This is a genomic window from Halorubrum sp. SD41, assembly GCF_058630335.1.
Genome location: NZ_JBZVGZ010000014.1, coordinates 1 through 56,351, shown reverse-complemented (window position 1 = coordinate 56,351; position 56,351 = coordinate 1). Strand labels below are relative to the sequence as shown.

The window sequence follows — 56,351 nt, the reverse complement described above, 5'->3', positions numbered from 1 at the left end:
CATCGCGCCCGAGGAGCGCTCGGACTGGCCCGTGATCGAGAACTCGCCCTCCTGAATCGCCGTCATGAGGTGCTGCTGGCTGCGGATGTCGAGCGTGTTGATCTCGTCGATGAACAGCACGCCCTTGTTCGCCTTGTGGATGGCGCCCGCCTCGACGCGGTCGTGGCTGGGCGTCTCCATCCCGCCGGACTGGAACGGGTCGTGCCGGACGTCGCCGAGCAGCGCGCCGGCGTGCGCGCCGGTCGCGTCGCGGAACGGCGCCGTCTTCGTGTCGCCGTTGTTCACCAGCAGGTTCGGGATCATCGCGTCCGACCCGCGGTTGAGGTAGCGGAAGACGAGGTAGACGACCCCGGCGGCGATGATGCCGACGAGGATCTGGCCGACGATGATGAGCGCGTAGCCCAGCACGACGGCGATGATGATCCACATGAGGAGCGACCGCATCTGGTTGCGCTTGCGCGCCTCCTCGCGGTGCGCCTCGACGATCTGGTCGCCCTTGCCGGCCGGCACCGTGCGGACCTTCGGCTTGTTGCCGTCGTCGGGGTTGTGGTACACCAAGACGTCTTGGAGCTCCTCTTTGGGGAGGAGCTCGGACATCGCCTTCGCGAGCATCGACTTCCCGGTCCCGGGCGAGCCGATCATCATCACGTGGCGGCGCTGCTTGGCCGCCTTGATGATCACGTCGCGGGCGTGCTCCTGCCCGATGACCTGGTCGACGAGCCGGTCGGGGATCTCCAGCTCGGCGGTCGTGTCGATCTTGAGCCCGCCGAGGAGGTCGTCCTCGTCCGGGTCCTCCTCGATCTCGGCGCCCTCGACCTCGACGGTGCTACCGAGTTCGTCGATCCCGCCGTCGTCGGCCGGATCGGGGTTGTTACCGTTCCGGGCCCCGTCGGAGTCCTCTCCGACGACCTCGGTCTCGTCGAACCCGTCCCCGTCGTCGACGACGACCCCGTCGTCCCAGGGGTCGTCCCCGTCGTCGGGGTCCGCGGCCGACTCCCCGTCGTCGGGGTCCGCGGCCGACTCCCCGTCCTCGGGGTCCGCCGCCGACCCGTCGTCGTGGTCCGCGGCGTCGTCGACGCCGGGGTCGTTCGCCGGACCGTCGTCGGGCTCGGGATCGCCGCGCGCGGCGTCCTCGCCGTTCCCCGCCGGACTCGAGTCGTCGACGCCGCCGTGGGGCGGTTCGTCGGGGTCGTCGGCCGTCGGGTCGTTCGTGTCCTTCTCGTTGCTCATAGAATCGGGTGTCGCTATCGAAAAGGACGGGTCGGCTACTGATATACTTTCTCCCCCCGGAGGCGCCGGCATGGGGGCAGCAAACGCCGTTTTGAAGCCGTATATCCGCCGATCTCGGCGTCCGAGCGTTCCCACGGGGTTTATAAATGACGCCGACGGTACGTACACTCATGCGGGGGTTCTACATCGGCCGGTATCAGCCGTTTCACGACGGCCACCGGCACATGGTGGAAGAGATCGCGGCGGAGGTCGACGAGCTCGTCTTGGGGATCGGCTCCGCCGGCGACTCCCACACCACGCGGAACCCCTTCACGGCCGGCGAGCGCGTGATGATGGTGACGAAGGCCGTCGAGGAGCTGGACGCCACCACCTACGTCGTCCCCATCGAGGATCTCGACCGCAACTCCGTCTGGGTGAGCCACGTCCAGAGCATGACCCCGCGGTTCGATGTCGCGTACTCGAACAACCCGCTCGTGGTCCGCCTGTTCGAGGAGGCGGGCGTCGAGGTGCGCCAGTCGCCGATGTTCCGCCGCGACGTGCTGGAGGGAACCGAGCTCCGCGAGCGGATGATCCGCGGCCGCGACTGGGAGGCCCTCGTTCCCGACGCCGTCGTCGACGTGATCCGCGAGGTCGACGGCGTCGAGCGCATCCGCCGGATCGCCGAGACCGACTCCAACGGCGACGAGCCCTCGGATCAATAGGGCGGGGAATACGACCGTGTGAGCGTTCGTTTGCCGCGAATCGCCTGTCACGGACTGACGGAGAGCGTTTTCGACGGCTCCGGTCGCTTATAAAAGAGTGTCAGCGGATCGGTAGTGTCTATTTTCGAAACCTCAGTCACTCACTTATAAATAGTCGATTACGGATCGGTGGCGAACACCTCCAAATCTCCAGCTACTCAGTTATAAATGGCTGCTAGTGAACCGGTGGCGAAGACCTCCAAAGACCCAGTTGCTTGTATATAAATAACTGACCGTAGATCGGTGGCAAACACTTCCAAATCCCCAGCTACTCGCTTATAAATAACTGACCGTGGACCGGCGGCGAACACCTCCAAAGCCCCAGCCGCGGGGGCGCCGTACGCTCGCTGCGCGCTTCAGTCGCTCGCGTTGCTCGCTCCTTCCAGTGCTTGCGTCGCCTACGGCGCCCCCGCGGCTGCCCCTTTGAGTCCCGCCCCGCACCGCAACCGCACCTCACACCTCCCCAGCCTCGTCGCTCGCTTCGCTCGCGACTCCCTCGCGCGTGCGACTCGCGCCCTGCGGGCGCTCGTCGGCACGCTGGGAGGCGCGACGCGCCTCTTACAGCCGCCGGCGACGCCACCGCAGTTGTCGATTGTCGAGTGAGCGGCGCGGCCGCCCGTTCCTTTTAAATCTGCGCCGACCGCGGGTTCTGACATGATAACGCTCGCCTCGGACTTCGGCTCGCCGTACCCCGCCGCGATGAAGGGCGTGATCCGCCGACACACGGACGCCGAGATGATCGACGTCGCGCACGACCTACCGCGCGGGGACCCGCGCGCGGCGGCCTTCTGGCTCCGGTTCGTCCTCCCCGAGTTCCCGCCGGCGGTCCACTGCGCCGTGATCGACCCCGGCGTCGGCACCGACCGGTCCGCCCTGGTCGTCCGCGCCGGCGCGAACGTCATCGTGGCCCCGGACAACGGCCTCGCGATGCCGCCCGCCCGGGCGCTGGCGGGCGCCGAGGGCGACGTCGAAGCGTGGACCGTCGCGGTCGACGACCCCGCGAGCGAGACGTTCCACGGGCGCGACGTGTTCGCCCCGACCGCGGCCCGGGTCCGTGTCGCGCTCGACGACGAACTGGCGGCGGCCGGCGCGCCGGACGATGCGCCCGACGCCGACGCGGTCGCCGAGACGCTGGACGCGATGGAGGGCCTCACGCCCGCGGCCGACCCGGTCGACGTCCGCTTCCCGGAGCCGTCGATCGAGCGCGACGGCGACGACGGTAGCGACGGCGAGGAGGGCGATGGCGGCGGAGGCGACGGCGACGTGACCGCCGTCGACGGCGAGGTACTCGCGATCGACCGGTTCGGCAACGTGATCACGAACGTCCCCGGCGAGCTGATCCGCGGCCGCGACTGGATCCGGGTCAACGGCGACCTCACTCCGGTCGCGGAGACGTTCGGCGCGGTCGAGCCCGGCGAGCGCCTCGTCACGGTCGGGAGCCACGGCTACGCCGAGTGCGACGTCAACGACGGCCGCGGCGACGGCGCGTTCGACCTCCGGCCGGGGGACTCGGTGCGGTTCGTGCCGGACAGCGTGAGCCTCTGAGCGTCGAAAAAGCCGGCGCGCCTACAGCTCGACGCCCGAGGGGATCAGGCTCTCGCTGCGGAGCAGGTTCCCCTCGTGGTCGTACACGAGGAAGGTGTCCTTGTCGTAGGCGACGAGGCGCTCGCCGTCCACGTCGATCTCGACGCGGTACCGAGCGTCGCCGTCGTCGGTCGCGTCGCGCGCGGCGTGGATGAACGGGAGGACGTCCGTCGCCGTCTCGTTGAGTTCGAGGACGAAGTCGCCGGTGTACCGGTTGGTGACGCCGACCACGCCCTCCGGGTCGTCCGCCTCGTCCAGCGGCTCGCGGAGCCGGAACGCGACGTCGATCTCGTCTGCTGTGAGCAGGTCGTCGCCGTCCGTTTCGACGATGACGTCGTCGCTCTCGCCCCCGGAGAGCCGCTCGCGGAGCAGTTCCTCCGGCCCGTGGAAGTCGATCCGCACCAGCGGGGGCGACCGGGAGCCGGCGCCGTCGTCGACGCCCTCGACGGTCAGATCGAAGTAGTCACGCCGCATTTCCTACCGGATTCTTTGCGGTCCGGCCGTATCAACGTAACGGGCGGATCGGCGGCGCGGAACCGACAGCGCCGTGTCGACGGCACCCGGCGTCCGGGTCGACGGCGCCTCGGTCGTCCGCGCCGCGTCGGCGCCGCGGCCGTGGGTCCCGGTGTCGGTCGTGATAATTGTCGGGGGTAGTTTAACTTCCCCCCGACTCTAGGCCCTCGTATCCATGGCGAGTGACGCCGGCGGGAGCGACCTCGGCGACCGGATCGAGGACCTCCGGCTGCGCCTCTCGCGCGCGTGGGAACTGCTCCAGGGGTCGACGCTCGACGTCCGCCCGTTCCGCCCGGGCGAGGACGGGCCGCTCGCGTCGTTCGTCGTTCCCGACGACGAGCGCGAGGTCGACCGGTACTGGGTGAACGCCCCGTACGCGTACGTCGTGATCACCTACGACGAGGTCGAGAGCGAACACCGGTACTACGCGGTCGAACCCGAGCTGGACGCGTTCGAACGCGAGCTCCTCGACCGCGTCGTCGACGACATCCGCGACCCACTCTTATACCGCGAGGGGAGCGGCAAGACCGACGAGGAGACGCTCAAGTCGGAGCTGGAGACGCTGTTGGAGGGGTACGGCGTCGAGGCCGAGATGGACACGTTCCACGCGCTCGCGTACTACCTCTACCGCGACTTCCGCGGCTACGGGAAGGTGGACCCCCTCCTGAACGACCGCCACATCGAGGACGTCTCCTGTGACGGCTACGACCTCCCGATCTTCGTCTACCACGACGAGTACACGGACATCGAGACGAACGTCTCGTTCGCCCAAGAGGCGCTCGACAGCTACGTGATCCGGCTCGCCCAGCAGTCCGGCCGGCACGTCTCCGTCGGCGACCCCATCGTCGAGACGACGCTGCCCGACGGGTCGCGCGCGGAGTTGGCCCTCGGCGAGGAGGTGACCCCGCGCGGCTCGGCGTTCACCATCCGCCAGTACGCCGAGGACCCGTTCACGCCCGTCGACCTCGTCGAGTACGGCACGTTCTCGATCGAGCAGATGGCGTACTTCTGGCTCTGCATCGAGCACAACAAGAGCCTCATCTTCGCGGGCGGCACCGCCTCGGGGAAGACGACATCGATGAACGCGGTGTCGATGTTCGTCCCGCCGCGCGCGAAGGTGCTCACCATCGAGGACACCCGCGAGCTCTCCCTCTACCACGACAACTGGCTCTCCGCGGTCACCCGCGAGCGCCGGTACGAGGGGACGGACATCGACATGTACGACCTGCTGCGGTCGGCGCTGCGCCACCGCCCCGAGTACATCGTCGTCGGCGAGGTGCGCGGCGAGGAGGCGATCACGCTGTTCCAGGCGATGAACACCGGCCACACCACCTTCTCGACGATGCACGCCGACTCGATCGAGACGGTGATCAACCGGCTGGAGAACGAGCCGATCAACGTCCCCCGCGCGATGGTCCAGTCGCTCGACATGCTGTCGGTCCAGACGCTCACGCGCTCGGACGACGAGCGAGTCCGCCGCGCGAAGACGATCGGCGAGATCGGCGGCATCGACCAGCGGACCGGCGAGCTCGACTACTCCTCCGCGTTCGAATGGGTGCCGGACTCCGACACGTTCCGCCGGAACGACTCGTCGCTGTTGGAGGAGATCGCGGACGAGCGCGGCTGGTCGCGCTCCGAGCTGCTCCGCGAGGTCCGGCGCCGCGAGCGCTTCCTCGAACTGCTCTCCGCGCTCGGCATCGACGACTACCGCACGTTCACCGCCCTCGTCAACGAGTACTACGCGGACGCCGACCGCGTGATGGAGAAGCTCGACGAGCGCGCCGCCGCGGCCGAGGGCGTCGACGCCGACGACCTCGGGGCGGAGGAGGCTCGCCCCGGCTCGGACGCCTCGGCGACGGGTCCCTCCGACCGATGATCGAGTACCTCCCCCTCGCCGCCGCGGTCGCGGCCTGCCTCGCGCTCGCGCTGCCGCTCGTCGACGACCGCGCGGACCTGTTCGTCACCCGCGTCGCGCTGTCGGCGTTCGGCGACTACGTCGGCGAGGACGAGGCGCGGCGGCAGGCCCAGCGCGACCGGATGCGCGCGGCCCACGTCGCCGGCACCACGCACCGCGTGTACGCCTCGCGGACCCTGCTGTACGCCGCCGTCCTCGGCGTCGCCGGCAGCGTGATCGGCGTGTACGCGGCCGGGGGGTCGCTCGCCGCGCTCGACGTCGGCGAGGCGGCGATCCGCGAGGCGCTCCCGGCTCAGTTCGGGTTCCTCGCGGTCGTCGCGCGGCTGGCCGACCTCGGACTCCTCCGGCTCTTCGTTCTCCTCGCTGTCGTCTCGGCGACCGTCGGATCCGGGCTCGCGCTCGGCGCGTACGTCGCCCGGTGGCAGCTGCTCGACCAGCGCGCCCACGCTCGCGCGGCGGAGATCGACGCCACCCTGCCGCGGACGGTCGCGTTCATGTACGCGCTCTCGCGCTCCGGGATGGCGTTCCCGCGGGTGATGGACACGCTCGCGGAGAACGAGTCGGTGTACGGCGAGGCCGCGACGGAGCTGTCGGTCGCGGTCCGCGACATGAACGCCTTCGGGACCGACGCGCTCACCGCGCTCCAGCGCGTCTCGCGCCGGACGCCCAGCGACGACCTGGCGGACTTCTCGGAGAACCTCGCCTCCGTCCTCGGCACCGGGCAGTCGGTGTCGACGTTCCTCAACGACCAGTACGAGCGCTACCAGGCGGAGGCGGAGGCGAAACAGGAGCAGTACTTAGAGCTGCTCTCGACGTTCGCCGAGGCGTACGTGACCGCGCTGGTCGCCGGGCCGCTCTTCTTCATCACCATCCTCGTCGTCATCGGCCTCGTCTTACAGGACACGATGCCGCTTCTCCGCGTCATCGTCTACCTCGGCGTGCCGCTCGCCACCTTCGGCTTCGTCGTCTACGTCGACAGCGTGACGCAGGGCGTCGGCGGCACCGAGACCGTCGCGTCGTCGTCGTTCGACGACCCGGACACCCCGTCGGTCACCGGGGTGCGCCACGCGACGGACGAGCCCGGCGACCGGGGCGGCTCCCCGCGGTTCGACGGCGGCGCGGCGGCCGGACGCGACGCGGACGCGAGTGCCGCGGACGGGGCCGTCGCGGACCGCTGGGCGGAGAGCCGCGAGCGGCTCCGGGTCTACGACCGGCTCCGCCGAGTGCGAGACCTGCTCGCGTCGCCTGCCGAGACGGTGCTGGCCTCGCCGCGGACGGTGCTCCTCGCCGCGGTCCCGGTCGCGGTCGCCGGGCTGCTCGTCTTCGCGTTCCCCGTCACGCTGGGGACGCCGGTGGAGATGGTCGGGCAGATCGACGGGCCGATCGTCGCCGCGACCGCGTTCGTCCTCGCAGCGTACGCGGTCGCCTACGAGTTCGGCAAGCGCCGGGTCCGGCGGATCGAGTCCGCGGTGCCCGACTTCCTCGACCGGCTCGCCAGCGTCAACGAGGCGGGCACCGCCGTGGTCGGCAGCGTCCGCCGCGTCGCCGACTCGAACCTGGAGGCGCTGACCGAGGACCTCCGGCGGACCCGCCGGGACATCGACTGGGGCGCGGACGTCTCCACCGCGCTGCGCCGGCTGGAGCGCCGCGTCCGGTCGCCGATGACCTCTCGGGCGGTCGCGCTCGTCACCAACGCGATCCGCGCGAGCGGCGACGTGGGACCGGTCCTCCGGATCGCGGCCGACGAGTCGCGCGCGACGTGGTCGCTCCGGCGCGAGCGCCGGCAGGTAATGCTCACGTACCTCATCGTGATCTACATCTCCTTCCTGGTCTTCCTCGGGATCATCGCGGCGCTGTCCGTCTCGTTCATCCCCGCCATCGAGGCGGCCGGCGTCTCGGGGACGGGCGGGAGCCTCCCGGCCGCCGGGACCGGCGTCCCCGGCGGCCCGGGCGGGATCGCGGACGGCATCGGCGACATCAACGTCGACGCCTACGAGCAGCTGTTCTTCCACGCCGCGGCGATCCAGGCGGTCTGCTCCGGGCTGGTCGCCGGCCAGCTCGGCGAGGGGTCGGTGCGGGACGGCGTGAAACACGTCGCGGTGCTGCTCGCGCTCACGCTCGTCGCGTTCGCCGCGATCGGCGCCGTGTGACGGTCCGGTCGGCATATACCCGTCGCGACCGAGGCCCCGATATGGACCCGCAGTCGACCGGCGATCCGCAGTCGACGTACGACCGCATCGCGACGCACTTCTCGAAGACGCGGGAGCACGCGTGGCCCGAGGTCGAGTCGTTCCTGGAGAGCCGGTCGGGCACCGTCGCGCTCGACGTCGGCTGCGGGAACGGCCGGCACACGGAGGCGCTCGCGGCGCGCGCCGAGGTCGCGGTCGGGATCGACCTCAGCCGCGGCCTGCTCGACGAGGCGGTCGCGCGCGCTCGCGACCGGGAATTCGCGGACTCGGCCGCGTTCGTCCACGGGGACGCGGGCGCGCTCCCGGTCCGCGACGACGCGGTCGACCTCGCCGTCTACGTCGCTACGATCCACCACCTCTCCCCGCGGGAGGCCCGCGTCGAGAGCCTGAACGAACTGGCGCGCGTCCTCGCGCCCGACGGGGTCGCGCTCGTCAGCGCGTGGAGCACGGCGCACGACCGGTTCGACCGCGAGGAGGGGTTCGACACGACCGTCGACTGGACGCTGCCGGGCGGCGAGACGGTCCCGCGGTACTATCACATCTACTCGCCGTCGGAGTTCGAGGCGGACCTCGCGGAAAGCGCCCTCGAAACCCGACACGCGGCGGTCTCTAGCGGGAACTGCTACGCTGCGGTCGCGCCCCGAGACGGCTGATTATCACCGCCGATACCGACGGAGGTGGATTAAAGACCCCCTGTCGACCGCGTGATAGTAATGGCCGACACCTTCCTCGAACGGGCCCTGCGTCGGGTCACTCCCGGCGTGCTGGCCCGGAGCTACCTCGCGAAGTTCCTCGTCGCCCTCGTCGTCGTCGTGGTCGCGATCGGCGCCGTCGGGGCGGTCACGTACGCGGAGACGACCGATCAGCTCGAATCGAACGCACAGGAGGACTACACGGCCGTCGCGGAGCTGAGCGCCACCGAAGCCGGCGGCTGGACCGGCGACCGCCGGGCGACCGCCGCGGCGGTCGCTGACAACGACATCTACAGCGAGAACCCGGACGCCGTCGCTGCGTACCTCTCCTCGCATCTGTCCCGGGCGAGCGACGGCGTGCTGGCGTTCCACTACATCGACCCCGACGACGGATCGGTGATCGCGTCGTCCGACGAGGCGGGGGGAGACGCCGACCGGGCCGAGACCCTCACGAGCCAGCCGTGGTTCGACGACGGGCTCCTGCTCGGCGACACGGTCACGACGACGCCGACGTACGAGGTCGACGGGGAGCGCCGGGTCGCCTACGTGGCCGGAACGCCGAAACGAGAGTACGCGGTGATGGAGGTCTCGCTCGACGCGCTCGTCGGCGACTTCCGGCAGCCGACCGACGGCGCGTTCACGACGATCGTGGAAACGGACGGCGAAATCGGCGCGAGCGACCGCGACGGCGTCGCCGGCGAGCGGTACGACGAGGCGGTCCGTTCACAGCTCTTCGACCGACAGAACCCGATCGGGCACGTCTCGTCGACGAGGCTCGGACTCGCGGACGGCGACAGGTACTTCGTCGCCTACGCGCCCGTCCCAACCGAGGCCTGGTACGTCGCGGTCCACGTCCCGCTCTCGGAGGCGTACGCGCTCTCGGGGATGATCGGACGGAACCTCCTCCTCATCGTCGGGGTCGCGGTCGTCGGGCTCGGGCTGCTCGGCGCGACGCTCGGCCGCGGCACCGTCACCGAGCTGAACCGACTCCGTGGGCGGGCGTCGGCGCTGGCCGACGGCGACCTCGACGTCGACTTCCACACGGAGCGACGGGACGAGTTCGGCGACCTCTCCGAGGCGTTCGCGACCATGCGCGACTCGCTGCGCGAGCAGATTCAGTCGGCGGAGACCCAGCGGGAGCGCGCCGAGGCGGCGAAGGCGGAGAGCGAGGCGTTCGCCGAGCGGCTGGAGTCGCGGGCGACCGACTTCGGCGAGACGATGGCGGCCTGCGCCGACGGCGACCTCACCGCGCGGCTCCGCGCCGACCCGGACGACCCCGAGGCGCTCCGCTCGATCGCCGCGGAGTTCAACGACGCCATGGACGAGCTGGAGGCGACGATCGCCGAGGTCGACGCGTTCGCGGTCGAGGTGGCCGAACGGAGCGACGCGGTCACCGACGGCACGGACGAGGCCGCGGCCGCCGGGCGGGAGACGAGCGACGCGGTCGACGAGATCTCCGCCGGCGCGGAGCGGCAGAGCCGCCAGCTGGCCGAGGTGGCCGGCGAGATGGAGGACATGTCCGCGACCGTCGAGGAGGTCGCCGCCTCGGCGGACGAGGTCGCGACCACCTCCCGACAGGCCGACGCGCTAACCGAGGAGGGCCGCGAGGCGGCCGCCGACGCCGTCGCGGAGCTCCACGGGATCGAGGCGCGCTCCGAGTCCGCCGCCGAGACGATCGAGCGGCTCGAGGCCGAGATGGCGGAGGTCGACGCGATCGTCGAGACGATCTCGGAGATCGCCGACCAGACGAACCTGCTCGCGCTGAACGCCTCCATCGAGGCGGCGCGCGCCGGCGAGGCCGGCTCCGGCTTCGCGGTCGTCGCCGAGGAGGTGAAGTCGCTCGCCGAGGAGACGCAGGAGTCCGCCGCCGAGGTGGAGGCGTTGATCGAGAGCCTCCGCGAGCGCACCGACGAGAGCGTCGACGAGATGGCCGCGATCCGCGACGGGGTCGACGACGGGGTCGACGTCGTCGAGGACGCGGAGGACGCGCTCGCAGAGGTCGCGGAGCGGGTGAGCGAGGCCGACGACGGCGTCCAGGAGATCTCCGGCGCGATGGACGCGCAGGCGGAGTCGGTCAACGAGGTGACCGGCGCGGTCGACGACCTCGCGGGCGTGAGCGAGCAGACCACTGCCGAGGCGACCACCGTCGCGTCCGCCGCCGAGGAGCAGGCGGCCACGCTCGGCGAGGTCTCCGAGCAGGCGCACGACCTCCACGAGCGCGCCCGCGATCTGCGGGAGATGACGGAGGAGTTCGAGGTCGACGCCGAGGCCGCGGACGACGGAGTCAGCGGTACGGAGAGCGATTCGATCGGCGGCGCGGACGGCGATTCCGCGCTCGGCGAATCTGACGCCGACGGATCGGTCGAATCGAACGAGTCGGCGTTCACGTTCGGCGCCGACGGGGAGCGGTCGGACGCCCCCGCCAGCACGGACGGCGGCACCGCCGCCGGCGCGAGCGAGACGAGCGATCCGGAGGGCGACGGCTCGGAGGCACGAGAGCGGTCGCTCGACGAGTAGGCGTCGGACAGAAGAGTGACCGTCGTCGCCCGCGACGGCGCGTTCGCCGGTCGCGTCGCGGTCGGTGATTCCCGCGCCTTTCAGTCGGCCATCGTCTCGTGGCGGACGTCATCGTCCTCCGGGAGCGGCGTCACGAGCCGGTACGCCGCGTACAGCCCGAGCACCGCGATGCCCGCCAGCACGAACGCCGTGCGGATCTCCGGCGAGATCAGCGGCGTCGCGACCACGTCACCTGCCTCGTTCGTTATCGGGACCGGACTGTACGGCTCGCCGGCCAGGATCTCGACGATCCCGAGGACGACGATGCCGAACAGCATCAGTCCCGCGCTCAGCGCCCGCGCCGCCGTGTCGATAGTGTCTGTCATTTGCGTTCACCTCTTAGCCGAGCAGGTACCGCAGCTTGGGGTTCTGTTTGACGACCGCCGTCTCCTCGATGAGCGCGTCGAGGCCGTAGTACCGCCCGGCCGCGAGCACGATCACCGTCAGGAACATGAGCAGCCCCATCAGGTCGCTGTTGACGACGCCGTTGCCGAACCCGGCGTTGCCGATCCAGAACAGGATCATGAAGATGACCCCGCCGAACGCGGCGAGCCGGGTCACGGCCCCGGCCATCAGCGCGAGCCCGATCAGCGTCTCGAAGAGGGGCACCCCGGGCTCGATGAGCCACGCGAGGTTGTTCCCCATCCAGACCGGGATCCCACCGAGGGCGGTCCCGCTCATCTGTTGCATGTACGCCGACCCGTAGCTGTACGAGAACCCGCTCTCGATGATCTTCGTGATCCCGGCGTGGAAGAACCACCAGCCGGTGACGACGCGCAGGAACGCGATCCAGTACGTCGCCCATGGTCCGTCCAGCGCGAACTCGGTCTCGCCGACCAGTGGATTGCTAGATTGGTATGACATCGGTGTCACCTCACGGGTGTACGTTCGGTGGGTACACACAAAGGTCCCGAACAGTGTTCTAACCGGCTGAAAAGCGTTCTAACGCGCTGGGAGATGCCCGCAGTATCGTGGCCCTTTAAGTAAAGTGTGGCCGGCGAGCGGTTCGCATCCGTCGACCACCTGCCCGAACACGGAACGCTTATGAAACACGTTGTGCCTACGTGTAGGTGCGTCATCGACCGACGCGAGCGCCGGTGGTCTAGTGGTAGGACCTGAGCCTTCCAAGCTCATGGCCCGGGTTCAAATCCCGGCCGGCGCATTTCTCGAACGTAGTGAGAGAAATCGCCGCGGGATTTGAATCAGAGAGCGAGCGAAGCGAGCGACCGTGGTTCAAATCCCGGCCGGCGCACTCCCTGCGGTCGTGCGCCGCCCGTACTCCCACTCGCTCGCTTCGCTCGCTCGCGGGAGTCCCGGCCGGCGCATTTTCTGACTGACTTCGTCAGTCAACGTCCGCTTCGCTCCGCTCAGCGGACTCTCGAACGTAGTGAGAGAAATCGCCGCGGGATTTGAACCCCATCAGTCGCGCGCAGCGAACAAAGTGAGCGAGCACGTCTGATTCTGGTTCAAATCCCGGCCGGCGCACTCACTTCGTTCGTGCGCCGGCCGACCTCCCGCTCGCTTCGCTCGCGGGAGTCCCGGCCGGCGCATTTTCTGACTGACTTCGTCAGTCAACATCCGCTTCGCTCCGCTCAGCGGACTCTCGACCACTACGAACGAGGAGCGACAGCGACGAGTGAGTCCGGAATCAATCCAACCGCGTTTAGGCCGGAAGTGTGGAGGCCGTCGATCGAACTCTTACTGGACGGCGGAGCTCGACGCGCGGTTGAGCAGGTAGACCATGACGCCGCCGAGCAGGAGGTCGAGCGCGAGGAGTACCGCGATCGCCGGGACGAGCGTGTCCCAGATCCCGCCGAAGCGAGTGACCTCGACGACGGTCATGACGTCCCGGTCGAGCATGAGCGCGCGTGCGGCGTCGACGCCGTAGGTGATGGGGTTGTACGTCGCGACGACCCGAATCCAGTCGGGCATCGCGCTCAGCGGGAGGAAGGCCGTCGAGACGAACAGCAGGGGGAACTGGAGGAGGTTCGCGCCGATGATCGTCGACTCCTGGTCGCGAGTGACAATGGCCATGATGTTCGAGAGCGCGACGAACCACAGCGAGAAGAGGATGCCGACGCCGAGGATGCCGACGGCGCCGAGGAACCCGGTAGCGACGTTCGCGCCGAGGACCGCGCCCAGCGCGAGGATGATGCCGATCTGGACGACGATCCGGAGGATCTCGGCCGCCGTCTTGCCGAGGAACATCGCCGCACGGCTCATCGGCATCACGAGCGTCTTCTCGAACATCCCCTCCTCCATGTCGTTGACGAGGCCGATCCCCGACCCCGCGGCGGCCGCCAGCGACACCTGCATCGCGATGGCCGGCAGGAGGAACGTCTCGTAGGTGATACCCCCGGCTCCGCCGCCGAGCGCGCTCGTCGCGATCTGCCCGAACACCTGGGTGAACAGGACCAGGAAGATGATCGGCTGGACGAGCGAGCCGACGACGACGAACGGGTTGCGCATCGCCTTCCGGTTCCAGCGGACGAAGTTCACCCAGAAGTCGCTGAGGAAGGAGTTACTCGACGGCGTCGCGCGGACGTGTCCGCCGTCGGCGTGGACCCCGTCGGCAGCCTCTCCCCCCGACCCCTCGTCTCCCGACGCCTCGCTCATTCGGCGGTCACCTCCGGTTCCGTCACGTCGCCGGGGTCGGCCGACCGCTCTTCGGAGTCGAGTTCTTCCCCGGTGATCGCGAGGAAGACGTCGTCGAGCGTCGGCGCGCGGATGTTGAACCCGGTGACGGCGATCCCCGCGTCGCGCAGCGCGACGAGCAGGTCCGTCCCGTGCTCGCGGGCCCGCTCGGCGGTGACGCTGATCCCGTCGTCGGTGACGGTCACGTCCGCGTCGGCGTCGAACACGTCGCCCCCGCGGGCGATCTCGGCTGCGCGTTCGCGGGCGTCCTCCCCGGCGGGGACGTCGACGTCGAGGATCTCCCCGCCGACCCGCCGTTTCAGCTCCGCCGGCGAGCCGGTAGCGACGATTTCGCCGTCCATGATGACGGCGATGCGGTCGCAGAGCTGGTCGGCCTCTTCGAGGTACTGGGTGGTGAGAAACAGCGTCGTCCCTCGCTCGTTGATGCGCTCGAAGTACTCCCAGAGCCGGTTGCGCGCCTTGGGATCCAGCCCGGTCGTCGGCTCGTCGAGGAAGACGAGCGGCGGGTCGTGGACGAGCGCCGTCGCGGCGTCCAGGCGCTTTTTCATCCCGCCGGAGAACTCGCCGGCCTGCTTGTCGCCCACGTCCGCCAAGTCGACCAGATCGAGCAGCTCGTCGATGCGCTCGGCGCGCTCGCCCTTGGGGACGCCGTAGGCTCGCGCGGCGAACCGAATGTTCTCGCGGGCGGTGAGCTCCTCGTCGACGCTGGTCTCCTGTGCCATGTAGCCGATCGTCTCGCGGACCCTGCGCGGCTCGTCGCGCACGTCGAACCCGTTGACCGTGATCGACCCCGCGGTCGGGGACAGCAGCGTCGAGAACGTCTTGATCGTCGTCGTCTTCCCGGCGCCGTTCGCGCCGAGGAAGCCGAAGAACTCGCCCTCCGGAACTGTGAGGTCGATCCCCTTCACCGCCTCTGTCCCGTCGGCGTAGGTGAGCGCCACGCCGTCGGCGTCGATGGCGGCGTCGCGCCCGTCCGTCCGTCGCGTGTGGTCGGTCACGGGAGTCGTTGTGACCGCGGACACGTAGCCTGTGCCCTAATTTGTTCGGGGTTTCATACGGGAGGTGCGTCGGAACTCCGCGATGAGGTGGTCCTGCGCGCGACGCAGTCGCTCGGAGAGGGACGCGGATGAGACCCCGAGTTCGTCTGCCACATCGGCCATCGTGGCGGTCCGCGGCGTGTCGAAGTAGCCCATCTCGTGGGCGGTGACGAGCACCTCCCGCTGGGGGTCGGTCATCTCGCGCGGCCAGGAGCGGCCGGCGGTCCCGAACGGACCGGTCTCTCCCCCGGCCGACCCGTCGTCGGTCTCCACGAGGCGGTCCAGCCGGAGTTCGTAGTCGTTGGACCGGCAGAACGCCCGGAACTGGTCGAACTCGTCGCGGTCGGCGAACCAGCGCCGCTCCTCCCACCCGCCCGGCGTCGCGAGCACCCGGTCGGGGATCGATCCGTTGTCCGCGAGCAGTTCCATGTCCGCCGGCGGATCGCCCGTCGGGCGACAGCGGTAGCGCCGCGTCGTCCCGTCGGCGACGACCAGCGAGTGGTCAGTCACCGAGTCGGCGCCGGCGAACGCCGCGTCGGCCGCGTCGCCGCCGGCGTCGGCGACCCGCACGATGAACGTCGGCGCGCCGGACGGACGCACCTGAACCGACTCGAACTCGACGGTCGCCTCGGGTATGGCCGCCGCCACGTCGGCGAGCGGTAACTGCTCGGAGGTCATCCGGAACTCCGCGATCAGTCCCATAAGGGTCGAAGGGCGGACGGACGCTTAGCGCTGGCGGGAGGAACGAGCCGTCGCGGAACGGTCGTCGGGGCCGTCCGGCTGTCCGACCGCGTCTTGACGGGGCGGTCCGATTAGTCGTCGTCCGCGGCCGGCGCCTCGACGTTCTCGGCCTCGGGAGGCTCTCGCGGGCCGCCCGCGTGTCCCTCGTGGGCGACGGCGGTCGCCATGAGGTGCGGCGGGATGGCGGGCACCTCGTCGTCGCCGACGGGTCCGTTGCGTGCGATCTCCTCGGTCGAGCGCGGGAACTCGCGGATCTCCTTGTGGATCGCGAGCCCGGCCTTCGCGCCCTGCCCCATCGCGACCGGGACCTGGTTGTGGCCGGGCGTGATGTCGCCGACCGCGAACACGCCGTCCTCGCTGGTGCGGCCGTGGTCGTCGACGTCGATGGTGCCGTCGTCGTTGAGCTCGCAGCCGAGCCCCTCGGCCAGGACGGTGTTGTAGTCGGAGCCGTACATCGCGAAGCCGCCGCGGTACTCGCGGCGCGTGCCGTCCGCGAACTCCAGCGCCTCCAGCCAGCCGGAGTCGGGGTCGTTCTCGACGCCGGCGACCTCCTCGTGAACCACGTCGACCGGGTGCGCCTCCAGCTGTGCGGCGGTCTCCTCGCTCCACGTCGGCTCCGCGCCGCGGGTCAGGACGTCCACGTCGTCGGTGACGTTGAGCATGATCATCGCGACGTGGGCGGCGGCCTCGCCGTGACCCATCACGTACACCGGCTCGTCGGCGAACATGTAGGCGTCGCAGTGGAGGCAGTAGTGGAGGCCCTTTCCCGTCCGCGGCAGGGGCGGGTCGGGACGCTCGTCGGAGAAGCCGGTCGCGAGGACGACGCGGTCCGCGAGGAGTTCGGCGTCGTTCGTCGAGAGTCGGAACCGGTCGTCGTCGGTGCGCTCGACGTCGGTGACGAAGCCGCGCTCGAACGTCCCGCCGTACGACTCCACCTGCTCGCGGCCGGTCGCGAGGAACTCGTTGCCGGAGACGTCCTCGGTGACGCCGATCACGTTGTGCGTGTCGGCCATCATCGCCGCGCGCCCGCCGCCGCGGTCGATCAGCACCGTCTCGTGGCCCAGTCGGGCCCCGTACAGCGCGGTCGTCAGCCCGGCCGGCCCGCCGCCGACCACCGCGATCTCGTACTCGTCGTCGGACGAACTCATTGTCCGTGGTACGAGATGCGCCGGTTTAAATGGCGCCGTGCTGTGCGCGGCGGGCGACCAGCCACACCGGCCGGGTGCGTCCCTGCCGCCTCCGACTTGGGGCGTCGTCGCGATCCGACCGCATGCCCGGAAATTTATTGGTCCGTACCGCGTTCGCTCGGTCAGTGCCTTCCCGTCTCGCCTTCGCCGTCGGCCTCCTGCTCGTCGGCATCGTCGCCGACGTGGGAACGACGTACGTCGCCCTCACCGGGAGCGAGTACGTCGAGGGGTCGCCCGTCGGCCGGCTGTTCATCTCCCGGTTCGGCCTCCTCGGCGGGATGCTCCTCACGAAGGTCGTCGGCATGGCCGTCATCGGCGTCCCGGTCGCGGTCGCCGGCGGCACGCGGCGGTTCGTCGCGACCCTGATGTGCGCCGGCGTCGGCGCCCTCTCGCTGGCGGTCGCCGCGCGGAACCTCCTGTTCGTCGCCGGGCTGTGGCCGTGACGTTCGCCCCACTGTACAGTGACCGCAGCGTCGTCCTCGACCGCGCGACCCCAGTCATTTTGCCGCGTCGGTGACACCGATCCGTATGTCACGCGAATCCGCTCCGGCCCCGTCCCCGCCGGAGACGAGGCGCGAGGTCGTCACGGAGACGCTCCACGGGGTCGACGTCGACGACCCGTACCGCTGGCTCGAAGGCGGCGGCGAGGCGGTCCGCGAGTGGGTCGACGCGCAGAACGCCCACGTCGATGAGGCCCTCGACGACGCCCTCCGCGACCGGCTCCGGCCTCGCTTCGAGGACCTCGTCGAGGTGGCCGACTACGGTCCGATCGCCGTCCGCGAGGGGCGGTACTTCGCGACGGTCCGCGAGCTCGGGGCCGACCACGCCCGCCTCGTCGTGCGCGACGCGCCCGACGGCACGGACCGCGTCCTCGTCGACCCGAACGCGTGGACGGCGAACCGGGACGACGACCGCCCGCCTAGGTCGATGGCGTGGTACGTCCCGTCGCACGACGGCGAGCGCGTCGCCGTCGGCGTCACCGAGGGCGGCGACGAGAACTACGACGTGCGCGTCCTCTCGGTGCCCGACCCGAGCGAAGCGGGGCCGGCCGCCGAAGCCGACGACCCCGAGGCCGCGGGGGACGACGGCTACGGCGCCGGCGTCGAGGAGGTCGCGGTCCTCCCCGAGCGCGGGCGCGTCAACGCGGGGAGCCTCGCGTGGGAGGCGGACGGCGGGGGGTTCGTCTACGTCGCCACCGGCGGCGCGGCCGACGGCGCGCAGATGGACAAGGAGATCCGCCGGTTCCGGCTCGGGGACGGCCCGGACGAGGAGGCGGTCCTGCTCGAACACGACGACCGGCACGTCTGGCCGCGCGTGACGGTGGACCCCGACTCGGGGCTGCTCGCGGTCGCCTTCTCGGAGATGGTCGGCGGCACCGAGTGGTACGTCCACGTCGACGGCGAGCTCCGCCCGGTCCTGACCGACACCGACGCCGAGACGTCGGTCCGGTTCCAAGACGGGACGGCGTTCGTCACGACCGACCGCGACGCGCCCCGACGGCGACTGCTCGCCTGCTCGGTCGACCGCTTCCGCGAGGGCGACCTCTCGTTCGACGAGTGCCGCGAGGTGCTCCCCGAGGGCGAGGGGATCCTCCAGTCGGTCGTGCCGACCCCGGAGCGCCTCCTCGTCCACCGCCAGCGGGACGCGCACTCCCGGCTCTCGGTCCACGACCGCGACGGGACGCACCTGCGCGACGTCTCGCTCCCGTCGTACTGCTCCGTCACGTGGGTCTCGGCCGCGCGCGACGCGCCGGAGGCGTTCTTCGGACTCACCGGCTTCGACCGCCCGCCGGCCGTTCGTGGGCTCGACCTCGACGGCGACGCGGGCGGCGGGGATCCGGGCGCCGAGGACCCGCCGGACCTCCCGTCGACGGAGCTCGACTCGGTCGACATCCACGCCCCCGACGACCTCGTCGTCGAACAGCGGTTCGTCGACTCGACGGACGGCGCCGAGGTCCCCGTCTTCGTCTGCTACCGCGAGGGGGCGGACGTCGCCGTCGACGGCGCGCGCCCGACGTTGTTGTACGGGTACGGCGGGTTTCGGAACAGCGTCACGCCCTCGTTCGGCCGGTTCCGGCTGCCGTTCCTCGCGGATGGCGGCGCGTTCGCGGCGGTGTGCGCCCGAGGCGGGTACGAGTACGGCGAGCCGTGGCACGAGGCCGGCATGCTGGCCGACAAGCAGCACACCTTCGACGACTTCGTCGCGGCCGGCGAGGCGCTCTGCGAGTCGGGGCTCACCGACGCGGACCACTTGGCGGTCGCCGGCGGGTCGAACGGCGGGCTCTCGGTCGGCGCGGTCGTCACCCAGCGGCCGGACCTGTGGGCGGCCGCGCAGTGCGCGGTCCCCTTACTGGACATGCTGCGGTTCCACCGGTTCCTGCTCGGCGAGTCGTGGACGACGGAGTACGGCCACCCGGAGGACCCGGAGGCGTTCGAGTACCTCCGCGAGTACTCCCCGTACCACAACGTCGACCCGGAGGCGACGCACCCGCCCGTCTACTTCACCACGGCCGCGAGCGACACGCGCGTCCACCCCTCGCACGCCCGGAAGACGACCGCGCGGCTCCAGAACGAGGCGGACGGCGGGCCGTTCCTGCTGCGGACCAAGTCCGAGACCGGTCACGGGGTCGGCAAGCCCGCGTCGATGATCGTCGACGAGCAGACGGACTCGTGGGCGTTCCTGTACGAGCGGTTGGGGGTCGAGGTCGGGAACGACGCGGAAGGCGACGTGGACGACTCCGGCCCCGACCGCGACGGCGCCTGATCTACTTGCCTTCGTAGAGGCGCTCCGCGGTCGTCTCGGGGAGGCCCGCCTCGCGGACCGCCTCGGCGACGCGGTCGACGTCGTACGCCACGCGGTGCGTCTCGACCGCGTCGGTCCCCTCGGCCGTCGTGTCGAGGACGGCGTAGCCGGCACGCGGGTCGCCGTCGCGCGGCTGGCCGACGCTCCCCGGATTGAGGACGAACCCGCCGGCCACCCCCCGGAGTCCCTGAACGTGGGTGTGGCCGAGGACGATACCGTCGTACTCGCCCATGTGGCGGTCGAGGGTGGGGAACTCCTCCGGGTAGACGTAGGCGTCCTCGCGCTCGGCCGCGGGGTGCGAGTGGACGAGCAGGTACCGGTCGCCCGCGAACGTCTCCGCGCGCGGGAGGGCGCCGATCCACTCGCGCTGGTCGTCCGAGAGGGACGCCTTCGCGCGTTCGAGGCCCGCCTCGGCCATCCGGTTGGCGGCGTAGCGCTCCGGGCTCTCGACGGTGCGGTCGTGGTTCCCGCGCACCGTCGCGGCCGCGACCTCGCGCACGCGCTCGACGCACTCGGCGGGCCAGGGGTTGTAGCCGACCACGTCGCCGGCGCAGTAGATCCGGTCGACGGCGGGCATGTCGTCGAGCACCGTCTCCAGCGCGGGGAGGTTCGCGTGGACGTCCGAGATGAGGCCGATCTTCATCGAGTGATCGTTCGACCGGCGGGAGGGAATAGATTGTGGCGAGACGGTTCGTTGGACGGGTGACCGGGCGTGGGGTTTCGAGAGAAGTTTAAATAACGATCCGCGTTGGCGCGTGCCTCCGAGTGGCCGCCGAAGGCGGCCGCGAGGAGCGCGCGCGAGGGAGTCGGCCGACCGCAGGGAGGCCGACGAGGCTGGGGAGGTGAGAGGTGCGGTGCTGTGCGGGGCGGGGTGGGACTCGAAGGGGCAGTCGCGAGGGCGGCGCAGGCGACGTAAGCACTGGAGGGAGTGAGCGAAGCGAACGACCGAAGCGCGCAGCGAGCGTGCGCCGCCCTCGCGACTGGGGCTTCGGCGGTGTTCACCGCCGATCTGTATTCGAATATTTATAAGCGAGCGACTGGGGCTTCGGCGGTGGTCACCGCCGATCTACTGTCAGTCGTTTATAAGCGATCGACTGGATCCTCGACGGGATTCCGTTTCAATCCTTACGCCTTCACTTTCTCGCGGAAGCGCTCGCGGACCTTCTCGACCTTCGGCTGCGCGTGCATCGTACAGTAGGCGTCGGCCGGGTTCTTCTCGAAGTAGTCCTGGTGTTTCTCCTCGGCGCGGTAGAACGTCCCCAGCCGCTCGACTTCGGTGACCACGTCGTCGTCGTAGCCGCCCTCCTCGTCGAGCGCCGCGATGTACTCCTCCGCAAGCCGGCGCTGCTCGTCGTCGTGGTAGAGCACGATCGACCGGTACTGACTGCCGACGTCCGGGCCCTGCCGGTTCAGCTGCGTCGGGTCGTGGACGGTGAAGAAAATCTCCAGGATGTCCTCGTAGGAGAGCGCGTCGGGGTCGTACTCGACCTGAACGACCTCGGCGTGGCCCGTGTTGCCGGAACACACCTCGCGGTAGGTGGGGTCGTCGGCGTGGCCGCCGGCGTAGCCGGAGGTGACGCTTTCGACGCCGTCGAGTTCCTTGAACGCCGCCTCGACGCACCAGAAGCAGCCGCCGCCGACCGTCGCGGTCTCGGTGTCCGTCATAGCGACGCGTAGGCGTCGCAGACGTATTAATCACGCGTGGCGCGAGACGTGAGGGTGGACTGGTTCGATTATTTATAACTGGTCGATGCCGGATCGACGGCGGACACCACCGAAGCCCCAGACGCTCGGCGATATGGCAGTGATTCTTATAAATAACTGATCGACACGAACACCACCGAAGCCCCAGCCGTGAGGTGCGCGCACACTCGCTGTGCTCCTCACTCGGTCGCTCACTCCGTTCGCTCCCTCGTTGCGGTGCTTGCGTCGTCTGCGCGCACCTCACGGCTGCCCCTTCGAGTCCCACCCCGCACCGCACAGCAACCGCACCTCACGCCTCCCCAACCTCGTCGCTGGCAACCTCCGCTTCGCTCCGGGTGCCAGCGACTCCCTCGCGCGATGCTGCTCGGCCGCGAGGCGGCCTCGCAGGCGCGCGCCACCGCAGATTTATTTATAAGCGATCGTCCGCCCGTCCGGGACCCGTCCCCGAACGCGTTCGCCCGGCAACCCTGCGGTCGAACGGTAGACCTTTGCCGTCTCCCCCGCCAGTTCGCGTATGGTCTCGCTGGGACTGGTGGTGGCGCGGTTCAACGACTCCGTCACGGAGCCGATGGCCGAGGCCGCCCGGGAGGCGGCCGCCGACCGCGACGCCGTCGTCGTCGACGAACTGAGCGTGCCGGGCGCGTACGACAGCCCGCTGGCCGCGGACCGGCTCGCGCGGCGCGAGGACGTCGACGCGGTCGCGGTCGTCGGCGCCATCGTCACCGGCGACACCGACCACGACCGCGTCATCGCGAACGCGACCGCCGAGAAGCTCACGCAGGTGAGCCTCGACCGGGACACGCCGGTCACCTTCGGCGTGAGCGGCCCCGGAATGTCCGGCGCGGAGGCGCGCGAGCGGATCGACAAGGGCGCGGACGCGGCCGAGGCCGCGATCGACCTCGCGGAAGCGCTCGACTGACCGAAACACGACCGACTACACACGACACATGAGCGACGCATACGACTTCTCGGAGCGGATCGGACGCGTAGAGCCCAGCGCGACGCTGGCGATATCGAACCTCGCGGCGGAGAAGGAGGCGGAGGGCGCCGACATCGTCGACCTCTCGGTCGGCGAGCCCGACTTCGACACCCCGGCGAACGTCGTCGAGGCCGGCAAGGAGGCCCTCGACGCGGGCCACACGGGATACACCTCCTCGAACGGGGTCCCCGAGCTCAAGGAGGCCATCGCGGCGAAGCTCCGCGGGAACGGCGTCGAGGCCGACGCCGACGAGGTGATCGTCACCCCCGGCGGCAAGCAGGCGCTGTACGAGACGTTCCAGACGCTGATCAGCGAGGACGACGAGGTCGTCCTGCTGGACCCGGCGTGGGTCTCCTACGAGGCGATGGCGAAGCTCGCCGGCGGCGACCTCTCTCGCGTCGACCTCGCGCCGCACGGCTTCCAGCTGGAGCCCGCGCTCGACGAGCTCGCCGAGACGATCTCCGACGACACCGCGCTCCTCGTCGTCAACTCCCCGTCGAACCCGACGGGCGCGGTGTTCTCGGATGCCGCGCTGGAGGGCGTCCGCGACCTCGCGGTCGAACACGACGTCGCCGTCATCTCCGACGAGATCTACGAGCGCATCACGTACGGCGTCGAGCCGACCTCGCTCGCGAGCCTCGACGGGATGGCCGACCGCACCGTCACGGTCAACGGCTTCTCGAAGGCGTACTCGATGACCGGCTGGCGGCTGGGCTACCTCCACGCCACCGACGAGTTCGTCGGCGAGGCGGGCAAGCTCCACTCCCACTCCGTCTCCTGCGCGACGAACTTCGTCCAGCGCGCGGGGATCGAGGCCTTAGAGAACACCGAGGAGTCGGTCGAGGAGATGCGTGCGGCGTTCGAGTCCCGCCGCGACCTCCTCGTCGACCTGTTCGACGAGCACGGCGTCGACGTCGACGTCGGCGACGGCGCCTTCTACATGATGATCCCGGTCGATTCGGACGACCAGGCGTGGTGCGAGCGCGCAATCGAGGAGGCGTCGGTCGCCTGCGTCCCCGGCAGCGCGTTCAACGCCGACGGCTACGCGCGGATCTCCTACGCCGCGAGCGAGGAGCGCCTGCGCGAGGCGGTCGACCGGCTCGTCGCGAACGACCTGCTTTGACATCCTCCCACGACTGAAGCCGTGGGATTCCTCTCGCGGGATATTGACTATGCCATCTCCCCGGAGGCAATTTTCCCGTCTCTGTCGACGGTACTCCGGTCTGTGCGCGCTTCTTTGGGACTGTCGTGAGGGTGTGGTGTCCCCGACCAGTCGTGGTCGTCCCACTCGAATCGCACGGGCCGTGCCATCGGCCTGACTTCTTGCTCCGTCTGCCGCTCGAGGAACGTCTTTGACGCCGTGAGATCCGCGTGTCCCTCGAACCCGCACGGACACGTCAGCGTCTCCTGATGTCGTGTGGTTCGCTCCGTCGACCCACACTGCGGGCACTCCTGACTCGTCCACGCTTCCGACCGCATCTCCACCGAGATCCCGTACTCTTCGGCGGTACAAGCAAGTCGGTCCACGAATTTCCTGAACGCCCAGAAATTGTGCGTCTTAGCGTTCGCCTCGACCGACCAGTGCGTCTCTAGCACGCTGGTCAGGTCACCGATATACACTGTGTCGACACCCTCGGCGTACAGCCGTTCGATCACGTTGCGACACAGCGCTGCTTGCGCGTGATCGCGGCGCCGAGTGCGTTTGCGATACAGCCGACGGATGCGCTTGCTGCTGTGTCGACCTGCTTCGAGTTTAGCCTGTAACCGGGCGATTTCTTGTGTCGTCTCGCGGAAGCGAGCGAATAGGTCGCGACCCTCGTAGAGATACTGTTCGCCGGTCGTCGTGGTACAGGCGACGAGATTGTTCGCACCGATATCCAGAGCGGCCGTTTCACCAGCCAGTGGAGTCGCCCGTGTCTCGTCAGAAACAGTCACGGGCTGCGAAGCTCGGAAGGTGTTGTCGGTCTCGTCATACCACAGGTCCAACCGGCCCTGTTTCTCGTAGTAGGGCCAATTGGGGTCGCCAGCGATCTCGAGCCGAAAACGGCCGGTGTGGTCGTATCTGTCTTTCAATTCGCTCCCAACCAGTATCTCCAGTCGGGAGCGCTCGCCCCATTCGGCGGTGTACGACGTGTTGCGAATGACGGTCTTGAGTTGACGACCGTCGTCCTCGTTGCCACGGAATCCCGGCGGTTCGGGGTGGCTCGTGACGGAGGTGTTCGAGGCGTCGTGGTACTGCTCTTTCAGACGGAAAAACGCTCGCCACGCTTCGCTGTTCGTCCGGATTACCTGTTGGGCGGTGGACGCACCGAGAACGCCTTTGTACTTGCCCTCAAGGTGGCCCGTATCGGCGCCCCACACGTCGCCTTCGAACCCCTCTTCGTCGTTGTACCGCATGAGGCGCTGATAATTGACTTCGTTCCAGAGAGCAGCGGAAGCGTCCAACAGGTCTCGCAGCAGCCGCTCTCCGTCCTCGGAAAGCGGACGTACTGCGAACGTGTTGGTACGCTTCACGACGGTAAGTTATTATACTTTTAGTCTTAAAGTCTTTTTGTCATGCGTCCAAACATAGATATTTCACACACGCTTGGTGGGCGGATCAAAGACTACGCGGAAGCGAACGAAATGGGACTCTCAGAGGCATACACCGAAGTGCTAGAGGCAGGATTGGATGAATTGGAGAGTTGAATATCCAGCAATAGCGTAGTTCGCACGTGCTACAGTAATTGTCGGATTCGCCCCACGACTAAAGCTGTGGGCTCTCTCCTTGCCTACCCGTAGGCGGACTCCCCGACGGTTTTTGTCCTCGCGCCCCGCACCACCCCTGTGAGCGACTCCGACGAATCCCCGATCACCGACGCGGAGCGGGAGGCCCTCCTCGACCGCGTGAACAGCCAGGGCGCGACGATCGGTGCGAGCGTCCCCGACGAGGTTGAGATCCACGGCGAGGCGGTCGACCTCTCCGCGTTCATCGTCGAGACCCGGAAGGTCGACACCGTTCCGCCCGCGCTCGACCGGAAGGTAACGGCGGCGCGCGACGCCCTCCGGAGCGAGCGGGAGCGCCGCGTCGAACGGCTGGAGGCCGAACCGATCGACCCGGAAACGGCGGAGACCCTCGCCGAGGAGGTGATCGGCATCGACCGCGCGCTCAACGCCTTAGAGGGGATCCGGCACCCGGGGTTCGCCGACGAACACCACGCCGACACGCTGGCGGGCCACGAGCGCTGGCTCGCGTTCGTCGACCAGGTGCGGTGACGGTCCCCCGGGACGCCACCGCTCGTCCGCCGGGACGATACCGCTCCCTCGTCGGCCCCCTTCCGAAACCCTTACTCGCCGCCCGCGTGGTACGTTCGGGTATGAGCGACACCGCAGCGTCGGACGACGGCGAGGACGAGCCCGCCGTCGACGCCGAGGAGGTCAGACACGTCGCCGACCTCGCGCGGGTGCGGCTCGCCGACGACGAGGTCGACGAGTTCGCGGCGCAGTTCGGCGACATCTTGGAGTACTTCGAGGCGCTCGACGAGGTCCCCGAGACCGAGCGCGAGGAGGAACTGGTCAACGTGATGCGCCCGGACGAGATCGAGGCGGGGCTCTCGCAGGAGGAGGCGCTCGCGAACGCCGAGGAGACCGAGGACGGTTTCTTCGTCGGGCCGAAGGTGTCGTAGATGGCGGCCGACCTCAACGCCTTCGTGACGGAGGAGCGGATCGAGGGCGCCGACGACGCCGACGGCCCCCTCGCGGACGCGACCGTCGCGGTGAAGGACAACATCTCCACCGAGGGGATCCGGACGACCTGCGGCTCGGAGATGCTGGCCGACTACGTCCCGCCGTACTCCGCGACCGTCGTCGACCGGCTGACGGAGGCGGGCGCGACCGTCGTCGGCAAGACGAACATGGACGAGTTCGGGATGGGGACGACGACGGAGACCTCCGCGTTCGGTCCCACCAGAAATCCGGTCGACACCGACCGCGTCCCGGGCGGCTCCTCCGGGGGCTCCGCGGCCGCGGTCGCGGCGGGCGAGGCCGACGTGGCGCTCGGCTCCGACACGGGCGGCTCGGTGCGCTGTCCGGCCGCGTTCTGCGGCGTCGTCGGGATCAAGCCGACCTACGGGCTCGTCTCCCGGTACGGGCTCATCGCCTACGCGAACTCATTAGAGCAGATCGGGCCGATCGCGGGCACCGTCGAGGAGGCGGCCGCCGCGCTCGACGTCATCGCCGGCGACGACCCGAACGACGGGACGACGCGCGACCTCGCGGACGTGGAGGGCGCCGACCCCGACGCGAGCTACGCCGCGGCCGCCGACGGCGACGTCGAGGGGATGACGATAGGCGTCCCCGCGGAGCTGTTCGAGGGCGCCGACGAGCGCGTCGTCGAGACGGTCGAGGCCGCGATCGACGACCTCGAAGCGCGGGGCGCCGAGACGACCGAAATCTCGCTCCCCTCCGTCGAGCACGCGGTCCAGGCGTACTACGTGATCGCGATGGCGGAGGCCTCCTCGAACCTCGCGCGCTTCGACGGCGTGCGGTACGGGAACCGCGCCGAGTCGGACGGCAACTGGAACGAGTCGTTCGCGGAGACCCGCGAGGAGGGGTTCGGCGCGGAGGTCAAGCGCCGGATCCTGCTCGGCACGTACGCCCTCTCGGCCGGCTACCACGACAAGTACTACGAGAAGGCCCAGGACGCCCGCGCGTGGGTTCGACAGGACTTCGAGGACGCGTTCGACGACGTCGACGTGATCGCGTCGCCGACGATGCCGGTCCTCCCCTTCGAGCTCGGCGAGAGCCTCGACGACCCGCTGCGGATGTACCTCGCGGACGCGAACACGACCCCCGTCAACCTCGCGAACCTCCCAGCGGTCTCGGTGCCCGCCGGCGAGGCCGACGGGCTCCCGGTCGGGCTCCAGCTCGTCGGGCCGAAGTTCGGCGAGGAGACGATCGTTCGCGCCGCGAGCGCGGTCGAGGGCCGATGAGCCTCACCGAGGAGGAACGCGGGCGGCTCGCGGACGTGGTCCGCCTCCAGCCGACGAAGAACGGCGAGCTCCGGGACGCCTGGGAGATGGAGAGCGGCAGCGAGGTCCACGGCTACCTGGAGGAGCACCTGAAGGAGTACTACTACCGCGACGACGACAGCCTGATCCGCGCGACGGCGGAGGCGAACGACCTCGTCGACGTCGAGCCCGGGATCGAGCCCGACGCGGTCGCGCGCGGCGCCGTCCCGGAGACGATCCGCGTCCCGGAGCTGGAGTCGCGGGTGGTCGACGTGCTCGCCGGCCCCGACGAGCGCTCGCAGTCGGTCGTCAGCGTGCTCAACGCGCTCCGCGAGGCGTTCGACGCCGACCCCGAGGTGGACGCGGTGCGGCGCGCGCTCCGCAGCCTCGAACGCAAGAACGTCGTCGAGGTCGTCTACCGCACCGTGCCGACGTTCCGGCTGGCGGTCGAGCGCGACGAGATAACGGTCGAAATCGAGGAGTAGACCCCGCCACGCGGTGCGGTCTGCGACACTTCCGTCCGCCGACACGATTTTGTACCGCGACGGAGACCGTTACCCCGATGGCCGACGACGAGACCCTCCGCGAGCGCTTCCGCCGCAACGCGAGCGGCATCGCCGCCATGGTGGTGACCGGGACGTGGCTGGCGGCGCTGCTCCTCAACGCTGAATGGTGGCTCCCGTTCATGCTGTTCGGGTACATCGTGATCGTCCCGATCGTCTCGATGCTGTTCGACGAGGAGGAGTCCGAGTCGGTGTACGTCGAGTCCGACTCCGGGTCGGTCCGGGTCGAGCGGGGAGAGGCGGCGGAGCGCGACGAGGCGACGGGCGACACCACGGACGCCTTAGAGCGGCTGCGGACCCGGTACGCGAACGGCGACCTCACGGACGAGCAGTTCGAGCGCAAGCTCGACCGGCTGCTGGAGACCGAGACGCCGGAGGACGCCGCGGAGTGGGCCGAGCGTAACCGGTCCGCAGACCGGGAGCGCGACGCCGAGCGCGAGCGGTGACGCGAGGACCGGGTCGCGGCGATCGGAACCGTGGCGGTCTCCCGCCGGCGCGGCCGAACCTCAAGCTTCAATGCCCGCGGCCGACTCGTCCGCGTATGAGCGACCAGGAACTGCGGAAGGAGGCGCACGACCTCGACGTCACCGTCTGGGTCGGGAAGAAGGGCGTCGACGCGGTCGTCGACGAAACGTCCGACCAGCTCGACGACGCCAAGCTCGTGAAGGTGAAGTTCCTCCGAGCGGCCCGCGGCGGGACCACGACCGACGAGCTCGCGGAGGAACTCGCCGACGCGGTCGGCGCCGACCTGATCGAGACCCGCGGGAACACGGCGGTGCTCCACTGATGGGCGCTTCCGCGGGACCGCTCGGGCCGCTCGCGATCGCGGGGACGCTGGAGCCGTACCTCGGGCCGGCGACCGGTATCGTCGTCGACGCCGCGATCTTCCTCGCCGTCGTCGTCGCGACGTACGTCCTCTACAAGGCGGTCGTCGCCCCGCTCGCGCAGCGGGTGTTCGACAGGCAGGGGCTCGACGAACACGCGCGGCGGCCGCTCCAGAAGATCGTGGCGTTCCTCGTGTTGTTCGCGGGCGTCACGGTCGCGTTCGGCGCGGCGGGCTACCAGGGGTTCCTGCGCTCGCTGGCGACGATCGCGGCCGCGGCGACGCTCGCGATCGGCTTCGCCTTACAGGACGTGATCAAGAACTTCGTCGCGGGCGTGTTCATTTATACGGACAAGCCGTTCCGCATCGGCGACTGGATCGAGTGGAACGGGAACTCGGGGGTCGTCGAGGACATCTCCTTCCGGGTCACCCGGGTCCGCACGTTCGACAACGAGCTGCTCACGGTGCCGAACCACGCCCTGACGAGCGACGTGGTGAAGAACCCGGTCGCGAAGAAGACGCTCCGGCTGAAGTTCGTCTTCGGGATCGACTACGAGGACGACGTCGAGAAGGCGACGGACATCATCGTCGAGGAGGCCGAGAGGAGCGACGCGATCCTCGACGACCCCGCGCCGTCGGTCCGGCTGACCGAACTCGCCGACTCCTACGTCGGCCTCCAGTCGCGGATCTGGATCGACGACCCGTCGCGGGCCGACTTCGTGAAGGCGCGCGCCGACTACGTGAAGGCGGTCAAGGCGCGGTTCGACGAGGAGGGCATCTCGATCCCGTTCCCGCAGCGGACCGTCTCGGGGCGCAACGAGTGGACGGACCCCTCGTCGTTCGGCGGGGGCGACTGAACGCCCCGTCACGTCGTTCGGCGGGGGCGACTGACGGATCGGCCGCGCCCGGCGGGGTCGATAGTAACGAACTTGAGGGTCCGGTAACTGGGTGTGCCCATGCACGTGGTCGTCATCGGGGCCGGCGAGGTCGGGACGAGCATCGCCGCGAGTCTCGCGTCGGACCACGAGGTCGTCGTCGTCGACGTCGACCCGGACCGAGCCGAGCAGCTCAAGTACGAACTCGACGTCCTCACCATCGCCGGCGACGGCACGTCCTCGGAGATCCAGTCGGCCGCCGAGGTCGACCGCGCGGACATGGTCATCGCGTGTACCGACGACGACCAGACGAATCTCGTCGCCTGCGGCACCGCGAAGACGCTCGGCGGCGGGTTCACGATCGCCCGCGTGAAGAGCACCGACTTCCTGCGCACGTGGGAGGGGAACGAGGGCGCGTTCGGCGTCGACTTCATGGTGTGTACGGATCTGTTGACCGCGCAGAACATCGTCCGGGTCATCGGGCTCCCGGCGGCGGTCGACGTCGACCCGTTCGCGGGCGGGCTGGTCCAGATGGCGGAGTTCGAGATCGCGGAGGGGAGCCCCGTCGCCGGACAGACCGTCTCGGAGGCGGACCGCTTCGAGTCGCTCACCTTCGTCGGCCTGTTCCGAAACGGCGAGATGACCATTCCGCGCGGGGACACCGGCATCACGGTCGGCGACCGCGCGGTGGTGATCGGCAGCCCCGAGAGCGTCCAGTCGTTCGCGACCGACGTCGCGCCGGAGACGACGCCGGACCGCGCGGACGAGATCGTCGTCGTCGGCGGCAGCGAAATCGGCTACCAGACCGCCCGGCTGCTGGAGGAGCGCGAGTTCAAGCCGCGGCTGATCGAGCAGGACCCCGACCGCGCGCGCTGGCTCGCGGAGAACCTCCCGGACACCGTCGTGATGGAACACGACGCGACCGACACGGAGTTCCTCTCGCGCGAGCACGTCGACGAGGCCGACATCGTCGTCACCGCGCTCCGGTCCGACGAGAAGAACCTGCTCATCTCGGTGCTCGCCAAGCGCCTCGGCGTCGACCGCGTGATCGCCGTCGTCGACAGCCCGGATTACGTCACCGTCTTCGAGGAGATCGGCATCGATATCGCGATCAACCCCCGCACCGTGACCGCCGAGGAGATCACGCGGTTCACCTACGAGAGCGTCGCGGAGAACATCGCGGTGCTGGAGAACGACCAGGCGGAGGTCCTCGAACTCGAACTCACCGAGGGGTGCGGGCTCGTCGGGCGACCCATCTCGGAGATCGTCGCCGACAGCGACGTGCGGTTCGTCATCGGCGCGATCACCCGGAACCGCGAACTCGTCACGCCGCGGGGCGACACCGTCCTCCAGGCCGGCGACCACGTCATCCTGCTCGTCGAGTCCGACTCGGTGAGCGACATCGCCTCGATGGCCTGAGATGTCCGGAGGGTCCCGCATCCGCGTCGGCTGGCGTGCGAGCGTGGGGCTCACCGGCGACGTCCTCGCCGCCCTCCCCGTCCCGCTGGCGTTCCCGCTGCTGATCGCCGTCTACTACGGCGAGTCGCCGGTCCCGTTCCTCGCGGCGATCGCGGTCTCGCTCGCGCTCGGCGCGGCGTTCCGGTGGACGCGCGACCCCGCGGAGGACCTCGGACCGCGCGAGGCGTTCCTCGCGGTCGCGCTGATCTGGTTCCTCGTCGCCGCGGTCGGCGCGATCCCGTTCGTCGTGGCGGGTGTCGGCACGGTCGCGAACCCGGTGAACGCTATGTTCGAGTCGATGAGCGGGCTGACGACGACCGGCGCGACCGTCCTCCGAGACTTCTCGCTCCACTCTCGCTCGGTCATGATGTGGCGGCAGGTGATCCAGTGGCTCGGCGGGCTCGGCATCCTGATTCTGGCGACCGCGGTCCTCTCCGAGATCGGGGTCGGTGGGGCACAGCTGATGGAGTCGGAGTCGCAGACCCAGGACGTCAACAAGCTCACGCCGAAGATCTCGCGGACGGCGCAGCTGATCTGGGGGATCTACTTCGGCCTCACGGGGCTCGCGATAGCTGTCTACTTCCTGCTCGGGCTCGCGGTCGACCCGCAGATGGACCTGTACAACGCCGTCGCGCACGCGTTCACGTCGGTCGCGACCGCCGGGTTCTCGCCGGAGCCGCTCTCGGTCGGTGCGTTCCACCCACTGATCCAGTGGGCGGTCGTCCCGTTCATGGTGATCGGCTCGACCAGCTTCGTGCTCATCTACTTCGCCATTAACGGCGAGCCGATGCGCCTCCTGAAGAACGAGGAGTTCCACTTCTACCTCGGCGCGATGGGGACGCTCGCGTCGGTCGTCGCGCTCGGCCTCTTCCTCGATCCGAGCATCGCCTACGGTCCCGAGGCGACCCTCCGGCACGCCGTCTTCAACGTCGCGTCGGTCGTGACGACGACGGGGTACGCCAGCACCGACTACGTCCAGTGGGCGCCCGCGGCGAAACACATGCTGTTCATGGGGATGTTCGTCGGCGGGATGGTCGGGTCGACCACCTGCTCGATCAAGTCGCTGCGGTGGCTGGTCGCGCTGAAGTCGTTCAAGCGGAACCTCTACACCGCAATTCACCCGGACTCCGTGCGACCGGTCCGGATCTCGGGGAAGCCGATCGACGAGGGCGCGATCCGCGATATCTACGCGTACCTCCTCCTCAGCATCGTGATATTCTTTCTGCTCGCCATCGTCATCGTCGTCGACGCCGAACGGGCGGACGTCCCGGTCACCGAGTTCGAGGCGCTCGGCGCCGCGGCGACGACGTTCCTCAACATCGGCCCCGCGTTCGGCGACGCCGGGCCGTACGGGACGTTCGCGACGTTCCCGATGAGCACGCGGGCAGTGATGATCGTCTTAATGTGGATCGGTCGGATCGAGATCATCCCCGTTCTCGTGCTGTTCACGAAGGCGTTCTGGACCTCCTGAGCCCCGCCCCACCCCCTCCCCGACCGCGGCCGCGACGCGTCGCGACCGCCCGCGCCGTCCGCCGTTCGACAGTTTAATACAGCGAACGGGCGACTCCCATATCGATCGAGTGACTATGTCGGTGGGCGTCAACTGGAAGGCGAGCGTGGGGCTTCTCGGCGTCGGAATCAAGTATCTGGCCGCCACGCTGCTGGTCCCGCTGGTCGTCGCCGTCGCGTACGGCGAGGACGTCTGGGTCTTCCTGGTCTCGATGGCGCTCGTCGCGGGGGTCGGGTTCGCGATCGAACGTGTCGACGCCGACCCCGACCTCGGCCCCCGCGAGGCGCTGCTGTTCGTCTCGCTCGCGTGGCTCGCGGCGGCGGTCATCGGTACCATCCCGTACCTGCTTGCGGGCTACGGCACGGCGTCGACGATCGGGCTCCAGACCGGGTCGGTCGGCGCGTTCACCGAATCGATCGTCAACGCCCTGTTCGAGTCGATGAGCGGGTTCACGACGACGGGCGCGACGGTGCTGGGCGAGATCAGCACTGACCAGCACTCCCACGCCGTGCTGATGTGGCGCCAGCTCACCCAGTGGCTCGGCGGGATGGGGATCATCGTCCTGATGATCGCCATCCTCCCGGAGGTCGCGGTCAACGGCGCGCAGCTGATGGACTCGGAGGCGCCGGGCCCGGAGCTCCAGAAGCTCACGCCGAAGATCGCGGAGACGGCGCGCGCGCTCTGGCTGATCTACTTCGGGTTCACCGTGCTGATGATCGCGGTCCTGTACGGGCTCCACCTCGTTGGAATGGCGCCGAACATGGACCTGTACAACGCCGTCGCGCACGGATTCTCCACCCTCCCGACCGGCGGGTTCTCGCCGCAGGCCGAAAGCATCGGGTACTTTTCCGCGGCCGTTCAGTGGGTCGTCATCCCCTTCATGGTCGTCGCCGGCGTCAACTTCGCGCTGTTCTGGCACGTGCTGCGCGGCGAGGTCGACACGCTGCTGGAGAACGCGGAGTTCCGGACGTACGCCGGCGCGCTCGCCGTCGTCACCGCCCTGCTCGCCGTCCTCCTGTTCCGCGGCGCCGCGCCGGTCTTAGAGATCGGGGGCGCCACGGAGGGGGTCACGGAGAACGCGCTCCGGCAGGCAGCGTTCCAGATCGGCTCGCTGCTGAACTCCACCGGGTTTGCCACCTCGGACTTCGCGCAGTGGGACACGCACGCGCAGGTGCTGCTGCTGTTCGCGATGTTCATCGGCGGCTCCGCCGGCTCGACCGGCGGCGGTATCAAGATCGTCCGGTGGCTGATCGTCGCGAAGGCGATCCGCCGCGAGCTGTTCACCTCGGCGCACCCCGACGTCGTCCAGCCCGTCCGGCTCAGCGGGAGCGTCGTGGACGAGGACGCGATCCGCGGGATCATGGCGTTTACGCTGTTGTACCTCGTGCTTCTCGCCGTCTCGGCGGTGTTCCTCTCGCTGGACGCCGCGCGAGTCGGCACGCAGCTCACCGCGCTGGAGTCGTTCAGCGCCTCGCTCGCCACCATCGGGAACATCGGGCCCGGGTTCGGCCGGCTCGGACCGTTCGGGAGCTACCTCTTCTTCCCGGACTCCTCGAAGCTGCTGATGATATTCCTGATGTGGATCGGCCGGCTGGAGATCGTCCCGGTACTCGCGGTGTTCATCTCCGGGGTCGACGGGAGGTAGGCCGCTCTCTCGACCCGGCTCCGAGAGCGTATCTTCATAACCGACGAGGAGAGTGGTGTCCGTATGACGAGTTCCGACGACGCCGGCGGTCAGGACCTGCTCGGCCACGCGCTCCTCCCGGTCGCGAACGAGGACGACGCGCTGGCGACGGCGCGGGCGCTCGAACCGTACGACCCGGAGCGGGTGACCGCGCTCCACGTCGTCGAGAAGGGCGACGGGGTGCCGGACAAGACGCCCGTCGAGCAGTCGGAGGAGCTGGCCGCCGAGTCGTACGCGGCGGTCCGAACGGTGTTTCCCGACGCGAGCGAACACACCGCGTACGCCCGGGACGTGGTCGAGGCGATATTCGACGCCGCCGAGGAGGTGGACGCGACCGCGATCGCGTACCGCTCGCGCGGCGGGAACCGCCTCGTCCAGTTTCTCTCGGGCGACCTGTCGACCGAGCTCGTGACCGACGCGCCGGTTCCGGTCGTCGCGCTCCCGCGCGCGGAGGCGGACGAATGAGGGGCCGAGGTCGCCTCGCCTCCGAGCGCTGACCGGGTCCGACCGATGACGCCGACCGACGACCGCCCCACCGTCATGGTCGCGCTCTCGAACCCGCGGACGGAGGGTGCGCTCGTCGCGCTCGCCGGCGCCCTTGCCGAGCACAGGGGCGGCCGTCTCCTCGCCGTCCACGTCGTCACCGTTCCCGACCAGACGTCGCTGGAGACGGCCGCGGAGAACAGAGAGCGGCTCGACGACTCCTCCGAGGCGCTGCTCGCCGCCGCCGTCGACGACGCCGCGGCGTTCGACGCGCCCGTCGAGACGAAGACGATCCTCTCGCACCGCGGGATCGAGGAGGTGTTCGACGCCGCGCGGACGAACGACGCGGACGCCGTCGTGATGGGGTACGGCGGGGCCCGGTTCGCCGGCGGGCGCGTCGAAGGGTCGCTCGACGAAGTCGCCCGCGACCTCCCCTGCGACTTCCTCGTGCTGGACGGCCAGCAGCTGAACCTCTCTGAGGTGCTCGTGCCGACCGCCGGCGGGCCCTCCTCCGACCTCTCCGCGGAGGTCGCGCTGGCGCTCCGAGACGTCTCCGGCGCGGACGTGTCGCTGCTCCACGTCGTCGACGAGGGCGAGGAGGAGTCGGGTCGCGAGTTCCTCGCCGACTGGGCCGACGGCCACGGGCTCGTGGACGCGGACCTGCGGATCGAGGCGGGCGACGTCGGAACGACGATCGAACGGGTCGGCGCGGGGTACGACCTCGTGGTCGTCGGCGCCACGGAGCGCGGGCTCCTCTCGCGGGTCGTCCGCGGGTCGCTCGCGTCCGCGGCGATCGAGCGGCTCGACGCGCCGGTGCTGCTCGCGGAGTCCCCCTCGTCGCGGTCGCTCCGCGAGCGGCTGTTCGGCGGGCGCTGAGGGCGCGGGTTCAGTCGACGAGTGCCGCCCGGGCCGACGCCTCCTTTCAGAATATAATGAATATTTATACGCGACCGGCGGGTACCCGGGGGTATGTACGACGACGAGGAGCTCTCCGAGATCCGCGAGGCGAAGGAGTCGTGGGAGGCGGAGACGCTCGACCCGACCCTCGACCGCCATGGCGAGCGGAAGGAGCGGTTCGCGACCGTCTCGAACCGCGAGGTCGACCGGATCTACACCCCCGAGGACGTCGCGGACCTCGACTACGAGACGGACCTCGGCTTCCCGGGCGAGCCGCCGTACACCCGCGGCGTCTACCCGACGATGTACCGCGGTCGCACGTGGACGATGCGGCAGTTCGCGGGGTTCGGCACCGCCGAGGAGACCAACGAGCGGTTCCGCTACCTCATCGACGAGGGGCAGACCGGGCTCTCGACCGCCTTCGACATGCCCTCGCTGATGGGGATCGACTCCGACGACGAGATGTCGCTCGGCGAGGTGGGCAAGGAGGGCGTCGCGGTCGACACCCTCCGCGACATGGAGGTGCTGTTCGACGGCATCGACCTCGCCGAGGTGTCGACCTCCTTCACGATCAACCCGAGTGCGCCGGTGATCTACGCGATGTACGTCGCGCTCGCGGACCGTCGCGGGATTCCGCGCGAGGAGCTTCGGGGGACCCTCCAGAACGACATGCTCAAGGAGTTCATCGCGCAGAAGGAGTGGGTGATCCCGCCGGAGCCCTCCCTCGATCTGGTGACCGACACGATCGAGTTCGCGGTCGCGGAGACGCCCAAGTTCAAGCCCATCTCGGTGTCGGGCTACCACATCCGCGAGGCGGGGTCGACCGCGGTCCAGGAGCTCGCCTTCACCCTCGCCGACGGGTTCGCGTACGTCGAGGCGTGCCTCGACCGCGGGCTCGACGTCGACGAGTTCGCCCCGCAGCTCTCCTTCTTCTTCAACTCGCACAACTCGCTGTTCGAGGAGGTCGCGAAGTTCCGCGCCGCGCGCCGGATCTACGCGAACGTCATGGAGGACTGGTACGGCGCCGAGGCCGAGGCGTCGAAGCGGCTGAAGTTCCACACCCAGACCGCGGGGCAGTCGCTGACGGCCCAGCAGCCGCTGAACAACGTCGCGCGCGTCACGATCCAGGCGCTGGCGGGCGTGCTGGGCGGCACCCAGAGCCTCCACACGAACTCCTTCGACGAGGCGCTCGCGCTCCCCTCCGAGCAGGCCGTGCGCGTCGCGCTCCGCACCCAGCAGATCATCGCCGAGGAGTCGGGCGCGGCCGACATCGTCGACCCGCTCGGCGGCTCCTTCGCGGTCGAGAGCCTCACCGACGAGACGGAGGCGGAGGCGATGGAGTACATCGAGGAGATCAGAGAGATGGGCGACGGCTCCGTGCGCGACGGCGTCCTCCGCGGCATCGAGCAGGGGTACTTCCACCGCGAGATCCAGGAGTCTGCCTACGAGTACCAGGAGCGCGTCGACGAGGGCGAGGAGACGGTCGTCGGCGTCAACGCCTACGAGATCGAGGAGGACACCCGGCCGGACCTCCTGAAGGTCGACGAGACCACTCGGGAGCGCCAGCTCGACCGGCTGGAGTCGGTGAAGGCCGAGCGCGACGACGACGCGGTCGAGGCCGCGTTGGACGACCTCCGCGACGCCGTCGACGCCGGCGAGAACGTCATGCCCGCGGTCGTCGCGGCGGTGAAGGCGTACGCGACGATGGGCGAGATCATGGGCGTGTTCGAGGCGGAACACGGCGCGTACCGCGAGCGGATCGGCGTCGCCTGACCGCGGACGAGGAAGCGTGAAACGGGGCGGACCGACGGCGGTCCCGCGGGGGAGCGCGGGCGGCGCTACGAGACCTCCCTTACGCCGTCTCGACCGGCCGCGCGGACTCCGCGCACCACGCGTTACCCCGGCGGCCCGCCCGCCGGAGGTCGAGCTCGACGACCGAGCCGGCGTCGAGCGACGACAGCTCGGCCTCCACGTCGGGGTCGTCGTACTCGACGACGTACAGCGTCCCGTTGCGCGGGTATTCGCGGAGCGTGATCGCTCCGTGGTCGTTACACGCGTCGACGACCGTGTACTTGCCTGTGCGGTCCATCCCGAGTCGAGCTACGTAGTGTTCCTTGTTAACAGTTGTCCGGGTGGGCGGCGCGGCCGCACGCACCCGTCACCCGGCCGCGAACGGTCCATTTTAATCGGCCCGTCGCCTCGCTCGGGTATGACGGAGACGGAGATCCCCGAGGACCACCCGCGGTACGCGTCGCTCGTGACGCGCCACCGGATCGAGGCGGGCGTGGAGAAGGGGATCACCTCGAAGCAGGGGCTGATCGCGCAGGGAAGAGGGGAGGCGTTCGACTACCTCCTCGGCGAGCGCACCCTCCCGAGCGCCGACGACGCCGCGCGCGCCGCGGCCGCGACGCTCCTGCTCGCCGACCGCCCCGTGATCTCGGTCAACGGTAACGTCGCGGCGCTCGCGCCGGCGGAGACGGTCGCCCTCGCGGACGCGGTCGGCGCCGACCTGGAGGTGAACCTGTTCAACCACACCGACGAGCGCGTCCGCCGGATCGCCGACCACCTCCGCGAGCACGGCGCCGAGGAGGTGAAGGGACTCGCCGGGGACGGCGAGATCCCCGGGCTCGACCACGCGCGCGGCGTCGTCGACGCCGACGGGATCGAGGCGGCCGACGTCGTCGTGGTCCCCCTGGAGGACGGCGACCGCGCCGCCGCGCTCGACGCGATGGGGAAGACGGAGATCGTCGTCGACCTCAACCCGGGAAGCCGCTCGCCGCGGACCGCCGACGTGCCGATCGTCGACAACCTGCTGCGCGCGGTGCCGAACGTGACGGCGCACGCGGAGGACCTCGCGGACGCGACGCCCGCTGAACTGGAGCGGATCGGCGACGAGTTCGACGCCGACGCCGCGCTCGACGCGGCCGAGGCGGCGATCCGCGAGGGGTCGTTCGCGGACGCGGACCCGGAGTAGTTCGACGGTCGCCCCCGCCGGAAGGCAAAAGCGTGCGCCGCCCCTAACAGTCGGTATGGAACTCGACGAGACGGACCGGGCGATCCTGCGGATCCTCCAGGAGGACGCGCGGACCCCGTTCTCGGAGGTCGCGCGCCGGATCGACATGTCCAGTGCGACCGTCCACGACCGAGTGAGTCGCCTCGAAGAGGCCGGCGTCATCCGGGGGTACCACGCCGACATCGACCCGAAGGCGGTCGGGTACGGAGTGGGCGCGTTCGTGGGCCTGCGCGTCGAGCAAGGTCGCGAGGAGGACGCGCTCGACCGGCTCCGCGGCATCGACGGCGTGCGCGAGATCCACCTCACCACCGGCGAGTGGGACGTGATCCTCCGGGTCGTCGCGGCCGACACCGACCGGCTCCGCGAGCTGATGTTCGATCGGATCGCGGAGACCGAGGGGTTCTCGCGCTCGCAGACGATGGTCATCCTCGGGACCGACTACGAGCAGCCCGGGCCGCCGCTGTAGGCGGACGCGTGGCGGGCGGCGTCCGGCGGTCCGGTTCGTGTGCGACCGTCCCGCTCGTGCGCGACCGGAACGCTCAACTCGGGACCTCCCCGAACGGTGACCATGAGCACAGGAGTGGCCGACGGGTTCGACCCGTCGCCGGAGCGCGCGTGGGCGGCGGTCGTCGGGGGCGTCACGGCGCTTTTGGCGGTCGGGTCGGTCGTCTTCCCGCGCGTCGTCTACGACCGGTTCCTCTGGCGCTACTTCTGGGGGCCGGTCGTCGCCGACGGCGAGGGCGCGCAGTGCGCGGTCCGAGAGGCCGGGGGCACCACGGAGCTGCTCGGCAGCAGCGCGGCGTGTCAGGCGGCGCGGAGCGCCGGCGAGGTCGTCGCGTCGCCGGGGTACACCACCTTCTCGACGGTGAGCTACGTGGTGATCCTCCTGGCGATGCTGATCGGCGTCGTCTTCCTCCTCCGCCGGCTCGACATCGCGACGGAGCTCCGCTTCTTCTACGCGCTGTTCCCGTTCATGCTGTTCGGCGGGGCGATGCGGACGGTCGAGGACGCGGGCGTGGCGGCGACCGACGCCGGGGTCGAACCCCTAATCGCTTTCCCGGCCAGCGCGGTGCTGATCAGCCCGTTCATCTACTTCACGGTGTTCCTGTTCACGCTCGCGTGCGTCCTCGCGGCGTACGGGCTCGAACGCCGGGACATCGTCGACGACTACGCGCGCCCGCTGTTCGCGTCGGGGACCGCGGGGCTCGCGCTCGCGGTCGGCTACCTGTCCTATCTCGCGGCCACGACCGACTACGTCACCTTCTACCCGCAGGTGCTCGTCCCGACGCTCGTCATCGCGACGGCCGCGACCGCGGTCACGTGGGCGATCGCGACCCGGCGGATTCCGACGATCCGGCAGGGGACCGGCGCGGCGGGGATCGTGATCATCTGGGGGCACGCGATCGACGGCGTCGCGAACGTGATCGGGCTCAACTGGATGCCCGCGCTAACCGGCACCCCGAACCTCGTGCCGAAGCACGTCGTCAACGCGCTGATCGTCGACTGGACCGGGCGCCTGCTCCCCGACTCGATCCTCGCCGTCACCGGCGACGCGTGGCCCTTCCTCCTCGTGAAGCTCGCGGCCGCGACGTTCGTCGTCTGGGTGTTCAACGGCGAGATGTACGAGGAGTCGCCGCGGTACACGCTGCTGCTGCTTATTACGGTGTTGGCCGTGGGGCTCGGACCCGGAACGCGGGACATGCTGCGCGCGACGTTCGGGGTTTAAGTAGCCGATTCGGCTTCGGTTTGTTATTTATAAGGGATTCCCGTGGGTGGCGTTGCGAACACGTCCAACCCCTCAGCGGCTCGCTTATAAATTGCCGATAGCGGATCGGCAGCGAACACCTCCAAAGCCCCAGCCGTGAGGGCGTCGTACGCTCGCTGCGGTCCTCGGTCGCTCGCTCCGCTCGCTCTCTGCGGTCCTTGCGTCGCCTACGACGCCCTCACGGCTGCCCCTTTGAGTCCCGCCCCGCACCGCAGCCTCACGCCTCCCCAGCCTCGCGGCTCGCTCGGGACTCCCTTCGGTCGCCCTCGCTCGCCGCGTCCCTCGCGCGTGCGACTCGCGCCCTGCGGGCGCTCGTCGGCACGCAGGGAGGCGCGACGCGCCTCTTGCAGCCGGCGGCTCTGCCGCCGGCGACGCCACCGCCGACAATTTATAAGCAGTTTTCAGAGAACGCGCCGGGGTTGGTCATTCGACGCCGCTCCGCAACGACATCTTATAAGCCGTCGGGCGCGGAACGGTCTCGGTAATGCTGGACGGGGTCAACGTCGCGCTCGGCGTCTCGGGGAGCATCGCGGCGGTGAAGGTCGTCGAACTCGCGCACGAACTGCGCCGGCACGGCGCGAGCGTGCGCGCCGTCATGTCCCCGGCGGCGACGAATATTATTCACCCGTGGGCGGTCGACTTCGCGACCGACGAGCCCGTCGTCACCGAGATCACCGGGAGCGTGGAACACGTGGAGCTCTGCGGCCGCGAGGGGTGGGCGGACGTGCTGCTGTTGGCTCCGGCGACCGCGAACACCGCCGGGAAGGTCGCGGCCGCGGTCGACGACACGCCCGTGACGACCTGCGCGACGACGGCCTTGGGCGCGGACGTGCCGGTCGTGATGGCGCCCGCGATGCACGAGCCGATGTACGATCACCCGGGCGTTCTGGACGCGCTCGACAAACTGGAGTCGTGGGGCGTGCGCTTCGCCGACCCGCGGATCGAGGAGGGCAAGGCGAAGATCGCGGCCGAAGGGGACATCGTCACCGAGGTCGCCCGCGCGACGACGCCGCAGACGCTCGCCGGGACGCACGTCGTCGTCACCGCCGGCGCGACGAAGGAGCGGATCGACCCGATCCGGATCTTGACGAACCGCGCGTCGGGGAAGACGGGCCGGGCGGTGGCGCGGGCGTGCTACGTCCGCGGCGCCCGGGTGACGCTCGTTCAGGACGGCCCCGAGGTCCCGTACGCCGACGTGGTCGCCGTGGAGACGGCCGACGAGATGATGGCGGCCTGTCGGCGGACCGCGGCGACCGCGGATGCGCTGGTGTCGGCGGCCGCCATCTCCGACTTCACCGCCGACGCGGTCGACGAGAAGATCCGGTCGGGGTCGCCGCTGTCGGTCGAGTTGGAGCCGACGCCGAAGCTCATCGACTCGGTGCGCGAGGCGTACCCGGACCTCCCGATCGTCGGGTTCAAAGCCGAGACGTCGGGCGACGACGCGGCGATGGTCTCCGAGGCGGAGCGCATCCGCGACCGGGTCGGGCTGGCGTTCGTCGTCGCGAACGACGCGAGCGTGATGGGCGGCGACGAGACGCGCGTCCTGCTGGTCGGCGAGGACGGGACCGACCCGGAGGAGGCCGCCGGCTCGAAGGACGCGGTCGCCGGCCGCATCGCCGACCGGCTCGCGGCGGCGCTCGACGCGTCGGGGTGAGGGGCGGCCGGAGCGATCGCCTCCGCGACGCTTCCGCGCCGCCCCTTCGACGCTTCCGTGCCGCCCCGCGACGACCGCGAACCGTGCGGACGGTATCGCCCGGCCCCGGCAGGGTTACCGCGGATACAAACTGTTTTGGGGCGGTAGAGTAACCACTCGGGTAGAACCATTCATGTGTAACGAGACGGTCACGCACGACCCCGTGGGAGGTGTGGTGGGTGGCTGACACCGATCCGCCCGCCGGCGACTCCGCTCCCGACGCGGAGGCGACGGTCGGTTCCGGTGCGGGCGCGGTCATCGTTCCGGTCGAGCCGAGCTCCACGCTGCGCTCGACGATCGCCCACGTCGCGGAGGCCGCCGCGGCCGACGGCGCGTCCGCGGTCCACCTCGTCGAGATCGCCTCGTGGCGGAACGGGGACCCCGAGAGCGACGAACGGGCCGCCGCCGCCGAGCGCGTGCTCGAACGCGCGGCGGCGTGGGCGAGAGCCGACTTGGAGGACTCCGAGGAGACCGCCGCCCCGGACGTCGAGGTCGTCACGGCGGTGCTCGGGGCCGACGGCTACCTGTTCGGCGCCGACGACTACGTCCGCGTCCTCGCGGAGTACGCCGAGGACAACGGCGCCGACCGCGTCGTCTTGGACCCCGAGTACACCCCGGTGGGGAACACGACGCTTCTCCAGCCGCTGGAGTTCGCGCTCTCGAACACGCCGCTGTCGGTCGAGACCGCGCCGGTCGACCGACCGACGCGCCGGGAGCGGTTCCGAACCGAGGCCACGACCGGGCGGTTCGTGGCGCTGTTCGGGCTCTCGCTGGCCTTCTATCTCCTGTTGGGCGACCCGACCTACTGGTTCGACGCCGTGACGGGCGTCGCGACCGCCGCGGTCGTCTCGATCACCCTCTCGCGGGTGAGCCTCGACTCGAACCCGGCGTTCCCGCGGACCCCGATGCGGATCGTTCGCGGCGTGATTTACGTCCCCGTGCTGCTGTTCGAGATCGTGAAGGCGAACCTCGTCGTCGCCCGGGTCATCCTCGACCCGCGGCTCCCGATCGACCCGACGCTGAACCGGATGCGCGTGATCGTCGGGAGCGGGCTCCCGCTGATGACGCTCGCGAACTCGATCACGCTGACGCCCGGGACGCTCACCGTCCGCGCCCGCGACAGCGACCTCTACGTCCACTCGCTCGTCCCGTGGGCCCGCGAGGGGCTGTTCGACGGCCCCCTCGAACGGTGGACGCGCTTCGTCTACTACGGCCGCCGAGCGGCCCGGCTTCCGTCCCCACGCGAGCGCGACGACGTCGCGATCCTTCAGGGTCCCGACGCAACCGAGGAGCTGCCGATTGCCGCCGCCGACGGGGGCGACCCGGGATCGGGCGGCGAGGCCGAGTCGAGTGACGGTCCGGGCGGCGATGCCGAGCCGACCGACGACCCGACCGACGCGGACGAGGTGACCGACCGATGAGCCTCGTGGACGCCTCGCTCGCGGCCGGCTACACGCTCGGCGACTTCCTGCTCGTCGCGGCCGCCGGCTTCGCCGTCCTCGCGGTCGGGATGCTCTACCGCGCGGTTGTCGGGCCGACGATGCAAGACCGGGTGCTGGCGGTGAACGTCCTCGGGACGAACACCGTCGTCATCCTCGCCATCCTCGGCGCGGCGCTCGGCGAGCCGACGTTCCTCGACATCGCCTTAGTGTACGCGCTGCTGAACTTCCTGATGGCCATCGCCATCTCGAAGTTCACCGTCGAGCGGGGTGGCGTGCTGTGACCGCCGCCCCCGTGGAGACGGCTCGCGTGTGGCTCGTGGTCGCGCTCACGCTGCTCGGGCTGTTCTTCTCGTTCGTCTCGATGGTGGGCGTCCTCCGGCTGCCGGACGTCTACTCGCGGGCGCACACCGCCTCGCAGGCCGACACGCTCGGCGCGGGGTTCGGCCTCGCGGCCGTCGCGCTCACCGTCGGGCTGGCGGGGTCCGGCTTCAAGTCGGTGCTCCTGCTGTTCTTCATCTTCGTGACGAACCCGACCGCGGCCCACGCCATCGCCCGGGCCGCCTTCGAAGAGGGAACCGTGCCGTGGATCGAGGGGGACGACCGCCGATGACGGGCGCGCTCGCGTCGGCCGCCCTCCTCGGCGCGCCGGTGGTCGCGCAGATCACCGCCGTCGAGGCGAGCCTGTTCGCCTTCGTCGTGCTGACCGCGCTGTTCACGGCCTTAGCGCGCGACGTGCTCGCGGCGGTGATCATCTTCGGCGCGTACAGCCTCGGGATGGCAGCGCTGTACACGTTCTACCGCGCGCCGGACGTGGCGATGACGGAGGCCGCCATCTCCGCCGGCGTCACGACCGTGCTGCTGCTGTTGACGCTCGCGAAGACGACCCGCCTCGACCACGAGGCCGCCTTCGAGTCGGTGAACCTGCCCGCGGCCGGCGCGGCCGGTCTGCTGTTCGCCGGCCTCATGCTCACGATGGGCGACATTCCTGCGGTGGGCTCTCGGGACGCGCCGATCTGGTCGAACCCGGACGTGACCCAGTGGTACATCGCGGAGACGTACGCGGAGACGGGCGTCGAGAACACGGTGATGGCCGTGTTAGCGGCGTTCCGCGGGTTCGACACGTTCGGCGAGGCGGTCGTCGTGTTCGCGGCCGGGATCGCCGCCCTCATCGTCCTCCACAGGGAGGTGTTCGCATGAGCGGCACAGACTCCGGCGTCGACGCCGGCACCGGTTCCGACACAGGCGCCGCTGCCGACGCCGACGCCGCAGAAGCCGGCGATGCCGCCGATACCGACGCCGCAGGAACCAGCGACGCCGCCGGTTCCGAGTTCGCCTCCGGCGGCGGGTTCGGCCGTGACCGGCCGCCGCGCAGCGACGGCCGCCTCGACTCGGAGCGCCGACAGGGGACCCCGTACACGGAGAGTCAGGTGATCATGCCGACGGTGAAGATCGTCGCGCCGTTCGCGTTCACCTACGGGCTGTTCGTCACCTTCCACGGCGCCGGCTCGCCCGGCGGCGGGTTCCAGGGCGGCGCCATCGTGGCCGCGGTCGTGTTCATGATCGCGTTCGCGTTCGGCATCGAGGCGACCCGGCAGTGGCTCGCGAACACCGTCGTCGTCGCGCTCGCGGTCGGCGGCGCGCTCGTGTTCGCCGGCATCGGGCTGGTCCCGGTCGCGCTCGGCGGCGCGTTCCTCCAGTACGAGCTGCTCCCGATCCCCGACCCCGTGAAGTACGGGATGGAGGGCGTCGAGATCCTCGGGATCGGCACCATCGTCGCCGGCGTCCTCATCGGGCTGTTCTTCGTCCTCGCGAAGGGGTTCAGCGACGCGGGCGGGTTCGCCGACGCGGACGCGTTCGACGACGAGGTCGGCGAGGGCCCCGACGGAGCCGACGAATCGACCGCCGGCGACGACGCGGCGGACGGCGCTTCCGACTCGGCCGACGACGGTCGGTCGGACCCGGGAGCGTCCGGTCCGGCCGCGACCGACGGGGGTGAGCGGTAGTGTCCGCTCCCCTCGGTACGGTCGACCTCGCCGGAACCGCCGTCTCGGCGCTCGCCGCTACCGCCAGCGCCGTCGACATCCTCACGACGAGACACGCGTACGTCGCGTTCGCGCTGCTGCTGTGCATCGGCCTGTACATGATGATCGCGAACCCGAACCTCGTGAAGAAGATCATCGGACTCAACCTGTTCCAGACGGCGATCTTCCTGCTGTTCATCGCCTCGGCGTACGTCGAGGGCGGATCGATCCCGATCGTCCCGACCGGCGGTCCGGAGGGCGGGCTCTACGTGAGCCCGCTGCCGCACGTCCTCGTGCTCACCGCCATCGTCGTCGGCGTGAGCCTCACCGCGGTCGCGCTCGCGCTGTGCATCCGGATCTACGACGAGTACGGCACGCTGCGCACCGACACGCTCCGCGAACTGCTCCGCGACGAGGGGTCGATCCCGTCGCGCCGGTCGCCGGACGCGTCGGGCACCGACGGGGCGGCAGGCGTCGACGGTGCGCCGGCCGCCGACGGGGCGCCCGCCGCCGACGATGCGTCGGGCGCACCCGAGACGGGGGGTGAGACGGATGATTGACGTCCTCCTGCCGCTCGCGGTCGTCGTCCCCATCGTGGCGGCGACGCTGCCGCTGGCGCTCGGGCTCCGGTACGACCGGGTCGGCTGGCCGATCGCCGCGGTCGGCACGACGGCCGTGGCCGGAATCGCGGCCGCGATCGCGGCGGAGGTGGTCGTCAACGGCCCGTTCGACCACGCGCTCGGGGGCTTCCTCCCGCCGGTGGGGATCGAACTCGTCGCCGACCGGCTGTCGGTGGCGGTGCTGCTGCTCGTCGCCGCGGTGTCGGTCGCGACGCTCGCGTTCGCGCGGGTCGCCGGCCCGCGGGGGAACCCCTTCTACAGCGCCTACCTCCTGCTGGTCGGCGGCCTCGTGGGGATGGTGCTCACCGGGGACCTGTTCAACCTGTTCGTCTTCTTAGAGATCACCGGGCTGACGACGTACGCGCTCATCGCCGCGGACCGGTCGGGCGCGAGCGCGTACGCCTCGCTGAAGTACCTCGTCGTCGGCACCGTCGGCGCCTCGCTGTACCTGCTCGGCGTCGGCTACGTCTTCCTCGCGACGGGGACGCTGAACATGATCGCCGTCCAAGAGCAGATCGTCGCGCAGGCCGGCTACGGCGACCCGCTCGTCCGCGCGAGCTACGCGTTCATCGTGACCGGGCTGGCGCTGAAGATCGCCATCTTCCCGGTCCACTCCTGGCAGCCCGACGCCTACCAGCGCGCGCCGGACTCGGTCACGACGATCGTCGCGGCGCTGGTCTCGACGACGAGCGCCTACGCGCTGATCCGCGTGACGTACACCGTGTTCACGGTCGACTTCCTCGCGGCCAACGAGGGGATCGCCACCGCGCTGCTCGTCGTCTCGACCGTTTCGATCGTCGCGGGCTCCGCGCTCGCCGCGATGCAGTCGGACCTCAAGCGGATGTTCGCGTACTCCTCGGTCGCGCAGTTCGGGATGATCGGCGCGGCCGTCGCGCTGGCGAACGAGACGGCCCTGCTCGGCGGGATCGTCCACCTGATCGGCCACGGAATCATGAAGTTCGGCCTGTTCCTCGGGATCGGCCTGCTCGCGCTCGGCTACGGCACCCGGCGGATGGAGGACCTGGCGAGCGCCGCGCGCGCGGCCCCGTACACGTCCGGCGCGCTCGCCGTCCTCGGCCTCGGGCTCGTCGGGATCCCGCCCTCGATCGGCTTCCTCGGAAAGTGGTACATCGGCGTCGGCGCGGTCGACGCCGGCCTCGTCGGCGGCGGCGCGGTCGGGATCGCGGTCGCGGGGGCGATATTCGTCAGCACGCTGTTCACGCTGTCGTACGTCGCGCGGCTGTTGGAGCGGTTCTACTTCGGCGGGGCCGGGCTGCCCGGCGATCACGGCGAGCCGGCCGGAGACGGCGGTGACGGCGCGGGCGAAGGGGCGGCGACCGACGGTGGCCGCGGAAATGACCACGCGGCGACCGACGGTGGCCGCGGAAATGACCACGCGGCGACCGACGGCGCCGACGCCGCCACGGCCGGCGGCGGAGAGTCGTCCCCCGCGAAGACCGCCGACGGCCTCCCCGCGCCCGTCGAGGGCGCGCCGCGGTCGTCGCTCGTCCCCGACCGGGTGCCGACCGCGCCGCTGCTCGCGCTCGGACTGGCGGTGGTGGCGACCGTCGCGCTCGGCTTCGGCGGCTTCGCGCTCGCGGAGTGGTTCGGCCCGTTCCTCACGGAGGCCTTCGCATGACTGACGCTGTACTCTCAGACCCACGACCCCTACTGGCGGTCCTCGTCTCGTTCGTCGCGGCGTTCCTCATCGTCGCGTCGTACCGCTCGCCGAACGTCCGCGAGGGGTGGACGCTCGTCGCCTCGCTCGCGAAGTTCGGCATCGTCGCGTCGATGCTGCCGGCGGTCCTCGACGGCGCGGTGTTCGAGTGGTCGGCCGGAGCGTTCCTCCCGGGCATCGGCGCGCCGATCGAGTTCGCGCTCCGCGCGGACGCGCTCGGCATGCTGTTCGCGTTCCTCGCGAGCGGGCTGTGGATAATCACCTCTTTCTACAGCATCGGCTACATGCGCGGGCTCGACGAGCCGAACCAGACCCGGTACTTCGCAGCGTTCGCGGTGTCGCTCGCCGCGACGATGGGGATCGCGTTCGCCGGCAACCTCGTGACGATCTTCGTCTTCTACGAGCTGCTGTCGATCGCCACGTACCCGCTCGTCGCGCACGACGAGACGGCCGAGGCGCGCTCGGCCGGCCGAAAGTACCTCGCGTACACGATGTTCGGGGGCGGCGTGCTCGTCCTCGCCGGCACCGCGCTCGTCTACCTGATCGCCGGCTCCGTCGACTTCACCGCGGGCGGCATCGCGGAGCTCGCGAACGCCGACCCCGGGCTCGCGATGCTCGCCTTCTTCCTGCTCGCGATCGGGTTCGGCGTGAAGGCGGGGATCATGCCGCTCCACCGGTGGCTCCCCGAGGCGATGGTGGCGCCGACGCCGGTCTCCGGGCTGCTCCACGCGGTCGCGGTCGTCAAGTCGGGCGCGTTCGGCGTCGCCCGGGTCGTCCTCGACGTGTTCGGGCCCGAGCTCGTCTACAACCTCTCGCTGCCGTTCGGGTTCTCTGCCGGGCTCGTCCTCTCGACCATCGGGGCGATCACGCTCACCGCGGCCTCCCTCATTGCCCTGCGGAAGGACCACCTGAAGCGCCGGCTCGCCTACTCGACGATCAGCCAGCTGAGCTACATCATCCTCGGGCTCGGCCTCTTCGGCTGGTACGGGCTCGTGGGCGCGCTGCTTCACATCCCGGCGCACGCGTTCATGAAGCTCACCCTGTTCTTCTGTGCGGGCAACATCCACGTGTCGACCCACACCGACTACATCTCGCAGATGGCCGGGATCGGCAAGCGGATGCCGCTGACGATGGGGGCGTTCACGATAGCCTCGCTGGGGATGGCCGGGATACCGCTGCTCGCCGGTTTCGTCAGCAAGTACTACATGCTGATCGGCGGGGTGCGGATGGGGATGAACTTCACCCCGGTCGCGTACTACCTCGCCGGCGCGCTGCTGCTCTCCGGCGTGCTCAACATCGCGTACTTCTGGCCCGTGATCTACACCGCCTTCTTCGAGGCGGAGGACGCCCACGACGCGAAACCCCTCGTCGACTTCCCGCTCGGCGGCGAGTCGCGGTCGATCGCCGCGGCGACAGACGGGGGCCGCGCGGGCGATGGTGAAGACGACAACCGTGACGACAGCGAGGACGTCGACGACATCGTCGCGGACGCGGGCGATGGCGACGACTCCACGCCCGACGCCGCCGAAGGCGTCGACGAGTCCGAGGTGCCCGACGCCGATCTCGACGACCTCCCGACCGACGAGGAGGGCGTCGTCCGGCCGGACTTCGCGGCGAGCGAGCGCGACTTCTCGGAGCCGGCCGAGCGCGTCGACACGGGCGACTACGCGGTCGACCAGCGCCCCTCCGACGCGGACGTGCCGTTCGGTCCCGGGCGCGGCGAGGCGGCCGACGACGCGGAGACCGCCGACGCCGACGAGGCCCCCCCGGAGCCGACCGAGTCGAGCCGCGGCCCCGACGACCCGCACGGCGACCACGACGACGAGCCGCACGGCGGGCACGACGCGGACACGCACGACGACGACCACCACGGCGGGCCGCCGGCGGGCGGCTGGGAGCACATCGCGGGGCTCGACGCGCTCCGCGGGCGCGAGTCGACGTGGTTCACGCTCGGGCCGATCCTCGCCGCGATGACGCTCGCGGTGCTGCTCGGCGTGATCCCCTACGAGATGGGCTTCCTGGAGCTGATCGAGCTCATCGTCGACACGCGGCTCCCCGAGGGGGTGGTTCGGCCGTGACTATGTCGACCGAGCTCCTGACTTCGCTTCCGCCGTACGTCCTGCTCGCGTTCGCGGCGCTCGCGGTGCTTGCGCTGCCGCGGCGGTCGGGCCACGCGGTCGCCGCGCTGGCGACGGCGTTCACGTTCGCGCAGGCGGTGCTGCTCGGCGACGGCGGCACGGGCGCGCACCTCGCGACGACGTTCCTCGGGTTCGACGTGGTGTTCTTCAACGTCGACCAGTTCTCCCTGCTGATGGGGGTCGTCGTCGGCTTCCTCGCGACGGCCGCAGTGCTGTACGCCTACGGCAGCGAGGCGCCGACGTGGGTGACCGCGTTCGCGCTGCTGTACGTCGCCACGACCTTCGGAACGATCTACGCCGGCGACTGGCTCACGCTGGTCTTCTTCTGGGAGCTGACGGCGGTCACCTCGACGCTGCTCGTCTGGCAGCACGGCGGCGAGGCGGTGCGGGCGGGCTACCGCTACGCGCTGTTCCACGGCACCGGCGGAACCATCCTGCTCGCCGCCGTGGTGGTTCACTTCGCGAACGCCGGCACGTTCCTGTTCTCGGCGACGAACGGGATCGACCCGGCCGCGACGGTGCTCGCGGCGGTCGGCATCGGGATCAACTGCGGGTTCATCTTCCTGCACAGCTGGCTGCCGGACACCTACCCGCGCCCGCACGTCGCGGCGTCGGTGTTCCTCTCGGTGTTCACGACGAAGACCGCCGCCTACGTGATGTACCGCGCGTTCCCCGAGGGCGGCATGTGGCTCGCCTACCTCGGCGGGTTCATGGCCGTCTACGGCGCGTTCTTCGCGCTGCTCCAGTACGACCCGCGGCGGCTGCTGTCGTACCACATCCAGGCCCAGCTCGGCTACATGCTCGCCGGGTTCGGCCTCGCCACGGCGGTCGGCGAGTTCGCCGTCGTCGGCGGCTTCGCGCACCTGTTCAACAACGTCCTCTACAAGAGCCTCCTGTTCATGGCAGTCGGCGTCGTGGTGTACCGGACCGGCGTCGAGGACATCCGCGAGATGGGCGGGCTCTGGCGCGTGATGCCGGTCACCTTCCTCGTCTACCTCGTCGGCGCGGCCTCGATTACGGCGGTGCCGGGGTTCAACGGGTTCATCTCGAAGGGGATGGTGCTCGACTCCGCCCACGAGATTCATAACTACGTCCTGCTCTTAGACAGCGGACTGCTCTGGTGGCTGCTCGTCCTCGGCGGCGTGGGGACGTTCATGTCGTTCATCAAGCTCGGCTACTACGTGTTCTTCCACGGCTCGGCGACGCTGTCGCCGGACGACGCGACGCCGTTCCAGACCGCGGGGATGCTGCTGGCCGCGGGCGCGTGCGTCTTCTTCGGCGTCTTCTACACCCAGCTGATCGAGCTGATGCCGTTCACTGACCTCATCCTCAGCGACGAGGTGTACTTCAAGCCGTACAGTCGGAGCCACCTGACCGAGAGCGCGGCGCTGCTGGTCGCCGGCTTCGCCGGGTTCTTCGCGCTGAAGCGCCCGCTCGGCTGGCTCGCTCATCGGATGCCCGACGTCGACGCCGTCCTCTTCCCGGCGGCGTTCTACCTCGGGCGGGGCTCAGTGTGGGGCGTCACGGAGCTGTGGGCCGCCGTCGACCGCGCGACGATGGCGATCGCGGGCGCGATGATGCGGACGGCGAGCGACCCGCGGGAGGCGCTCTCGCGCGTCGGGATCGACGTCGAGATCCGCGCCGGTATCGGCCGGAGCGTGCTGTTCCTGACGCTCGCGGCCGGAACCGCGCTGTTCGCCGTCCTGCTGATCTGAGGGGCGGCGCTACTGCCTCGCCCGCTCACACCGCCTCGTCGCCTTGTCGCCGCGCCTGCTCGCTGAGCGTGAGGAAGGCGACTGCCCCGAAGAACGCGACCACGAAGGCGAAGACCGCGGCGTCTCCGCCGGCGTAGTGGCCGAACAGAAGCGGCGTGACGCTCAGGCCGAAGAGGCCCAGTCCGTACCCGATCCGGTCGGTCCGGTCCTCGAACCGGGGAGCTTCCGCGAGCAGGGACACGTCGAACGCGAGGTGGAAGTAGGCGGCCCCGGCGTAGACGGCCGCCGTGCCGAGGGCGGTCGGGAGGTACGGGACGAGCTGGTAGACGCCCAGCGCGGCGAGGAGACCGACGCCGGCCGCGATCGGGAGGGCTCGGTTCACGAACGCCTGATCCGCGAGAAAACTGATAAAAGCCGCGACGGTCGCCGCTCAGTACTCCTCGTACGCGAGGTTCATCATCCACTGCGAGAAGGCGTCGGCCTGCGCGTCGACCTCCTCCTCGCCGATGAACGGCGAGAGCATGTCGTCGGCCATAAGCAGCGAGAAGTCGAGGTCGCGCGGCGCGGGCTCTAAGTAGTAGGTGTTGTGGCCGTCGTAGACGGTGTCTTCTCGCTGGATGACCCCGGCCTCCTCCAACGACTCGGCGATGCGGCTCCCCTTCCGCGAGGAGACGTCGAGTTCCTTCCAGAAGTCGCTCTGGTGGATGCCGCCGGTCTCGCGGATGAGTTCGAGGCCGGCGCGCTCGTCCGCCGACAGGTCGGACTCGATTTCGGACGCGCTCATACTCTCTCACGCCTCCCGAATCGCTTAAAACTGGCTTTCCGGTCGGACGCTTCGCGCCGCGCGGTCGTCGTCTCACCGGCGAGTGAACGCGAACTCCCCGCGAGCCGGAGCGACCGTCACGACCCCGACGCCGCGGAAGCCGAGATTGAGCAGGTGCGGCCGGCCGTCTGCCGCCTCGCCGGCGTCGTATCCGAGCTCGTGCGAGTGGCCGCTGAACGCGGCGAACACGTCGTAGTCTCGGATTGCGAGGGCGAGCGCGATCGACCCGGTGTGGAGGTGCTCCCGGTCCGTCTCGCGCGTGCCGACCGCGTGGTGGCGGTCGAACGACGCGCCGAACGGCGGTTGGTGGGTCGCGAGCAGCGCGTCGGAGCGACCGCGCAGGCGCTCCGACAGCCGCTCGTACGTCGCCTCGATCGCCTCGACGCCCCGGTGGAACGCGGCCGCCTCGTCGTCCGCGATCCCCAGCGACGCTGCGGCCTCCCGGACGGACGCGGACCCGCTGACGACGCGGTGACACGCGTCGAGCAGGTCCTCGGCGATCCGGTCGGCTTCGTAGCGGCGGTCCTCGTGGGGGACCGACCGGGGGTCGAGCGCGTCGAACTCGGTCTGCGGAAGCGGCGGGGTGAGCGACCGGCGCTCGCAGCCCCAGCCGACGACAGCGAGGTCCCCGAGCGTCCGGGCGCTCAGGTGTTCCGCGGTGGCCCCGGAGACGGGCGCCACCACCTCGGCCGGCATCGGCGCGGGGTCGTGGTTACCCGGCACGTAGACGACCGGAACGTCCGGGGCGAGCCGCTCGACGAACCGACGCGCCAAGTCGGCGTCGTCGTCGCCCGCGCGGTGCGTGAGATCGCCGACGACCAGGGCGGCGTCGACGTCCTCGGGCGGCGACACCGCGTCGAGGTCGTAGTCGCCGGCCGCGGGCTTCAGGTGGAGGTCGCCGCAGACGAGGAGCCGCATCGTCTCCTCGTTCGCGTCCGGGGTGAAAACGTTCCGGACGACTTGGTACCGCGGCGCACGGCGGACCGACCGGGACGCGACCGCGTCCGACCCGTTAGGTCCCGCCGACCGCGAAGTTCTCGGGGAGCGACACCGGTTCCGCGGGCGTCTCGCAGGGCGGGCCGTCGGCGTACGCCATCTCGGGGTCCGAGCCGGTCCGGATCCGGGTGAACGACCGGGTTCCGAAGGCCTCGCCGTGGAGGCAGGCGCCGTACTCGTGGTCCGCGAGGACGCCGCTCGCGCGGTCGAGCCACGACGAGCCCGACTCGCCCGGCTCCGGGACGAGCGCGGCCGCGACCCGCCTGGCGCTGTCGGCGCGCTCCTCACCGAACTCCCCCCGCCGCTCGGGGACCGCGAACCGCTCCGCGCCGTTGACCACGCCGCCGACGTTGCCGACGACGTGGACGCCCGGGTCGAGTCGGGTCACGACGAGGCCGCCGTCGTACGTCAGCAGGAACGCCGCGCGGTCGTCCGCGAGGACGAGGTTGAAGCCGTCGTACGCGCGCTCGTCGAGCTCGCGCTCGACCGCTCGCACCGCATCCTCGGCGGAGGCGGCCGTCAGGCAGTCGCGGACGAGCAGCCCCCGCGAGCGCTCGCCCTCGCGGTCGGCGTCGAGCCACCGGTTCGTGACGGCGACGACGAGGCCGCGCTCGGAGAGGCCGATCCACGTCCCGCCGGCCTCGGCGTCGCGCGGGGCGACGTACCGGACTCCGTCGCCGTCGGCCGTTCGGAGCGCCGGCGGTTCGCTCGGGCGGTCAAGGGCCTCGTCGCGGGTGGCCGCGAGCGCGACGGGGGCGTCGCCGAACGCCCGCCACGCGAGGGTCAGAGTACACACGCCCGCAGATACGCCCGAGCGACTGAAAACTCCACGGGGGATCCGCCGCACGTGTTTACTCACAATAAAAGAAATCTTTTGGTGACTGGCCGCTTTGGTCCGGATATGAACGCGATTGCCGTCTACGAGGGAGCCGACGAACCGGTCGTGACAGCGAAGCCGCGACCGGAGCCCGCGCCCGGCGAGGCGCTGGTCCGGACCCTGCGGGTCGGCGTGGACGGGACCGACCACGAGGTCATCGCCGGCGGTCACGGAGGGTCTCCCGCGGGCGAGGACCACCTCGTGCTCGGCCACGAGGCCGTCGGCGTGGTCGAGGACCCGAACGACACGCCGTTCGAGGCCGGCGACGTCGTCGTCCCGACGGTGCGCCGCCCGCCCAACGGCGCCAACGAGTACTTCGCGCGCGGCGAGCCGGACATGGCGCCGGACGGCGAGTACCACGAGCGCGGCATCGTCGGCGCGCACGGCTTCATGGCCGAGTACTTCACCAGCCCGGCGGAGTTCCTCGTCGAGATTCCGCCGGCGCTCGCGGAGTGGGGGTTCCTCGTCGAGCCGATCTCGATCGCGGAGAAGGCGATCGAGCACGCGTACGCCAGCCGGTCGGCGTTCAACTGGGAGCCCGAGTCGGCGCTGGTGTTGGGCAACGGGTCGCTCGGGCTGCTGACGGTCGCGACCCTCGGCGAGGAGTTCGACCGGATCTACTGTCTCGGGCGCCGCGAGCGCCCCGACCCGACGATCGAGATCATCGAGTCGCTGGGGGCGACGTACGTGAACTCCAACGAGACGTCGATCCCCGAGGTCCCGGAGGCGTACGAGCCGATGGACTTCGTCTTCGAGGCGACCGGCTACGCGCCCCACGCCTTCGAGACGATCGAGGCGCTCGCGCCCAACGGCGTCGGCGCGCTGCTCGGCGTTCCGGGCGACTGGGAGTTCGAGGTCGACGGCGGGCGGCTCCACCGGGAGTTCGTCCTCCACAACAAGGCGCTCGTCGGCAGCGTCAACTCCGGCTACGGCCACTTCGAGTCGGCCGTCGAGTCGCTCTCGGGGCTCTCGGACGCGTTCCTAGACGATCTCGTGACGGGAATCCACGGGCTCGACGAGTTCGAGGCCGCGTTCGCGGATGACGACACGACTATTAAAACGGCGGTCGAATTCGGCGCATATGAAGAACGTTGACGACCTCATCGACAGCGCGGCAGAGCTCGCGGAGCGGGGGCTCTCGAAGGGCGAAATCGCGGACGAGCTGAACGTCTCCCGCGAGACGGCGAGCTGGCTGGTCGAGCGCGGCGGCGGGGCGGAGAGCGCGGAGGCGGCCGACGCGACCGCCTCCGCCGACATCCACGTCGACTGGTCGGCGCTCGGGCGCGACTCGACCCGCCTCGGCTACGCGGCGAGCGCGATGGCGGACCTGCTCGCCAAGCAGGGCGAGGAAGTGGACCTGACCGTCGGCGTCGAGAAGGCGGGCGCGCCGCTCGCGACCGCCGTCGCCGACCGGCTCGACACCGACCTCGGCACGTACGCGCCCGCGAAACACCAGTGGGAAGAGGGAGACATCGACGAGCACGGCGGCGGCTTCTCGCGGAACTTCGCCGCGATCCGGAACCGCGACTGCTACGTCGTCGACGACATCATCACCTCGGGGACGACGATGCGGGAGTCGATCGACGCGATCCGCGAGCAGGGCGGCGAGCCGGTCGCGTGCGTCGTCCTCGTCGACAAGATGGGGTACGACGACATCGACGGCGTCCCCGTCTACTCGCTCGTCGACGTCGTCCGCGTCGACCGCGACGAGTAGGGTCGCGACGAGTTCTGGAATTCACTTATAAACATCGGCTTACAGAGCGAC

General features: G+C 70.1%; 53 protein-coding genes, 1 tRNA gene and 1 pseudogene (1 of these 55 running past the window's edge). 39 read left to right on the top strand and 16 right to left on the bottom strand.

Going from position 1 to position 56,351, the window contains the following annotated elements:
- Positions 1-1,230: the 5' portion of an ATP-dependent protease LonB gene (gene lonB, locus AC4NMM_RS08210; RefSeq protein WP_491924045.1), read on the bottom strand. Its footprint begins 1,107 nt before the window's first position; the window shows 1,230 of its 2,337 coding nt (coding positions 1-1,230); the start codon lies at positions 1,228-1,230; its stop codon lies off the left edge, out of view.
- 170 nt (positions 1,231-1,400) lie between these two features.
- Here lonB and AC4NMM_RS08205 point away from each other — a divergent pair, with 170 nt between their 5' ends.
- The gene (locus AC4NMM_RS08205; protein ID WP_096393161.1) at positions 1,401-1,931 is read left to right on the top strand and encodes a nicotinamide-nucleotide adenylyltransferase; all 531 of its coding nucleotides are present in this window, start codon (positions 1,401-1,403) and stop codon (positions 1,929-1,931) included.
- Positions 1,932-2,624: 693 nt separating this feature from the next.
- Entirely contained in the window at positions 2,625-3,515 is an 891-nt protein-coding gene (locus AC4NMM_RS08200; RefSeq protein WP_096393162.1) for an SAM hydrolase/SAM-dependent halogenase family protein, read from the top strand.
- A gap of 21 nt (positions 3,516-3,536) precedes the next feature.
- On the opposite strand, the gene AC4NMM_RS08195 is transcribed toward AC4NMM_RS08200, so the two are convergent.
- A complete protein-coding gene (locus tag AC4NMM_RS08195; RefSeq protein WP_096393163.1) occupies positions 3,537-4,028 on the bottom strand; it encodes a DUF5793 family protein in 492 nt (163 codons plus the stop codon).
- A 214-nt stretch (positions 4,029-4,242) separates the two neighbouring features.
- On the opposite strand from AC4NMM_RS08195, the gene AC4NMM_RS08190 reads away from it, so the two are divergent.
- Genes AC4NMM_RS08190 through AC4NMM_RS08175 form a run of 4 tightly spaced genes read left to right on the top strand, consistent with a single transcriptional unit; the run spans position 4,243 to position 11,380 of the window.
- Positions 4,243-5,943, top strand: a complete 1,701-nt coding sequence (locus tag AC4NMM_RS08190) for a type II/IV secretion system ATPase subunit (RefSeq protein ID WP_096393164.1) — start codon at positions 4,243-4,245, stop codon at positions 5,941-5,943.
- On the top strand, positions 5,940-8,132 hold the full coding sequence (locus AC4NMM_RS08185) for a type II secretion system F family protein (protein ID WP_096393165.1): 2,193 nt from the start codon (positions 5,940-5,942) through the stop codon (positions 8,130-8,132). Before AC4NMM_RS08190 ends, AC4NMM_RS08185 begins: the two co-directional genes overlap by 4 nt.
- Before the next feature lie 41 nt (positions 8,133-8,173).
- Positions 8,174-8,824, top strand: coding sequence for a class I SAM-dependent methyltransferase (locus AC4NMM_RS08180; RefSeq protein ID WP_096393166.1), 651 nt, complete (start codon positions 8,174-8,176; stop codon positions 8,822-8,824).
- A 60-nt stretch (positions 8,825-8,884) separates the two neighbouring features.
- A complete protein-coding gene (locus AC4NMM_RS08175) occupies positions 8,885-11,380 on the top strand; it encodes a methyl-accepting chemotaxis protein (RefSeq protein WP_491924044.1) in 2,496 nt (831 codons plus the stop codon).
- An 80-nt stretch (positions 11,381-11,460) separates the two neighbouring features.
- Here AC4NMM_RS08175 and AC4NMM_RS08170 read toward each other — a convergent pair whose 3' ends face one another.
- Entirely contained in the window at positions 11,461-11,745 is a 285-nt protein-coding gene (locus tag AC4NMM_RS08170; RefSeq protein ID WP_096393168.1) for a hypothetical protein, read from the bottom strand.
- Between the two features lie 13 nt (positions 11,746-11,758).
- On the bottom strand, positions 11,759-12,283 hold the full coding sequence (locus AC4NMM_RS08165; protein ID WP_096396094.1) for a DoxX family protein: 525 nt from the start codon (positions 12,281-12,283) through the stop codon (positions 11,759-11,761).
- Positions 12,284-12,510: 227 nt separating this feature from the next.
- Between AC4NMM_RS08165 and AC4NMM_RS08160 the strand changes: the two genes are divergently transcribed.
- Positions 12,511-12,581: transfer RNA gene (locus AC4NMM_RS08160), tRNA-Gly, on the top strand.
- 536 nt (positions 12,582-13,117) lie between these two features.
- Here the strand turns inward: AC4NMM_RS08160 and AC4NMM_RS08155 are convergent.
- The 4 genes from AC4NMM_RS08155 to AC4NMM_RS08140 form a co-directional block, all read right to left on the bottom strand.
- Complete coding sequence (locus AC4NMM_RS08155; RefSeq protein ID WP_096393169.1) at positions 13,118-14,035, bottom strand: ABC transporter permease; 918 nt, start codon at positions 14,033-14,035, stop codon at positions 13,118-13,120.
- On the bottom strand, positions 14,032-15,072 hold the full coding sequence (locus AC4NMM_RS08150; RefSeq protein ID WP_491924043.1) for an ABC transporter ATP-binding protein: 1,041 nt from the start codon (positions 15,070-15,072) through the stop codon (positions 14,032-14,034). Before AC4NMM_RS08150 ends, AC4NMM_RS08155 begins: the two co-directional genes overlap by 4 nt.
- Positions 15,073-15,108: 36 nt before the next feature.
- A complete protein-coding gene (locus AC4NMM_RS08145; protein ID WP_491924042.1) occupies positions 15,109-15,813 on the bottom strand; it encodes a helix-turn-helix domain-containing protein in 705 nt (234 codons plus the stop codon).
- Between the two features lie 110 nt (positions 15,814-15,923).
- Complete coding sequence (locus tag AC4NMM_RS08140) at positions 15,924-17,000, bottom strand: NAD(P)/FAD-dependent oxidoreductase (RefSeq protein WP_096393171.1); 1,077 nt, start codon at positions 16,998-17,000, stop codon at positions 15,924-15,926.
- Positions 17,001-17,164: 164 nt separating this feature from the next.
- Here AC4NMM_RS08140 and AC4NMM_RS08135 point away from each other — a divergent pair, with 164 nt between their 5' ends.
- Positions 17,165-17,482 carry a hypothetical protein gene (locus tag AC4NMM_RS08135; RefSeq protein ID WP_096393172.1) on the top strand — a complete coding sequence of 106 codons (318 nt, stop codon included), beginning with the start codon at positions 17,165-17,167 and terminating at the stop codon, positions 17,480-17,482.
- Between the two features lie 85 nt (positions 17,483-17,567).
- Positions 17,568-19,802: a prolyl oligopeptidase family serine peptidase gene (locus AC4NMM_RS08130; RefSeq protein ID WP_491924041.1), complete on the top strand. Its 2,235-nt coding sequence runs from the start codon at positions 17,568-17,570 to the stop codon at positions 19,800-19,802.
- Between the two features lies 1 nt (position 19,803).
- Here AC4NMM_RS08130 and AC4NMM_RS08125 read toward each other — a convergent pair whose 3' ends face one another.
- Both AC4NMM_RS08125 and msrA read right to left on the bottom strand, forming a co-directional pair.
- Positions 19,804-20,484, bottom strand: a complete 681-nt coding sequence (locus AC4NMM_RS08125) for a metallophosphoesterase family protein (RefSeq protein ID WP_491924040.1) — start codon at positions 20,482-20,484, stop codon at positions 19,804-19,806.
- Positions 20,485-20,966: 482 nt separating this feature from the next.
- Complete coding sequence (gene msrA / locus AC4NMM_RS08120; protein WP_491924039.1) at positions 20,967-21,506, bottom strand: peptide-methionine (S)-S-oxide reductase MsrA; 540 nt, start codon at positions 21,504-21,506, stop codon at positions 20,967-20,969.
- Between the two features lie 553 nt (positions 21,507-22,059).
- On the opposite strand from msrA, the gene ribH reads away from it, so the two are divergent.
- Positions 22,060-22,464 (top strand): 6,7-dimethyl-8-ribityllumazine synthase, encoded by a 405-nt coding sequence (ribH, locus tag AC4NMM_RS08115; protein WP_096393176.1) that lies wholly within the window; start codon positions 22,060-22,062, stop codon positions 22,462-22,464.
- Between the two features lie 28 nt (positions 22,465-22,492).
- On the top strand, positions 22,493-23,647 hold the full coding sequence (locus tag AC4NMM_RS08110) for a pyridoxal phosphate-dependent aminotransferase (RefSeq protein WP_491924038.1): 1,155 nt from the start codon (positions 22,493-22,495) through the stop codon (positions 23,645-23,647).
- Positions 23,648-23,694: 47 nt separating this feature from the next.
- On the opposite strand, the gene AC4NMM_RS08105 is transcribed toward AC4NMM_RS08110, so the two are convergent.
- Positions 23,695-25,038 (bottom strand): RNA-guided endonuclease InsQ/TnpB family protein, encoded by a 1,344-nt coding sequence (locus tag AC4NMM_RS08105; protein WP_096393178.1) that lies wholly within the window; start codon positions 25,036-25,038, stop codon positions 23,695-23,697.
- A gap of 336 nt (positions 25,039-25,374) precedes the next feature.
- Between AC4NMM_RS08105 and AC4NMM_RS08100 the strand changes: the two genes are divergently transcribed.
- The 13 genes and pseudogenes from AC4NMM_RS08100 (at position 25,375) to AC4NMM_RS08040 (ending at position 37,578) form a co-directional block, all read left to right on the top strand.
- On the top strand, positions 25,375-25,779 hold the full coding sequence (locus tag AC4NMM_RS08100; protein WP_394338336.1) for a DUF5788 family protein: 405 nt from the start codon (positions 25,375-25,377) through the stop codon (positions 25,777-25,779).
- A 101-nt stretch (positions 25,780-25,880) separates the two neighbouring features.
- Positions 25,881-26,189, top strand: a complete 309-nt coding sequence (gatC, locus tag AC4NMM_RS08095; RefSeq protein ID WP_096393180.1) for an Asp-tRNA(Asn)/Glu-tRNA(Gln) amidotransferase subunit GatC — start codon at positions 25,881-25,883, stop codon at positions 26,187-26,189.
- A complete protein-coding gene (gatA, locus tag AC4NMM_RS08090; protein WP_096393181.1) occupies positions 26,190-27,494 on the top strand; it encodes an Asp-tRNA(Asn)/Glu-tRNA(Gln) amidotransferase subunit GatA in 1,305 nt (434 codons plus the stop codon). It begins immediately after the preceding gene.
- On the top strand, positions 27,491-27,997 hold the full coding sequence (locus tag AC4NMM_RS08085; protein WP_096393182.1) for a DUF5797 family protein: 507 nt from the start codon (positions 27,491-27,493) through the stop codon (positions 27,995-27,997). The genes gatA and AC4NMM_RS08085 overlap by 4 nt, the downstream gene beginning before the upstream one ends.
- Before the next feature lie 77 nt (positions 27,998-28,074).
- Entirely contained in the window at positions 28,075-28,521 is a 447-nt protein-coding gene (locus AC4NMM_RS08080; RefSeq protein WP_096393183.1) for an SHOCT domain-containing protein, read from the top strand.
- Between the two features lie 95 nt (positions 28,522-28,616).
- Positions 28,617-28,862: a YhbY family RNA-binding protein gene (locus tag AC4NMM_RS08075; protein ID WP_096393184.1), complete on the top strand. Its 246-nt coding sequence runs from the start codon at positions 28,617-28,619 to the stop codon at positions 28,860-28,862.
- Entirely contained in the window at positions 28,862-29,755 is an 894-nt protein-coding gene (locus AC4NMM_RS08070; RefSeq protein WP_491924037.1) for a mechanosensitive ion channel family protein, read from the top strand. Before AC4NMM_RS08075 ends, AC4NMM_RS08070 begins: the two co-directional genes overlap by 1 nt.
- 99 nt (positions 29,756-29,854) lie before the next feature.
- Positions 29,855-31,192, top strand: coding sequence for a Trk system potassium transporter TrkA (gene trkA, locus AC4NMM_RS08065; protein ID WP_096393186.1), 1,338 nt, complete (start codon positions 29,855-29,857; stop codon positions 31,190-31,192).
- A 1-nt stretch (position 31,193) separates the two neighbouring features.
- Positions 31,194-32,702: a TrkH family potassium uptake protein gene (locus AC4NMM_RS08060; protein ID WP_096393187.1), complete on the top strand. Its 1,509-nt coding sequence runs from the start codon at positions 31,194-31,196 to the stop codon at positions 32,700-32,702.
- Positions 32,703-32,817: 115 nt separating this feature from the next.
- Positions 32,818-34,386, top strand: coding sequence for a TrkH family potassium uptake protein (locus tag AC4NMM_RS08055; RefSeq protein ID WP_096393188.1), 1,569 nt, complete (start codon positions 32,818-32,820; stop codon positions 34,384-34,386).
- A 63-nt stretch (positions 34,387-34,449) separates the two neighbouring features.
- Positions 34,450-34,890: a universal stress protein gene (locus tag AC4NMM_RS08050; protein ID WP_491924036.1), complete on the top strand. Its 441-nt coding sequence runs from the start codon at positions 34,450-34,452 to the stop codon at positions 34,888-34,890.
- Between the two features lie 66 nt (positions 34,891-34,956).
- Positions 34,957-35,784: pseudogene (locus tag AC4NMM_RS08045) on the top strand (universal stress protein); the annotation flags it as partial.
- Positions 35,785-35,877: 93 nt separating this feature from the next.
- The gene (locus tag AC4NMM_RS08040) at positions 35,878-37,578 is read left to right on the top strand and encodes an acyl-CoA mutase large subunit family protein (protein ID WP_491924035.1); all 1,701 of its coding nucleotides are present in this window, start codon (positions 35,878-35,880) and stop codon (positions 37,576-37,578) included.
- A gap of 79 nt (positions 37,579-37,657) precedes the next feature.
- On the opposite strand, the gene AC4NMM_RS08035 is transcribed toward AC4NMM_RS08040, so the two are convergent.
- Positions 37,658-37,894 carry a DUF7999 family protein gene (locus AC4NMM_RS08035; RefSeq protein ID WP_096393192.1) on the bottom strand — a complete coding sequence of 79 codons (237 nt, stop codon included), beginning with the start codon at positions 37,892-37,894 and terminating at the stop codon, positions 37,658-37,660.
- A gap of 120 nt (positions 37,895-38,014) precedes the next feature.
- On the opposite strand from AC4NMM_RS08035, the gene AC4NMM_RS08030 reads away from it, so the two are divergent.
- From AC4NMM_RS08030 to AC4NMM_RS07970, 13 genes are all read left to right on the top strand, one after another.
- Positions 38,015-38,779, top strand: a complete 765-nt coding sequence (locus tag AC4NMM_RS08030; protein WP_096393193.1) for a 4-phosphopantoate--beta-alanine ligase — start codon at positions 38,015-38,017, stop codon at positions 38,777-38,779.
- Between the two features lie 55 nt (positions 38,780-38,834).
- Entirely contained in the window at positions 38,835-39,284 is a 450-nt protein-coding gene (locus tag AC4NMM_RS08025) for an Lrp/AsnC family transcriptional regulator (RefSeq protein ID WP_096393194.1), read from the top strand.
- A gap of 102 nt (positions 39,285-39,386) precedes the next feature.
- Positions 39,387-40,544, top strand: a complete 1,158-nt coding sequence (locus AC4NMM_RS08020; protein ID WP_096393195.1) for a DUF63 family protein — start codon at positions 39,387-39,389, stop codon at positions 40,542-40,544.
- Between the two features lie 523 nt (positions 40,545-41,067).
- On the top strand, positions 41,068-42,237 hold the full coding sequence (gene coaBC / locus AC4NMM_RS08015; RefSeq protein ID WP_096393196.1) for a bifunctional phosphopantothenoylcysteine decarboxylase/phosphopantothenate--cysteine ligase CoaBC: 1,170 nt from the start codon (positions 41,068-41,070) through the stop codon (positions 42,235-42,237).
- Positions 42,238-42,455: 218 nt separating this feature from the next.
- Positions 42,456-43,697 (top strand): monovalent cation/H+ antiporter subunit E, encoded by a 1,242-nt coding sequence (locus AC4NMM_RS08010; RefSeq protein WP_491924034.1) that lies wholly within the window; start codon positions 42,456-42,458, stop codon positions 43,695-43,697.
- Complete coding sequence (locus AC4NMM_RS08005) at positions 43,694-43,999, top strand: cation:proton antiporter (RefSeq protein ID WP_004598222.1); 306 nt, start codon at positions 43,694-43,696, stop codon at positions 43,997-43,999. Before AC4NMM_RS08010 ends, AC4NMM_RS08005 begins: the two co-directional genes overlap by 4 nt.
- Complete coding sequence (mnhG, locus tag AC4NMM_RS08000; RefSeq protein ID WP_096393198.1) at positions 43,996-44,328, top strand: monovalent cation/H(+) antiporter subunit G; 333 nt, start codon at positions 43,996-43,998, stop codon at positions 44,326-44,328. The genes AC4NMM_RS08005 and mnhG overlap by 4 nt, the downstream gene beginning before the upstream one ends.
- Positions 44,325-44,915, top strand: coding sequence for a DUF4040 domain-containing protein (locus AC4NMM_RS07995; RefSeq protein WP_491924033.1), 591 nt, complete (start codon positions 44,325-44,327; stop codon positions 44,913-44,915). Before mnhG ends, AC4NMM_RS07995 begins: the two co-directional genes overlap by 4 nt.
- Positions 44,912-45,721 (top strand): MnhB domain-containing protein, encoded by an 810-nt coding sequence (locus tag AC4NMM_RS07990; protein ID WP_491924032.1) that lies wholly within the window; start codon positions 44,912-44,914, stop codon positions 45,719-45,721. The genes AC4NMM_RS07995 and AC4NMM_RS07990 overlap by 4 nt, the downstream gene beginning before the upstream one ends.
- On the top strand, positions 45,721-46,299 hold the full coding sequence (locus tag AC4NMM_RS07985; RefSeq protein WP_491924031.1) for a cation:proton antiporter subunit C: 579 nt from the start codon (positions 45,721-45,723) through the stop codon (positions 46,297-46,299). The genes AC4NMM_RS07990 and AC4NMM_RS07985 overlap by 1 nt, the downstream gene beginning before the upstream one ends.
- Positions 46,292-47,998 carry a proton-conducting transporter transmembrane domain-containing protein gene (locus AC4NMM_RS07980; protein WP_491924030.1) on the top strand — a complete coding sequence of 569 codons (1,707 nt, stop codon included), beginning with the start codon at positions 46,292-46,294 and terminating at the stop codon, positions 47,996-47,998. The genes AC4NMM_RS07985 and AC4NMM_RS07980 overlap by 8 nt, the downstream gene beginning before the upstream one ends.
- Entirely contained in the window at positions 47,995-50,115 is a 2,121-nt protein-coding gene (locus AC4NMM_RS07975; protein ID WP_096393203.1) for a proton-conducting transporter transmembrane domain-containing protein, read from the top strand. The genes AC4NMM_RS07980 and AC4NMM_RS07975 overlap by 4 nt, the downstream gene beginning before the upstream one ends.
- Positions 50,112-51,890, top strand: a complete 1,779-nt coding sequence (locus AC4NMM_RS07970; protein ID WP_491924029.1) for a Na(+)/H(+) antiporter subunit D — start codon at positions 50,112-50,114, stop codon at positions 51,888-51,890. The genes AC4NMM_RS07975 and AC4NMM_RS07970 overlap by 4 nt, the downstream gene beginning before the upstream one ends.
- Positions 51,891-51,915: 25 nt before the next feature.
- Here AC4NMM_RS07970 and AC4NMM_RS07965 read toward each other — a convergent pair whose 3' ends face one another.
- The 4 genes from AC4NMM_RS07965 to AC4NMM_RS07950 all read right to left on the bottom strand — a co-directional run bounded on the left by AC4NMM_RS07965 (position 51,916) and on the right by AC4NMM_RS07950 (position 54,505).
- The gene (locus AC4NMM_RS07965; RefSeq protein ID WP_491924028.1) at positions 51,916-52,272 is read right to left on the bottom strand and encodes a hypothetical protein; all 357 of its coding nucleotides are present in this window, start codon (positions 52,270-52,272) and stop codon (positions 51,916-51,918) included.
- A gap of 48 nt (positions 52,273-52,320) precedes the next feature.
- Positions 52,321-52,674, bottom strand: a complete 354-nt coding sequence (locus AC4NMM_RS07960) for a helix-turn-helix transcriptional regulator (RefSeq protein WP_004598213.1) — start codon at positions 52,672-52,674, stop codon at positions 52,321-52,323.
- Between the two features lie 72 nt (positions 52,675-52,746).
- Entirely contained in the window at positions 52,747-53,631 is an 885-nt protein-coding gene (locus AC4NMM_RS07955; RefSeq protein WP_491924027.1) for a metallophosphoesterase family protein, read from the bottom strand.
- A gap of 94 nt (positions 53,632-53,725) precedes the next feature.
- Positions 53,726-54,505, bottom strand: a complete 780-nt coding sequence (locus AC4NMM_RS07950) for an NRDE family protein (RefSeq protein WP_491924026.1) — start codon at positions 54,503-54,505, stop codon at positions 53,726-53,728.
- A gap of 105 nt (positions 54,506-54,610) precedes the next feature.
- On the opposite strand from AC4NMM_RS07950, the gene AC4NMM_RS07945 reads away from it, so the two are divergent.
- Positions 54,611-55,681, top strand: a complete 1,071-nt coding sequence (locus AC4NMM_RS07945; RefSeq protein WP_491924025.1) for a glucose 1-dehydrogenase — start codon at positions 54,611-54,613, stop codon at positions 55,679-55,681.
- Positions 55,668-56,300: a transcriptional regulator GfcR gene (gfcR, locus tag AC4NMM_RS07940; RefSeq protein WP_096393209.1), complete on the top strand. Its 633-nt coding sequence runs from the start codon at positions 55,668-55,670 to the stop codon at positions 56,298-56,300. Before AC4NMM_RS07945 ends, gfcR begins: the two co-directional genes overlap by 14 nt.
- The last annotated feature ends 51 nt before the right edge of the window (positions 56,301-56,351 follow it).

Bases quoted from the DNA above. Each gene is read 5' to 3' on its own strand.
- AC4NMM_RS08050 (WP_491924036.1), top strand. From the start codon at position 34,450: ATGACGAGTTCCGACGACGCCGGCGGTCAGGACCTGCTCGGCCACGCG.
- AC4NMM_RS07995 (WP_491924033.1), top strand. From the start codon at position 44,325: ATGACGGGCGCGCTCGCGTCGGCCGCCCTCCTCGGCGCGCCGGTGGTC.
- AC4NMM_RS08030 (WP_096393193.1), top strand. From the start codon at position 38,015: ATGACGGAGACGGAGATCCCCGAGGACCACCCGCGGTACGCGTCGCTC.
- gfcR (WP_096393209.1), top strand. From the start codon at position 55,668: ATGAAGAACGTTGACGACCTCATCGACAGCGCGGCAGAGCTCGCGGAG.
- AC4NMM_RS07955 (WP_491924027.1), bottom strand. From the start codon at position 53,631: ATGCGGCTCCTCGTCTGCGGCGACCTCCACCTGAAGCCCGCGGCCGGC.
- AC4NMM_RS07960 (WP_004598213.1), bottom strand. From the start codon at position 52,674: ATGAGCGCGTCCGAAATCGAGTCCGACCTGTCGGCGGACGAGCGCGCC.
- AC4NMM_RS08080 (WP_096393183.1), top strand. From the start codon at position 28,075: ATGGCCGACGACGAGACCCTCCGCGAGCGCTTCCGCCGCAACGCGAGC.
- AC4NMM_RS08055 (WP_096393188.1), top strand. From the start codon at position 32,818: ATGTCGGTGGGCGTCAACTGGAAGGCGAGCGTGGGGCTTCTCGGCGTC.
- AC4NMM_RS08130 (WP_491924041.1), top strand. From the start codon at position 17,568: ATGTCACGCGAATCCGCTCCGGCCCCGTCCCCGCCGGAGACGAGGCGC.
- AC4NMM_RS08140 (WP_096393171.1), bottom strand. From the start codon at position 17,000: ATGAGTTCGTCCGACGACGAGTACGAGATCGCGGTGGTCGGCGGCGGG.
- AC4NMM_RS08070 (WP_491924037.1), top strand. From the start codon at position 28,862: ATGGGCGCTTCCGCGGGACCGCTCGGGCCGCTCGCGATCGCGGGGACG.
- AC4NMM_RS08060 (WP_096393187.1), top strand. From the start codon at position 31,194: ATGTCCGGAGGGTCCCGCATCCGCGTCGGCTGGCGTGCGAGCGTGGGG.
- AC4NMM_RS07975 (WP_096393203.1), top strand. From the start codon at position 47,995: ATGACTGACGCTGTACTCTCAGACCCACGACCCCTACTGGCGGTCCTC.
- AC4NMM_RS08035 (WP_096393192.1), bottom strand. From the start codon at position 37,894: ATGGACCGCACAGGCAAGTACACGGTCGTCGACGCGTGTAACGACCAC.
- AC4NMM_RS08170 (WP_096393168.1), bottom strand. From the start codon at position 11,745: ATGACAGACACTATCGACACGGCGGCGCGGGCGCTGAGCGCGGGACTG.
- AC4NMM_RS08200 (WP_096393162.1), top strand. From the start codon at position 2,625: ATGATAACGCTCGCCTCGGACTTCGGCTCGCCGTACCCCGCCGCGATG.
- msrA (WP_491924039.1), bottom strand. From the start codon at position 21,506: ATGACGGACACCGAGACCGCGACGGTCGGCGGCGGCTGCTTCTGGTGC.
- gatC (WP_096393180.1), top strand. From the start codon at position 25,881: ATGAGCGACACCGCAGCGTCGGACGACGGCGAGGACGAGCCCGCCGTC.
- AC4NMM_RS08020 (WP_096393195.1), top strand. From the start codon at position 39,387: ATGAGCACAGGAGTGGCCGACGGGTTCGACCCGTCGCCGGAGCGCGCG.
- AC4NMM_RS07990 (WP_491924032.1), top strand. From the start codon at position 44,912: ATGAGCGGCACAGACTCCGGCGTCGACGCCGGCACCGGTTCCGACACA.
- AC4NMM_RS08085 (WP_096393182.1), top strand. From the start codon at position 27,491: ATGAGCCTCACCGAGGAGGAACGCGGGCGGCTCGCGGACGTGGTCCGC.
- AC4NMM_RS08145 (WP_491924042.1), bottom strand. From the start codon at position 15,813: ATGGGACTGATCGCGGAGTTCCGGATGACCTCCGAGCAGTTACCGCTC.
- AC4NMM_RS08025 (WP_096393194.1), top strand. From the start codon at position 38,835: ATGGAACTCGACGAGACGGACCGGGCGATCCTGCGGATCCTCCAGGAG.
- AC4NMM_RS08125 (WP_491924040.1), bottom strand. From the start codon at position 20,484: ATGAAGATCGGCCTCATCTCGGACGTCCACGCGAACCTCCCCGCGCTG.
- AC4NMM_RS08185 (WP_096393165.1), top strand. From the start codon at position 5,940: ATGATCGAGTACCTCCCCCTCGCCGCCGCGGTCGCGGCCTGCCTCGCG.
- coaBC (WP_096393196.1), top strand. From the start codon at position 41,068: ATGCTGGACGGGGTCAACGTCGCGCTCGGCGTCTCGGGGAGCATCGCG.
- AC4NMM_RS08195 (WP_096393163.1), bottom strand. From the start codon at position 4,028: ATGCGGCGTGACTACTTCGATCTGACCGTCGAGGGCGTCGACGACGGC.
- AC4NMM_RS08205 (WP_096393161.1), top strand. From the start codon at position 1,401: ATGCGGGGGTTCTACATCGGCCGGTATCAGCCGTTTCACGACGGCCAC.
- AC4NMM_RS08180 (WP_096393166.1), top strand. From the start codon at position 8,174: ATGGACCCGCAGTCGACCGGCGATCCGCAGTCGACGTACGACCGCATC.
- trkA (WP_096393186.1), top strand. From the start codon at position 29,855: ATGCACGTGGTCGTCATCGGGGCCGGCGAGGTCGGGACGAGCATCGCC.
- ribH (WP_096393176.1), top strand. From the start codon at position 22,060: ATGGTCTCGCTGGGACTGGTGGTGGCGCGGTTCAACGACTCCGTCACG.
- AC4NMM_RS08190 (WP_096393164.1), top strand. From the start codon at position 4,243: ATGGCGAGTGACGCCGGCGGGAGCGACCTCGGCGACCGGATCGAGGAC.
- AC4NMM_RS08005 (WP_004598222.1), top strand. From the start codon at position 43,694: ATGAGCCTCGTGGACGCCTCGCTCGCGGCCGGCTACACGCTCGGCGAC.
- AC4NMM_RS08110 (WP_491924038.1), top strand. From the start codon at position 22,493: ATGAGCGACGCATACGACTTCTCGGAGCGGATCGGACGCGTAGAGCCC.
- gatA (WP_096393181.1), top strand. From the start codon at position 26,190: ATGGCGGCCGACCTCAACGCCTTCGTGACGGAGGAGCGGATCGAGGGC.
- AC4NMM_RS08075 (WP_096393184.1), top strand. From the start codon at position 28,617: ATGAGCGACCAGGAACTGCGGAAGGAGGCGCACGACCTCGACGTCACC.
- AC4NMM_RS08040 (WP_491924035.1), top strand. From the start codon at position 35,878: ATGTACGACGACGAGGAGCTCTCCGAGATCCGCGAGGCGAAGGAGTCG.
- AC4NMM_RS07980 (WP_491924030.1), top strand. From the start codon at position 46,292: ATGATTGACGTCCTCCTGCCGCTCGCGGTCGTCGTCCCCATCGTGGCG.
- AC4NMM_RS07945 (WP_491924025.1), top strand. From the start codon at position 54,611: ATGAACGCGATTGCCGTCTACGAGGGAGCCGACGAACCGGTCGTGACA.
- AC4NMM_RS08175 (WP_491924044.1), top strand. From the start codon at position 8,885: ATGGCCGACACCTTCCTCGAACGGGCCCTGCGTCGGGTCACTCCCGGC.
- AC4NMM_RS08155 (WP_096393169.1), bottom strand. From the start codon at position 14,035: ATGAGCGAGGCGTCGGGAGACGAGGGGTCGGGGGGAGAGGCTGCCGAC.
- AC4NMM_RS08165 (WP_096396094.1), bottom strand. From the start codon at position 12,283: ATGTCATACCAATCTAGCAATCCACTGGTCGGCGAGACCGAGTTCGCG.